At 74.3% G+C, this 57,671-nt stretch carries 29 protein-coding genes and 1 pseudogene (1 of these 30 running past the window's edge); 25 read left to right on the top strand and 5 right to left on the bottom strand.

Features of this window, described 5'->3' with window-relative positions:
* The 10 genes from ACFWJO_RS01905 to ACFWJO_RS01860 all read left to right on the top strand — a co-directional run.
* Positions 1 to 2,126: the end of an amino acid adenylation domain-containing protein gene (locus tag ACFWJO_RS01905; protein WP_386862879.1), read on the top strand. The gene continues 6,028 nt to the left of window position 1, outside the view; only the last 2,126 of its 8,154 coding nucleotides appear in the window; its start codon lies off the left edge, out of view; the stop codon is at positions 2,124 to 2,126.
* Positions 2,123 to 3,838, top strand: coding sequence for a thioester reductase domain-containing protein (locus tag ACFWJO_RS01900; RefSeq protein WP_386862878.1), 1,716 nt, complete (start codon positions 2,123 to 2,125; stop codon positions 3,836 to 3,838). The genes ACFWJO_RS01905 and ACFWJO_RS01900 overlap by 4 nt, the downstream gene beginning before the upstream one ends.
* Entirely contained in the window at positions 3,838 to 5,031 is a 1,194-nt protein-coding gene (locus ACFWJO_RS01895) for a cytochrome P450 (RefSeq protein WP_386862877.1), read from the top strand. Before ACFWJO_RS01900 ends, ACFWJO_RS01895 begins: the two co-directional genes overlap by 1 nt.
* 53 nt (positions 5,032 to 5,084) lie before the next feature.
* Positions 5,085 to 6,656 carry an acyltransferase domain-containing protein gene (locus tag ACFWJO_RS01890; RefSeq protein WP_386862876.1) on the top strand — a complete coding sequence of 524 codons (1,572 nt, stop codon included), beginning with the start codon at positions 5,085 to 5,087 and terminating at the stop codon, positions 6,654 to 6,656.
* 21 nt (positions 6,657 to 6,677) lie between these two features.
* Positions 6,678 to 12,086 carry an SDR family oxidoreductase gene (locus tag ACFWJO_RS01885; protein WP_386862875.1) on the top strand — a complete coding sequence of 1,803 codons (5,409 nt, stop codon included), beginning with the start codon at positions 6,678 to 6,680 and terminating at the stop codon, positions 12,084 to 12,086.
* Positions 12,087 to 12,154: 68 nt separating this feature from the next.
* Positions 12,155 to 13,756 carry an MFS transporter gene (locus ACFWJO_RS01880; protein WP_386862874.1) on the top strand — a complete coding sequence of 534 codons (1,602 nt, stop codon included), beginning with the start codon at positions 12,155 to 12,157 and terminating at the stop codon, positions 13,754 to 13,756.
* A gap of 58 nt (positions 13,757 to 13,814) precedes the next feature.
* A complete protein-coding gene (locus ACFWJO_RS01875; RefSeq protein WP_386862873.1) occupies positions 13,815 to 14,435 on the top strand; it encodes an NADPH-dependent FMN reductase in 621 nt (206 codons plus the stop codon).
* Positions 14,436 to 14,446: 11 nt separating this feature from the next.
* Positions 14,447 to 15,262, top strand: a complete 816-nt coding sequence (locus ACFWJO_RS01870) for a thioesterase II family protein (RefSeq protein WP_386862872.1) — start codon at positions 14,447 to 14,449, stop codon at positions 15,260 to 15,262.
* On the top strand, positions 15,259 to 15,993 hold the full coding sequence (locus ACFWJO_RS01865) for a 4'-phosphopantetheinyl transferase family protein (RefSeq protein ID WP_386862871.1): 735 nt from the start codon (positions 15,259 to 15,261) through the stop codon (positions 15,991 to 15,993). The genes ACFWJO_RS01870 and ACFWJO_RS01865 overlap by 4 nt, the downstream gene beginning before the upstream one ends.
* Positions 15,990 to 16,532 carry an NADPH-dependent FMN reductase gene (locus ACFWJO_RS01860; protein ID WP_386862870.1) on the top strand — a complete coding sequence of 181 codons (543 nt, stop codon included), beginning with the start codon at positions 15,990 to 15,992 and terminating at the stop codon, positions 16,530 to 16,532. The genes ACFWJO_RS01865 and ACFWJO_RS01860 overlap by 4 nt, the downstream gene beginning before the upstream one ends.
* A gap of 55 nt (positions 16,533 to 16,587) precedes the next feature.
* On the opposite strand, the gene ACFWJO_RS01855 is transcribed toward ACFWJO_RS01860, so the two are convergent.
* Together ACFWJO_RS01855 and ACFWJO_RS01850 are read right to left on the bottom strand one after the other, a co-directional pair.
* Positions 16,588 to 17,451 carry a hypothetical protein gene (locus tag ACFWJO_RS01855; RefSeq protein WP_386862869.1) on the bottom strand — a complete coding sequence of 288 codons (864 nt, stop codon included), beginning with the start codon at positions 17,449 to 17,451 and terminating at the stop codon, positions 16,588 to 16,590.
* A 10-nt stretch (positions 17,452 to 17,461) separates the two neighbouring features.
* The gene (locus ACFWJO_RS01850) at positions 17,462 to 17,605 is read right to left on the bottom strand and encodes a hypothetical protein (protein ID WP_386862868.1); all 144 of its coding nucleotides are present in this window, start codon (positions 17,603 to 17,605) and stop codon (positions 17,462 to 17,464) included.
* Positions 17,606 to 17,724: 119 nt separating this feature from the next.
* Between ACFWJO_RS01850 and ACFWJO_RS01845 the strand changes: the two genes are divergently transcribed.
* On the top strand, positions 17,725 to 19,638 hold the full coding sequence (locus ACFWJO_RS01845; protein WP_386862867.1) for a ricin-type beta-trefoil lectin domain protein: 1,914 nt from the start codon (positions 17,725 to 17,727) through the stop codon (positions 19,636 to 19,638).
* Positions 19,639 to 19,695: 57 nt separating this feature from the next.
* Here the strand turns inward: ACFWJO_RS01845 and ACFWJO_RS01840 are convergent, their stop codons facing one another.
* Both ACFWJO_RS01840 and ACFWJO_RS01835 read right to left on the bottom strand, forming a co-directional pair.
* Positions 19,696 to 21,498, bottom strand: coding sequence for a SpoIIE family protein phosphatase (locus ACFWJO_RS01840; RefSeq protein ID WP_386863089.1), 1,803 nt, complete (start codon positions 21,496 to 21,498; stop codon positions 19,696 to 19,698).
* A gap of 148 nt (positions 21,499 to 21,646) precedes the next feature.
* Positions 21,647 to 22,966 carry a hypothetical protein gene (locus ACFWJO_RS01835; RefSeq protein ID WP_386862866.1) on the bottom strand — a complete coding sequence of 440 codons (1,320 nt, stop codon included), beginning with the start codon at positions 22,964 to 22,966 and terminating at the stop codon, positions 21,647 to 21,649.
* A gap of 418 nt (positions 22,967 to 23,384) precedes the next feature.
* On the opposite strand from ACFWJO_RS01835, the gene ACFWJO_RS01830 reads away from it, so the two are divergent.
* Together ACFWJO_RS01830 and ACFWJO_RS01825 are read left to right on the top strand one after the other, a co-directional pair.
* Positions 23,385 to 24,947 carry a right-handed parallel beta-helix repeat-containing protein gene (locus ACFWJO_RS01830; RefSeq protein ID WP_386862865.1) on the top strand — a complete coding sequence of 521 codons (1,563 nt, stop codon included), beginning with the start codon at positions 23,385 to 23,387 and terminating at the stop codon, positions 24,945 to 24,947.
* Between the two features lie 81 nt (positions 24,948 to 25,028).
* Complete coding sequence (locus ACFWJO_RS01825) at positions 25,029 to 25,544, top strand: hypothetical protein (protein ID WP_386862864.1); 516 nt, start codon at positions 25,029 to 25,031, stop codon at positions 25,542 to 25,544.
* 93 nt (positions 25,545 to 25,637) lie between these two features.
* Here the strand turns inward: ACFWJO_RS01825 and ACFWJO_RS01820 are convergent, their stop codons facing one another.
* A complete protein-coding gene (locus ACFWJO_RS01820) occupies positions 25,638 to 26,015 on the bottom strand; it encodes a hypothetical protein (RefSeq protein ID WP_386862863.1) in 378 nt (125 codons plus the stop codon).
* 283 nt (positions 26,016 to 26,298) lie between these two features.
* On the opposite strand from ACFWJO_RS01820, the gene ACFWJO_RS01815 reads away from it, so the two are divergent.
* The 12 genes and pseudogenes from ACFWJO_RS01815 to ACFWJO_RS01760 all read left to right on the top strand — a co-directional run.
* Positions 26,299 to 27,591, top strand: coding sequence for a helix-turn-helix domain-containing protein (locus ACFWJO_RS01815; protein WP_386862862.1), 1,293 nt, complete (start codon positions 26,299 to 26,301; stop codon positions 27,589 to 27,591).
* Positions 27,592 to 27,788: 197 nt separating this feature from the next.
* Entirely contained in the window at positions 27,789 to 28,466 is a 678-nt protein-coding gene (locus ACFWJO_RS01810; protein WP_386862861.1) for a cobalamin-dependent protein, read from the top strand.
* The gene (locus tag ACFWJO_RS01805; protein WP_386862860.1) at positions 28,463 to 30,943 is read left to right on the top strand and encodes an amino acid--tRNA ligase-related protein; all 2,481 of its coding nucleotides are present in this window, start codon (positions 28,463 to 28,465) and stop codon (positions 30,941 to 30,943) included. Before ACFWJO_RS01810 ends, ACFWJO_RS01805 begins: the two co-directional genes overlap by 4 nt.
* Positions 30,940 to 32,217, top strand: a complete 1,278-nt coding sequence (locus ACFWJO_RS01800) for a glutamate synthase-related protein (protein WP_386862859.1) — start codon at positions 30,940 to 30,942, stop codon at positions 32,215 to 32,217. Before ACFWJO_RS01805 ends, ACFWJO_RS01800 begins: the two co-directional genes overlap by 4 nt.
* A gap of 210 nt (positions 32,218 to 32,427) precedes the next feature.
* Positions 32,428 to 37,203 carry an amino acid adenylation domain-containing protein gene (locus ACFWJO_RS01795; protein ID WP_386862858.1) on the top strand — a complete coding sequence of 1,592 codons (4,776 nt, stop codon included), beginning with the start codon at positions 32,428 to 32,430 and terminating at the stop codon, positions 37,201 to 37,203.
* Entirely contained in the window at positions 37,200 to 41,780 is a 4,581-nt protein-coding gene (locus tag ACFWJO_RS01790) for an amino acid adenylation domain-containing protein (protein ID WP_386862857.1), read from the top strand. The genes ACFWJO_RS01795 and ACFWJO_RS01790 overlap by 4 nt, the downstream gene beginning before the upstream one ends.
* Before the next feature lie 229 nt (positions 41,781 to 42,009).
* Positions 42,010 to 43,902 (top strand): non-ribosomal peptide synthetase, encoded by a 1,893-nt coding sequence (locus ACFWJO_RS01785; protein ID WP_386862856.1) that lies wholly within the window; start codon positions 42,010 to 42,012, stop codon positions 43,900 to 43,902.
* Positions 43,899 to 44,807: a thioesterase II family protein gene (locus ACFWJO_RS01780; RefSeq protein WP_386862855.1), complete on the top strand. Its 909-nt coding sequence runs from the start codon at positions 43,899 to 43,901 to the stop codon at positions 44,805 to 44,807. The genes ACFWJO_RS01785 and ACFWJO_RS01780 overlap by 4 nt, the downstream gene beginning before the upstream one ends.
* Positions 44,807 to 45,997, top strand: coding sequence for a cytochrome P450 (locus ACFWJO_RS01775; protein ID WP_386862854.1), 1,191 nt, complete (start codon positions 44,807 to 44,809; stop codon positions 45,995 to 45,997). The genes ACFWJO_RS01780 and ACFWJO_RS01775 overlap by 1 nt, the downstream gene beginning before the upstream one ends.
* Before the next feature lie 235 nt (positions 45,998 to 46,232).
* Positions 46,233 to 46,445, top strand: coding sequence for an MbtH family protein (locus tag ACFWJO_RS01770; RefSeq protein ID WP_386862853.1), 213 nt, complete (start codon positions 46,233 to 46,235; stop codon positions 46,443 to 46,445).
* Between the two features lie 8 nt (positions 46,446 to 46,453).
* Complete coding sequence (locus ACFWJO_RS01765; protein ID WP_386863088.1) at positions 46,454 to 47,476, top strand: TauD/TfdA family dioxygenase; 1,023 nt, start codon at positions 46,454 to 46,456, stop codon at positions 47,474 to 47,476.
* A gap of 50 nt (positions 47,477 to 47,526) precedes the next feature.
* Positions 47,527 to 57,671: pseudogene (locus tag ACFWJO_RS01760) on the top strand (amino acid adenylation domain-containing protein); the annotation flags it as partial.

The following is a 57,671-nucleotide window of genomic DNA, read 5'->3' as shown; positions in this document are numbered from 1 at the left end:
AGATGGGCGCCGAGGAGCAGATCGACGCCGTGATCGACATGGCGATCAACCGGTACTTCGAGACCTCCGGCCTCTTCGGCTCCCCGGACACCTGCGCCGAGCTCGTCCGCGCGCTGGCCGCCGCCGGCGTCGACGAGATCGCGTGCCTGGTGGACTTCGGCGTCGAGGCGCCGGCCGTCCTCGAGAGCCTCACCTGGGTCGACCGCCTGCGCGACGCCCATGCCACCGAGGTCGCCGAGGGCGCCCACTCCTTCGCCGCGCTCTGCGAGCGGCACGGGGTCACCCTCGTGCAGGGCACGCCCTCGCTGTTCACCGCGGTCGCCGCGGAACCCGCCGCCCTGGATTCCCTGCGGGGCCTGCGCGCCCTGCTGATCGGCGGCGAGGCGTTCCCCTCGGGACTCGCGCGGCGGCTGCTCGAAGCCCTGCCCGACGTGCGGATCCGCAACATGTACGGCCCCACCGAGACGACCATCTGGTCCACGGTGCACGAGCTGGACCCGCGGCGGGACGCGAGCGCCGACACCATCCCCATCGGCCGGCCGATCGCCAACACCGAGGTGCTGGTGGTCGACGGGCGCGGCCGGCCGCTGCCGGTCGGCGTCTCCGGAGAGCTGTGGATCGGCGGCGACGGCGTCGCGGCGGGCTACGTCGGGCGACCGGAGCTGACCGCCGAGCGGTTCGTCACCGGCGCGGACGGCACCGGCCGGTACTACCGGACCGGTGACCGGGTGCGCCGGCGCGCCGACGGCAGCCTGGAGTTCCTCGGCCGGATCGACCGGCAGGTGAAGATCCTCGGCCACCGGGTCGAGCCCGACGAGGTCGAGAGCGTCCTCTCGCGCCACGCACAGCTCGACGCGGTCGCCGTCACGGCGGTCGAGGGAGCCCACGGTACGGAGCTCGTCGCCTACGTGTCCCCCGCGGACTCCCTGTCCGACGCCTCGGTGCAGGATGCGCACGTCCGCCGGTGGGGAGAGGTCTGGGAGAGCGCGTACACCGCCGCCGACGGCAACGGGCCGCAGGACGGCACGGCGCCGGACGGCGCCGCGGAGGACGGAAGCGAGTTCGCCGGCTGGCTCAGCAGCTACACCGGTGATCCCATCCCCGCCCCCGAGATGCGGGAATGGCTGGGACACACCGTCGAACGCATCCGCGCGCTGCGACCCACCGCGGTCGCCGACATCGGCGTCGGCGTCGGCCTCGTGCTCCGGAACCTGGCCGACCAGGTGGGGGAGTACCACGGCGTGGACGTCTCGCCCGCCGCGCTCACCGCCGCGGCCGCCTCCCTGGGGCGCCCGCTCCCCGAGCACGTGCACCTGGAGCAGTCCGGACCCGAGTACCTGGCACGCCTGGCGCCCGGAAGCCTGGACACGGTGGTCGTCAACTCGGTGGCGCAGTACTTCCCCGGGACCGACTACCTGCGCACCGTCCTCACCGACGCCGTGCGCGCCGTACGGCCGGGAGGCGCCGTCTTCGTCGGCGACGTCCGCTCGGTCGAGATGCTGCCCGAGTTCCAGACCGCCGTGACCCTGCACCGGGCAGGACCGCTCCAGACGGTCGAGGAGATCCGGTCCGCGGTCACCCGCAGGCTTCAGGAGGAACGGGAACTGTGCCTGTCCCCGGCCTTCTTCCAGGAGCTCGCGGCCGGACTCGACGGCGTCGGCGAGGTCCGCTTCGAGCTGAAGCGGGGCCTGGCGGACAACGAGCTCTCGCTCTTCCGCTACGACGTCACCCTGCTGGTCGGCGACCGGCCGACGCCCGGCACGCCCGAGCGCCGGCTCTCCTGGAACACGCTCGACGACGGCCTCGGCGGACTGCGGCAGCGGCTGGACGCCGAGCCCGACGGCCTGCTGGTGACCGGCGTCCCCAACCGCAGGCTGCTGCGGACCACCGCCGCCGTGCGCGCCCTGGAGGAGACCGACGCCACGGCCACCGCCTGGGACCTGGAGCGGCTGCTCTGGGACGTCGACGACGAGGCAGGGGTCCATCCGGAGCAGATGTACGACCTCGCCGCCGCACACGGACGACCGGTCAGGGTCCTGGTGCCGCAGGACGGCCGGCTGGACACCTTCGACGTGGCGTTCGGAAGTCCGGTCCCCGCCCACGACGACGCTGAGGACAAGGCATGAGCACGACCCGACGACTCGCCAACGACCCGCTCACCTCGGCCTGGGCGGCCGGACTGCGCTCCTCCCTGCGCGCCTACGCCAGGACGCACCTCCCGGACGCCATGGTCCCGGCGCACTTCGTCGTGCTGCCGGAGCTGCCGAAGCTGCCCAACGGCAAGGTGGACCGCAAGAGTCTGCCTCCGCTGACGGCCGAGGAGACCCCCGAGACCGCCTTCGTCGCGCCCCGCACACCGGTGGAGACGCAGCTCGCCCGGATCTGGCAGGACCTGCTCGGCCTGCCGAAGGTCGGGGTCGAGACCAGCTTCTTCGACCTGGGCGGCGACTCCCTGACGGTGCTCCAGATGACCGCCCAGGTACGGGAGGTCTACGACGTGCGCCTCGACCTCCGCCGGATGTTCGAGGACCCCACCGTCGCCCAGCTCGCGCGGATGGTCAGCTCCCAGGCGGACCCGACGGTGACCGGGGCCGGCAACCCCCGGGGCGTCGCGAGCGAGGCGATGGCGGCCGACGCGGTGCTGCCGGCCGACGTCGTACCCGAGGACGGGGCCCTGCCCGCCACGACGGGCCCGTACCGCACCGTCCTGCTCACCGGCGGCACGGGATACACCGGTGCCTTCCTGCTCCGCGAACTGCTCGACCGCTCGTCCGCGACCGTCCACGTCCTGGTGCGCGCCGAAGGGCCCGAGCAGGCACACGAGCGGGTACGGGGGAACCTGGCCGAGTACGGGCTGCTGCGCGACGGGGACGAGCAGCGCATCGTCGGCGTCCCCGGCGACACCGGGCGCCCCTACCTCGGGCTGACGAAGGCGCTGTACCACCGGCTGGCCGCCGACGTGGAACTGATCATCCACAACGCGGCGATCTCCAGCTGGATCGTTCCCTACGCCAAGATCAAGCCGGTCAACGTGTTCGGCGCCCTGGAGGTGCTGCGGCTCGCCTGCCGCACACGCGTCAAGGCCGTCCACTTCGTCTCCACGATCGGCGTGTACCCCGGGCACGAAGGGCGGCGCAGCTGGGCCGAGACCCGGCTCACCGAGGCCGAGCACGTCGTCGGCGGCTACCGGCAGTCGAAGTGGGTCGCCGACAGCCTGATGCTCCAGGCCCGGGACCGCGGGGTGCCGACCCACGTGTACCGCCTCGGCGCCATCACGGGCTCGCAGACCACCGGCGCCTGCTCGCCCGACACCTTCATCAACCACCTGATCAAGGGCTGCGTCCAGCTGGGCGCGTACCTTGACTACGACCTGCTCCTCGACCTCGTGCCCGTGGACTTCTGCGCGGCCACGGTGGTGCACACCGCGCTCTCCGGAGGCCGCGAGGAAGCCGTCTTCAACGTCCCCAGCGCCGGATCCGTCGGCATGAACGAGATCTTCGAGCTGATCGTGGGCTACGGCTATCCGCTGCGCCGCCTGGACTACCGGAGCTGGTACCGCGAGCTCGCCGCCGCCGTGGAGCGCGGCGAGGAGAACGAACTCGCCGTCTACCTCCCGCTGTTCGGAGCCGACCAGCCGGCCGAGGAGGTCGGCTACCTGGGCAGCAGGCCGGACTTCCGCACCGACAACCTGCGCGCCGCACTCGACGGCTCGGGCATCGAGTGCCGGCCGGTCGACCAGGCGCTGTTCGACCTCTACCTCGACTACTTCGTCTCGTCGGGCTTCCTGCCCGCCCCTGCCGCCGGCACCGCCGGCGCCCAGACCCGGAGGACCGCGTGATGACCGCTCCCGCCGTACCCGCCTTCCCGATGCCGCGCCGGCACCCGCTGGACCCGCCGCCCCGGTACCGCGAACTCAGCGCCGAGCAGCCGGTCTTCCAGGTGCTCACCCCGCGCGGCGAGGCCGTCTGGGTGGTCACCCGCCACGCGGACGCACGCGCCGTGCTCACCGACACCCGGTTCAGCTCGGACCCGAAGACCCCGGGCTACCCCTCCTACATCTCCGGCGACACCCCGATCCCGCCCGGCTTCTTCCTCAACCAGGACGAGCCGGACCACGGCCGGCTGCGCCGCCTGGTGACCCGGGAGTTCCTCATCAGCCAGATGGAGGCGAAGCGGCCGAGGATGAAGGCGATCCTCGACACGCTGCTCGACGAGATGACGCGGGACGGGAACAGCGCCGACCTCGTGAGGCAGCTGGCCCTCCCGATGGCCGCCACCGTGATGTGCGAGCTCCTCGACGTCCCGTACGAGGACCACAAGATCTTCGTGACCCTGACGGACACGATCCTCGACCGCAGCAGCACGCCCGAACAGGCCGAAGGCGCCGCCCGCGAACTCATGGCGTACTTCGACGAGGTGGTCACCGCCCGCAAGCGGCAGCCGACCGACGACATGCTCGGCCGGCTCGTGGCGCAGGAGGAGGCCGGCCGGATCAGCCACGAGGAGTTCGTCGGCCTGGCGGCCCTGCTGATGCTCTCCGGCTACGACACCATGGCCCAGATGATCGGCCTGGGCACGGCCACCCTGCTCGAGCACCCCGACCAGCTCGACGATCTCAAGGCCGACCCGTCGCTCTACCCGCAGGCCATCGAGGAACTGCTCCGCTACCTCTCCATCAACCACGCCGGACTGCCCCGCGCCGCCACCGAGGACCTCACCGTCGGCGGCCAGGAGATCAAGGCCGGGGACGGCGTCCTGGTGATGATCAACGCCGCCAACCGCGACGCGGCGGTCTTCGAGGCGCCCGACACCTTCGACATCCACCGCAAGGACCCGCAGGCCCACGTCGCGTTCGGCCACGGCTTCCACAAGTGCATCGGGCTGACGCTCGCCCGCGTCGAACTCAGCACCGTGTTCGCCGGCCTCTTCGACCGGCTGCCCACGCTCAGGCTCGCCAGTCCGCTGGAGGACCTGCCGTTCCGGCACGACATGGTGCTCTACGGCGTCCGCGGACTGCCCGTCACCTGGTGATCGCCGGTGTCTCCACGCAAGGTCACTCACTTCACGAAGGACGCAAAGGACGCATGATGGTGGAAACGGTCTTCCTCCTGCCCGGCCAGGGGGGTTACACCCCCGGGCTGTTCGCCGGTGACGACTCGCCCGAGGTCCGGGAGGTCCTCGACACGGCCGACCGCATCGCGGCCGAGTTCGGACGCGGCGGCGTCTCGCACCTGCTGACGCACGCCGACGCGCCCTCCGCGGCGGACCTGGTGCGCTCGGACTCCTTCGCCCTGCAGCTCGGCGTGTTCACCGCGGCCGTCGGCAGCTTCCGCATCGCACGGCGCCGGCACACGCCGGACGTCGTGGTCGGGCACAGCATGGGGGAGATCGCCGCGCTGACGGTGGCCGGCGCCTTCGGCCTGGCCGACGGGGCGCGCCTGGTGTGCCACCGCTCGGAGGCCCTCCTGGCCCACTGCCCGTCGGAGGGCGGCATGGTGGCCCTGGAACTGCCCGCGGGCCGCGCGGCACACCTCGTGGGCGCCGTCGCCGACCGGCGACTGGCCGTCGCCGTGTCCAACGCGCCGCGCCAGACGGTCGTGGCGGGACCCGACGAGGCCGTCGCGGTCGTGGCGCGCCTCGCCGCGGCGCTGGGCGTTCAGGCGACCCGCCTGAACGCGCCGTTCCCCTTCCACAGCCCGATGCTCGCGGTCGCCGCCGAGGCCTTCGGCGAAGCGATCACCGGAATCCGGCAGCACCCGCTGCGGGCACCGGTGTACTCGCCGGTGGCCGGCGGATACCTCCAGGACGACACCGACCTCAAGGCACTGCTCGTCCGGCAGCTCACCACTCCGGTGCGGTTCATGGCGGCGGTGCGCGAGCTCCACGCCGACGGTGCGCAGCGCTTCGTGGAGTGCGGCCGGGCCGGGCTGTCCGGACTCGTCCGGCGCAGCGTGCCGGAGGTCGACACCACCCGTACCGCCGAGGCGCGGGGCGCCGACGCCGCGCCGGCACCGGTGACCGGGGCGACTCCCGTCCCGGCGCCGGCGTCGACGCCGACTCCCGTGGAGACGGCGCCTGTTGCGTCCGGTGTGAGTGTGCTGGACGAGTTGCGTGAGCTGTACGCGTCGGTGCTCGGGTATCCGGTGGAGGTGATCACCGGTGATGCAGATCTGGAGGCGGATCTGGGGATCGATTCGCTGAAGCGCGCGGAGATGCTGGGGAAGGTGTCGGCGCACTTCGGTCTGGGGGAGTCGGCGGTTGACGGTCGCTTCGTCGCCCAGCCCACGCTCGCCGACCTGGCGGCCCTGATAGCCGAGGTCCGGGGCGGCGCGGCTCCCGAGCCCCGGGCGACGCCGGCTCCGGCGCCGGTGCCGACTCCCGTACAGGCGGCGCCTGTCGCGTCCGGTGTGAGTGTGCTGGACGAGTTGCGTGAGCTGTACGCGTCGGTGCTCGGGTATCCGGTGGAGGTGATCACCGGTGATGCCGATCTGGAGGCGGATCTGGGGATCGATTCGCTGAAGCGCGCGGAGATGCTGGGGAAGGTGTCGGCGCACTTCGGTCTGGGGGAGTCGGCCGTCGACGGTCGCTTCGTCGCCCAGCCCACCCTCGCCGACCTGGCCGACCTCATCACCGCCGTCCAGCCGTCCGCGCGCTGATCTACGACAACGGGAGCCAGCATGTCCCTCGACCTCTCCGGCCGCACCGTCCTGGTCACCGGTGCCGGCGGATCACTCGGCACGTCCGTGACCCGGCGGCTCACCCGGCTCGGTGCGCGCGTCGTGACCTGCGACGCGTACGACGCGCCCCGCGTCCGGGCAGCGCTCGACCGGACCGGCGGCGGGCCGGGCGCGATCCACGCGCTCGTGAACGCCGTGGCCGGTGAGGAGGGACTGCGCGACGCCCGCGAGGCGACGGCCGCGGCCGTCGCCCTCATGACGCCGCAGGGGCCCGGTGCGATCGTGCACGTGGTCACGGACCCCCCGGCGCAGGAAGCGGTGGCCGGCCTCGTGCGCGATCCCGGCGCCTCGACCCGGGACGGCGTCCGCGTCAACGCCGTGGTGCTGCGCGAGGACGCCGAGCCGGCGGCGGAGGGCGTCGCGGAGCTCGTCGGGTTCCTGGTGTCCGACGACGCGTCGTCCGTCGACGGCAGGACGCTGCTCGTGAGCGGGCCGCCCGCCGGAACGGCGCCCGCCGACGACGCGGTCGTCGTCGTGGGCATGGGCCTCGCCCTCCCGGGGGCGAGTTCCCCCGAGCAGTTCTGGGAGCTCCTGACGAGCGGCGAGCCGGTCTTCGGAGAGCCCGGCGACCGGTTGGACATCGACGGCGTCTGGTCGGCCGACGACACCGCCGAGGACAAGACCTACTCGCGCGTGTCCGGCTTCATGACCGGCTTCGAACCCCACCCGCGCCTGCGGGAGGAACTCGAGTCCGGGGCCTTCGACGGCGAGGAGTACACGGCCCTGTGGCTGCGCCACTCCCTGCTCGGCGCCACCGAGAAGGTCACCGTCCGGCCCGGCGACCGCCAGCTGTTCGCGGTCGGCCTCACCCCCGACGGCAGCCACCACCTCGAGCACACCCTGGTCTCGGCCGGGGTGCGGAAGATCCTGGCCGACGCGGGCGCCAAGGTGCCGGACGAGATCGACACGATGTTCCCGCTGGCCTCCGGATCCCCGGAGGACGTACTGCCGTACCGCATCGCCCGCACGGCCGCCGCCGGCCTCCCCGACTCGGCGGAGATCGTCGTGGTCGACACCGCCTGCTCCTCCTCCCTCTACACCGTCGACCTGGGAGTCCGGGCGCTGCGCGCCGGCGAGACGGACGTGGCCCTGTGCGGCGGGGCCTTCGCGCTCAGCGCCCAGAACCTGGTGCTGTTCTCCAAGCTCCGCGGCCTCTCCCGGTCCGGCCGGGTGCGCTCCCTGGACCGGGGCGCCGACGGCGTGCTGTTCAGCGACGGAGCCGCGGTCCTCGCCCTGAAGACCTACGCCAGGGCGATCGCCGACGGCGATCCCGTCCTCGGGTTCGTCGCGGGCTTCGGCGGATCGTCCGACGGGCGGGGCAAGGCCATCTACGCCCCCAACGCCGCGGGCCAGACGATCGCCCTCGACCGGGCCTGGCGCTCCGCCGGCGTCACCTCCGAGGACGTGGACTGGATCGTCGCGCACGCCACCGGTACGCCGACCGGTGACCGTACGGAGATGAGCGCGCTGACCCGGAGCGCGGGCCCGGACAAGACGTGGACCATGACGTCCAACAAGTCCCTGGTCGGACACACCGGCTGGGCGGCGGGAGCGGTGTCGGCGATCCACGCCCTCCTCGCCATGCGGCACGAGGTCATCCCCGCCCAGCGGCAGTTCGACGAGCTTCCCGAGGGAATGTCGACGGCCGTGCACGTGCCGGTCGACGACGTGCCGTGGGCCGCCACCGGCGATCGCCCGCGCACCGTCGGCGTGTCGGCCATGGGCTTCGGCGGCACCAACGGCCACCTCGTCCTCACGGACCGGCCTCCGGCCCGCCGCGCGGACTCCGCCGGCCGGCCGGCGAGCACCGAGGACGACCCGGTGGTCGTGGTGGCCGCGGGCACACACCTGCCCGGCGAGCCGGACGAGGAGCGGGTCGGCCGCTGGCTCGCCGGAGGCGCCGCCGACTGGCCGGCGTCCTTCGGCGAGACCTACCCCCTGCCCTCGCCCGTGGAGGTCCGGCTGGCACCCTCCGCGATCGCCGCCATGGACCGCAGCCAGCTGATGGCCCTGCGGTGCGCGGACCTCCTCGCCGGCGACTGGGCGAAGAACGGGGAACTGGCCGCGCGCACCGGCGTGCTCGTCGGCCACAGCGGGCCGACCCGGGCCGCCCTCGCGTCCGACCTGCGCTGCTACCGCGAGGACCTGCTCCGCAGGCTGACCGGGCCCGCGGGCATCGCCCCCCGGACCCTGGACGACGCGGTGCGCGGCATGTCCCGGCCCGTCAACGAGGACGCCTATCCGGGGCTCATGCCCAACGTCATCGCGGCCCGGGTGGTGCAGCGCCTCGACCTCCACGGGCCGAACATGACGCTCGACGCCGGTCGGGACTCCACCACCTCGGCGCTTGCCACCGCCATCCGCTACCTGCGCGACGGCGAGATGGACCTGGCCCTCGTCATCGGCGTCAACGCCACCACGGACCACGTCCCCACCCACGGCAGCGAGGAGAACGCGGAAGCCGCCATCGGCTTCGTCCTGACCCGGCAGAGCGTCGCCCGGGAACACGGTATGACCGTCCTCGGCCGGGTGGGGCTCGCGACGGCCGGCGTACCCGTCGAGGCCGGAGCCGACGAGCGGCCGCGGGAACGCAACCACCGTGGCGCCGAGGGCGCCGTGGCGCTGCTGCACGCCCTGCGCTCCCCGCGGCACCGGACGGTCATCAGGCCGCTCGAGGACGACCACACGCCCGCCGTCGTGGTGACTCCCCAGCGGCCGGCCGCCGCCGAGGCCGAGGCCGCCGCCGCGGACCGGGCGGACAACGCGGAAGGGACCGACGGTGCGGACCGGGCCGACAGCGCGGAGAACGGCGGCTCGCTGAGCGGTCACCTCGCGCGGCACGCCCTCGTCCTGCGTCCCGTCCCCGTCCGGAACGTCCGCCCCCGCGTCGCGGCGCTCCCCGCCGGAAGCCTGGTGCTGACCGACGAGCCGGGCGCCCTGAAGGACGTCGGGATGCCGGCGGACTGCCTGGTCGTCGCCCCCCGGACCGCGCCGGGCGACACCACGCTGCCGTTCCCGGTGGTCCGCCTCGACGAGCCGGAGGACCTGGAGCGGCTGCTGACCACGGACGGCCGGTCGTTCGGCCAGATCCGCGTAGTCCTCTCCGGTTCGCGCGCCACCACGTCCGGCCGGGACGTGGCCCAGCGCGTCCTGGACCTCCACGACCTGGCGTTCCTGGCGGCCAAGCACCACGCCACGGCACTCGACGACGGCGGCTGCCTCGCGGTGCTCGCACTGGGCGCCATGGACGGCACGACTCCCGTCCCGGCCGCCGGCCTGTTCGGCGGCCTGGTACGCAGCCTGTCCCAGGAGCTGACCGGCTGCCTGGTGTTCGCCCTGGTCGTGGACGGCGAGGACGCGGCGGCGGGCCTGGCCCGGCTGTCCGAGGAGTCGGCCGCACACCGCCACGTCCCGGTCGCCTACGAGACGGGCGGCGTACGGCACGAGCTCATGCTGCTGCCGGTCGAGGCGCCGCGGGACGACACATCCCTCCGCCTGCCGGACGACCCGGTGATCGTGGCCACCGGCGGGGCCCGCGGACTCACCGCCCACCTGGTGCACGAGCTCGTGGCCGACCGCGCACCGCGCGCCGTCTGGCTGCTCGGCACCGGCCCCGCGCCCGACCCCTCCGCGACGGCCCTGGCCCGCCTGCCGCGGGCCGAGGCCCTGCGCGAGCTGATGACGCGGCACCCGGACGAGACGCCCGCCGTGCTCAGCCGCCGCTACGACCGGGCCGTCCAGCAGCTCGAACGCGCGGGCACGCTCCAGGAGCTGGAACGCTCCTGCGGCGCGGCGCGGGTCCACTACCGGCAGTGCGACGTCCTCGACGAGGCGGCCGTCCGCACGGTGATCGACGAGATCCTGGCCGAGGAGGGCCGGGTGGACGTGCTGGTGCACGGCGCCGGCCTGGCCCGCTCCGCCGGCATCGCCCGCAAGAAGCTCGCCGACTTCCGTGCCGTACGGGACGTCAAGGTCCGCGGATACGCGCACCTGCGGGCCGCTCTCGCGAACCGGCGCCCCGCGCTCTGGTGCAGCGTCAGCTCCGTCTCCGCGTTCACCGGACTGCGCGGCGAACCCGACTACGGCGCGGCCAACGAGTACCTGCTGCTCGCCGCCGCGCACGCCCGCGCGACCGAGGGCGCGGACGAGGTCGCCCTGGCCTCCGGGCTGTGGGTCGAGTCCGGCATGGCCTCGGCGGACACCCCGAGCGGTGCCTTCCTGGCCCGCCAGGGCGAGATCGGCCAGCTGACCGACGCCCAGGGCCGGGAGTTCTTCCGCACCGAGCTCCGCGGCCGCGGCAGCCACGGACTGGCCACCACCTGGATCGGCGACGCGGACTGGACGACCCTGCAGCGCAGGGCTCCCGGGTTCCGCGCGGCCTGCGAGGAAGAGGCCCGAAGAGCCCCGGAACCGGCGCGCACGCCGGCACCGGCCGCCACCCGGCGCGCGTTCCTGACCCGTTCCCCGGAGCGCGACGGCACCTCGGCCACGTGGACGGTCGAGGTGGACCTCGACGAGCACCCGTACCTCCTGGAGCACCTGGTCGACGGCCGGCCGACCGTGCCCGGCACCTTCATCCTGGAGATGGCGGCCGAGGCCGCGGCCGAGCTGGCCCCGGGCATGGTCCCGGCGCGGATCACCGACGTCGTCCTGTCCCAGTTCATCCGGGCGGCCCGGCACCGCTGGCCGCGGACCCTGTGCGTCTCGGCCGTACGCGACGGCGACCGGGTCGCCGTACGCATCACGTCACCCGCCGCCGCCCCCGTACCCGAGCGCGAGCACTCGCGCATGGTGGTGCACCTGGCCCGGACGCTGCCCGACGGGCCGTGGTGCCCGCCCGCCCCGGCCGACGGCACCGACGCCCCCAACACGTACGAACTGCCCGGCACACCGGTCCAGTTGAGCGGGGTGTTCGGAGCGCTGCGCCGTCCCCTGCTGACCGCCGACGGCGGCTCCGCCGAGCTGCGTCTCGCCCTTCCGCCGGGCGGCGGCGTGCACTCCCGCTTCCTCCTGCCGAGCGTCGCCCTCGACTGCCTGCTGCGCACCTCCGTGCTCGACGGCAGGCAGCCGGGGGAGGTGCCCGTGATGGTGCCCACGGCGCTGGCCTCCGTGGACCTGTACACCCCGGCCAACGACGTGGACCTGGCCGCAGGCCGGCCGGACGGACCGGTGCTCCGCCACTGGTTCGACCCCGCGTCCGGCGAGGAGCGCTGCGCCCTGGTCGGACCGGACGGCCGCGCCCTCGTCCAGGTGACCGGCATCCGGGGAGCGGAGCTGGGCCGGTACGACCCGGGAGCGCGGACCTGGCGTGCCGGGGCCGCACCGAGCCGCACGGGCGCGCCCGTGTGACCTCGGTGAGTTCGCAAGAGACCGACAACAGCGGCACCCAGGTGCCGCGGAGCAACGAGGAGAACGTGATGTCAGCCGAAGCAGCCGTCGGCACTCAGGCGGAGAACGGGCCGCCGGCCGACCGCGCCCGGGCATGGACCCTGGCGCTGGCCTCGGTCGCGATGTTCATGCTGATGCTCGACGTGACCGTGGTCAACGTCGCGCTGCAGGACCTGCGGACCTCGCTCGGGGCGGACTTCTCCGACCTGCAGTGGGTGATCGACTCGTACACCCTGACCCTGGCGGCCTTCCTCCTGACCGGCGGCTCGCTCGCCGACCGGCTCGGCCGCAAGCGGGTCTTCAACGCGGGCCTGGTCCTCTTCACGCTGTCCTCGCTGGCCGCGGGCCTGGCGCAGAGCGTCCTCGCGCTCAACGTGGCCCGTGGCGTCCAGGGCGTCGGTGCCGCGGTCCTGTTCTCCGTCGGGCCCGCCCTGATCGGCAACGAGTACCGCGGCGCCGACCGGGGCAAGGCGTTCGGCCTCTTCGGCGGCATCGCCGGTCTCGCCCTCGCCTTCGGGCCGCTGGTCGGCGGCTTCCTGACCGACGCCCTCAGCTGGCGCTGGATCTTCCTGATCAACGTGCCGATCGGGGCCGTGACCCTGATCGTGGGCGCCCTCCGGCTGCGGGAGTCGCGGGAACCGGCCGCCCACGGCATCGACTGGCTCGGCATGCTGAGCTTCGGCATCGGCCTCACCCTGCTCGTGCTCGGCTTCCTGCGGGGAGAGTCCTCCGGCTGGACCAGCGCGCCCATCCTCGGGGCGTTCGCGGCCGGCGTCGTCCTGCTCGTCCTCTTCGTCGTCATCGAGAAGGCGCGCGGCGAACGGGCCATGTTCGACCTCTCCCTGATGCGCACGCCCACCTTCGCCGGAGTGTGCCTGGCCACGCTGCTGTCCAACGCGACCAGCCTCGCCGCCGTCTTCCTCCAGATCTCCTACGTGCAGAACGTCCTGGGCTACTCGCCCTGGGAGACCGGTCTGCGCTTCATGCCGATGATGCTCACCCTCTTCGTCGTCGCCGGCGTCACCGGGGGCCTGCTCGCCAAGGTGGCGCCCGGCGTGCTGATCGGTCTGTCCATCGGCTTCATCGCGGCCGGCATGGGCCTGATGGTGCTCGTCGGCCCCGGCGACTCCTGGACGGCGATGCTGCCCAGCATGATCGTCACGGGCATCGGCATGGGCCTGTTCAACCCGCCGCGTGCGGCGGTCACCATCGGCGTGGTGCGGCCCGAGAAGGCCGGCATGGCCTCCGGCATGGGCGAGACCTTCCAGCAGGTCGGCGTCGCGGTCGGCGTGGCCGCCTTCGGCGCGCTCTTCCACCACAAGGTGGTCGACGACTTCGCCTCCTCGGCCGCGGGCACGGCGCTGGGCGGCAAGGCCGAGGCGGTGGGGCAGCAGGTCGCGACCGGCGGCACCTCGGGACTGGCGGACACCGTGTCCGCGTCCGTCCTCGACCACGTGACGGCGGCGGCCCGCTCCGTCTTCGTCGGCTCCCTCGCCGACGTCATGGTCGTCTGCGCCGCGGTGGCGGCCGTCGGCGCGGCCATCGCCTTCTTCACCATCCGCAGCCGTGACCTGCACGAGAGCGCGCGCGGCGAGGCCGTGGAACCGAGCCCGGCGAAGGCGACCGCCTGACCGAGGCGTTCGCACGCAGCACCCGTGACACCGGCGAGAGGAAGTGGGGCGAATCCCTATGCAGCAGACCGTGAAGGTGGTCGGGATCGGGGGTTCGCCCCGGCCGGACTCGACGGCCGAGCGGGCCCTCCGCGCCGTCCTGGCCGAAGCGGAACGACAGGGGGCGGAGGTGTCGTTGATCGGCGGCGCCGAGCTGGTGATGCCGCTCTACGACCCGCGCGACGAGCTCCGCTCGGCGCGGGCGCTCCGACTGGTGGCCGAGATAGCCGGCGCGGACGGTCTCGTCCTCGCCAGCCCCGCCTACCACGGGAGCATCTCGGGACTCGTCAAGAACGCCCTCGACCACGTCGAGGAGCTGCGCGAGGACCCTCGCCCGTACTTCAGCGGGCGGGCCGTCGGCAGCGTCGCCGTCGCCCAGGGCTGGCAGGGCGGTGTGTCCACGCTCGCCGCACTCCGCGACGTGACCCACGCCCTGCGCGGCTGGCCCACCCCGCTCGGCGTCGTGGTGAACACCGAGACGACCCGTTTCGGCCCCGACGGCGAGTGCGGAGATCCGCGCGTGCGGGGGCAGCTGGCGACCATGGCCGCGCAGGTCGTGGACTTCGCCCGGATGAACCTCCGCGCGCCGGCGGCGCGGGAGGCCGCCGGCGTCGAGGTCCTGGCGCCGGCGGGGAAGTGAGGACGCCCGTGGTGACCCGCCTGGCCACCCGGCCGACCAGGCGTCCGCTGGCACACGGAGCCGTGACCTGCCCCCGGCCCGTGCCGGGGGCGGCGCTGCGGCTGTTCCTGTTCCACCACGCCGGCGGCTCGCACCTCCTCTACAAGGACTGGGAGCACGAGTTCCCGGCCGACTGGGAGGTGTGCCTCCTCGACGCCCCCGGCCGGGGACGCCTGAGCGGCGTTCCCCTGATCGACGACAGCGACGAGCTGGCGGCCTTCTTCGCCAGGGAGCTCCTGCCGTGGACGGACCGGCCGTTCGCCTTCTTCGGGCACAGCATGGGAGCCCTGGTCGCGTACGAACTGACGCGCCGCCTGACGGCCGACGGACGCCCCCTGCCCGTGTGGCTGGGCCTGTCCGCCTGCGGTGCGCCCCAGGCCGCTCGCGACCCGGGGAAGCCGAGCGCGCGCCACCTGCTCACCGACGGCGAGCTCAGGGACTGGCTGCGGTCGGTCGGCGGCACACCTGACGCGGTGCTCGACGAGGACGCGACGTGGCGCCACTTCGGTCCGGTGTTCCGCAGCGACTTCGCCCTCGTCGACACCTGGCGGCCGGCGGCCGACGCCGCACCGCTGCGGACCGCGGTCTCCGCGTTCGGCGGTGCGGACGACCCCGTGGTCGGGCGGGAGCGCCTGGCCGCCTGGGCGGGCCGTACGGAACGCTTCCTGGGCCTGAACATGTTCGACGGCGGCCACTTCTACCTCGCGGACCACCGCCGGCCGCTCACCCGGCGCATCACCGCGGCGGTCGCCGCGGCGCGCCGCACGACGCGGGGCCACCTCGCGTGACGGCGGCCGAGGCCTTCGTCTGGACGGTGCCGCTGCCCGCCACGGCGCGCGCGAGCGACCTCGCCCTGCTCGACGACGCCGAACGCGCCAGGGCCGACCGCTACGTACGGGCCCGGGACAGGGCGTCCTTCGTCGCCGGACGGGCCGCCCTGCGGCGCGTGCTCGCGGAGCACCTGGGCGTCGGAGCCACCGCGATCGTCTGGGGGCGCGGTCCCTGCCCGGGATGCGGCAGCGACCGCCACGGGCCGCCGCGGATCGTCGAACCCCCGGCGTCCCCGGCCTTCGGCTTCTCCCGCTCCGGCCCGTTCGCGCTGGTGGCCGTGTCGCCGTCCGGGCCGGTGGGCGTGGACGTCGAGGCGCTGCGCCCGCTCGACGTGCGGGAGACGGCCGGTCAGTGCCTCTCCCCGACGGAGGCGGCGTACGTCCTCGGACTCGCGCCGGGGGAGCGGCTGAGAGCCTTCCACCGCGCCTGGGTCCGCAAGGAGGCGGTGACCAAGGCGGTCGGCGTCGGCATCGCGACGGACCTGAGGGCCGTCGACGTCAGCCCCGACCGTCCCGGGACCGTCGAGGTCCGCTGCGACGCGGGAACGGGACCGGGCTCCTGGACGGTGACGGACCTCGACGTCGGTGCGGAAGCGGTCGCCGCGCTGGCCCTTCCGGGAACGACGGGACAGCCCGCGATCCATGCGCGATGCTGGGGAACGCTTGAAAGCAGGAAAGGAATCAGATGAAATTCGTCGCCTTATCCGGGAGCCTGCGGGCCAGGTCGCTCAACACCGCGGTGGTGCGCACGGTCGCCGACCTGTGTCTGCCACCGGTCTCGATGACGGTCTACGAGGGCCTGGGGGAGCTGCCGTTCTTCAACCAGGACGTGGAGAGCGAGTGCCCGCCGCCCGAGGTCATGGCCTTCCGCGCACTGCTCGCGTCCGCCGACGCGGTGCTCATCTCCAGCCCGGAGTACGCGCACGGCACCTCGGGCGTCCTGAAGAACGGCCTGGAGTGGGTGGTCGGCGGCGGAGAACTCGTGGACAAGCCCGTCGCCGTGGTCACCGCCTCGCCGTCGATGACCGGCGGGGACAGGGCCCAGGCCTGGGTGAAGGAGACCCTGGAGGTGATGGGCGCCCACGTCCTCCCGGAGTCGCTTCCCATCCCGCTGGCGGGTGCCAAGATCGCCGACGGCCGGGTCCACGACGAGGCGACCCTGGGCGCCCTGAAGGACGTCCTGGCGGCGATGGCCCGGGCGGCGAAGGAGCAGGGCTCCGAGGCGTGAGCCCGCGGCCCCTGAACGCACCGGTCTCCCCGGTGCGTTCGGGGGCCGCGGCGTGTCAGCGCTTGCCGATGTCCCTGAGCGGCAGTCCCCCGTTCGCGAGGACCACCTTGGAGAAGGCGCCGGCCAGCTCCGTGAGCCGTCGGGTGCCCTCCGCCCCCAGGTGCGCGTAGGGCGCCAGGTCCAGGCGGTCGGTCTCGGCCTCGACGGCCCGGCGCAGCTCCGCGCCCTGACCGGTCAGTTCGCCCTCGGCGTCGAGGATCCCGCGCTCCACCAGCCGCTGCCGGGCCGCCGCCCACTCGTCCGGCGACCAGCCGCGCGCGGACTGCAGGTATCCGGGCCGCCAGTTCGTCCCGGTGGCGGTGTGGGAGACCAGGGCCTCGAGGCCGTCGAGACCGGCCGCGGTGAGCGCCACGACGTGTCCGTCGCCGCGGTGTTCGCGCAGCAGCGTCGCGGCGTGCCACAGGGCCAGGTGCGGCGCCTCGGGCACCGGCAGGTCGGCGTTGGCCGAGTACAGGGGCCGGCCGGGCCGGCGGCACCCTTCGGCCGCCCGGAGAGCCAGCCCGGCGGCCTCCGCCATCTCGGGGGACGTCAGCGCCTCGCGTCCGAGGAGCCGGGTGAGGTACGCGTCCGTGATCCGCAGCCGGGTCTTCAGGACGGCTGCGGGGGACGTGACGTCCCAGGCGCGGGGAAGGTGCCGCGCGACGAGGTCCGGGTGGAAGTTGTAGAAGGCCGCAGTGACCACTCCGGAGCCGACCGCCCCGAAAGGCGCGGCACGCCCGGCCAGGTAGGCCATGGGACCGGCCTCCAGACCGAGTCCGGCGAAGGCCTCGTCGTGCTCGGGCGAGAAGTAGTACGCCGCGTGGATGGGATGGTGTGCGTTGTAGCAGCGCCGTGCTTCGCGCGGGGATATCGCCGTCATGGCACCCACGCTACGTGGCGGAGCCGTCGCCCGGCCCGTAGTCGTCCAGGTCGCCTGCCCCGGGCCCGCCGCGCGCAGGCGCCACCGGTGCCGCGGTCCCGCCGAACTCGTCGCCCGGGTTCGGGAGTTGTACGCGCGAGGGCTTGACGGGCATCGGCCGTCTCCATAACTTCACACCTTGAAAAAAGCCTTGTCGTGTCGCGGGACGCAGGGCGGTCCGGGCCTGCCGGACCGCCGTGGCGACACGGCACCCCCCACCCGAAAGGCTGTCAGGTGCATTACAAGTCTTGGTTTCCCGCGCGCCGCGGCGGGCGGCGCCCCCGCCGCCTCGCCACCCTCCTCACCGGCGCCCTCCTCGCCGGCGGCCTGGTCACCGCCGGATCCGGCGCCGCCCAGGCCGCCGGCGAGCGGGTGGACGTGTGGCTGACCACCACCTCCGACTCGGGGGGCCGTGCCGTCACGCGCGGGCTCGCCCCTCAGACACCGATCGCCTTCGGCCCCGCCGGCGGCAGCGCGAACCACACCATCACCGTGGACGAGACCACCACCTACCAGCAGTTCGAGGGCGGCGGCGCGTCCATCACCGACACCACCGCCCACCTCCTGCGCGGCGGGGCCGTCAGCGCCGCCACCCGCGACGAGGTCATGCGCCGGCTGTTCTCGCCGACCGAAGGCATCGGGCTCTCCTTCGTCCGCAACCCGATCGGCGCCTCCGACCTCTCCCGGCCCGGCAACGTCTCCCTCGACGACACGTGCTGCGACCTCTCCGACTTCGGGACCAACGGCTACGACACGAACGTGCGCCTGCTGACCGCCCAGGCCAAGCAGCTCAACCCGACCCTCCGGGTCAAGGGCGTCCCGTGGAGCGCCCCGGGATGGATGAAGGACAACGGCCGGATGGACCAGATGGGCTGGCTGAAGTGGGAGTACTACCCGCTCTACGCCCAGTACCTGGTGAAGTACGTCCAGAGCTACCAGGCGGCCGGGGTCAAGGTCGACTACCTCTCCGTCCAGAACGAGCCGAACTGCTGCCAGGCCGGCAACCCCACCGCCATGAACTACCCCGGCATGAGCTGGAACCCCTCCGGCCTGGTCGAGTTCACCAAGAACCACGTCTACCCGGCCTTCCGCGCCGCCGGCCTCACCACCAGGATCCTCGTGCACGACTGGAACTACGGCGACTACGCGAACTTCGGCGCGGCCGTGCTCGACGACGCCGGCGTGCGCGACGACCCCCTCTTCGGCGGGATCGCCTGGCACGGCTACTTCGGCGACCCGGCCGTCGGCAGCCAGGTCCACGCCCGGTACCCGTCCGTGCGGCAGTTCAGCACCGAGCACTCCGGCGGCACCTGGATCACGAACCAGCACGACGAGGACCTGAAGGACATCGTCACCTACGCCCGCAACTGGAGCAGCAGCCTGGTGAAGTGGAGCCTGGCCCTCAACCAGGACATGGGTCCGCACAACGGCGGCTGCGGCACCTGCACCGGACTGATCACCGTCCAGGAGGGCGGCGCGCGCGCCGGACAGGTCGACTACACGATCGAGTACTACACGACCGGTCACCTCACGAAGTTCGTCCGGCCCGGCGCGTACCGGATCGCCTCGACCGACGACCCCGCCCTGCCCAACGTCGCCTGGCGCAACCCGGACGGGTCCAAGGCGCTCATCGCCCACAACGGCGGCACCTCCGCCCGGTCCGTCCGGGTCGACTGGGGCGGCCAGTCCTTCACGTACACCCTGCCCGCCCGCACCACCGCGACCTTCACCTGGGCGGGCACGCCCGGCGGCACCGCCCCCACCGGACCGCTGACGGGTCTGGCAGGCAAGTGCCTCGACGTGGCCGGCGCGGCCACCGCGGACGGCACCCCGGTCCAGCTCTACACCTGCAACGGGACCACCGCACAGCGCTGGACGCTCGCCGCAGACGGCAGCGTCCGGGCCCTCGGCAAGTGCCTCGACGCCACCGGGGGCGGCACCGCCGACGGCACCAAGGTGCAGCTCTACACCTGCAACGGAACCGGCGCGCAACGCTGGTCGTACAACCCCACGACGCACGACGTCGTCAACACGGCCGCCGACAAGTGCCTGGACGTCACGGGCAACTCGTCGGCCGACGGCACCCGCGCCCAGATCTGGACCTGCACGGGCGGCGCCAACCAGAAGTGGACCCACCAGCCCTCCTGACCGGGACGCAGGCCGGGACGCGCACCTCGTGTCCCGGCCCTCCTGCCGCCGGGTTCCTCAGGCGGGCATGTTCTGTTCCGCCCAGACGACCTTGCCGGTCGCGGTACGGCAGGAGCCCCAGCGGCGGCAGAGCATGTTGACGAGCTGGAGGCCCCGGCCGCCCTCGTCGCTGACGTCCGCGTGCTGGATCTGGGGCAGGTCGGGGCCGGTGTCCGAGACCTCCACGACGAGACGGTCGCCCCGCAGCAGGCGCAGCGCACCGGGCCCGTTGCCGTAGCGCAGCGCGTTGCCGACGAGCTCCGAGACGACGAGTTCGCACACGTCGGCCAGTTCCCCGAGCTGCCACGCGGCGAGCTGCTCCTTGACCAGGTGTCGTGCCGCCGACGCGGCCCGCCCGTCCTGGGGCAGCTGCCACACGCGCAGGTCGTCCCGGCTCTCCCGGGTGCTCGTCGCGGCGAGGACCACCGCCTCGTCGAAGCGGTCCACGCCGGCCGGCGCGCGCTCCACGAGTCCGCCTCCTTCGAGGGCCTCCGGGGCGAGGTCGCGCGCCGCCGCGCGCAGGAGCTCCAGCTGGTCGCTCAGGTCGGCCTGCCGGGACTTGACGAGCCCGTCCGTGTACAGGACCAGCCCGCCGCCCTCCGGCACGGTCAGCCGCACCGGGTCGTACGGGATGACTCCCGCCCCGAGCGGCGCGCCGATCGGCACGTCGACGAAACCGGCCGAGCCCCGTCCGTCGAGGAGCAGCGGGGGCAGGTGCCCGGCGAGGGCCAACGTGCAGCTGGAGTCCGCCGGATCGAAGACCGCGCAGAGGAACGTGGCGACCTGCTCGTCCTCCAGGTCGCGGGTGGCCAGGTCGAGCCGGGCCAGCACGCGCTCCGGAGCCATGTCCAGGGTCATCAGCGTCCGGGCGACCGCACGGAGGCGTCCCATCGTCGCCGCCGCCGGCAGCCCGTGGCCCATGACGTCCCCCACCATGAGGGCCGTCCGCCCTCCGGGCAGGGCCATCACGTCGTACCAGTCGCCGCCCGCCCCGTGATGGGTCGCCGTGGGCGCGTACTCGGCGTGCACGCGCAGGCCGTGCGTCACCGGGGTCGCGCGCGGCAGCAGGGTGCGCTGCAACGAGACGACGCGCTCGCGCTCGCGCCCGTACAGCCGGGCGTTGTCGAGGAACACGGCGGCCTGGGAGGCGAGTTGCTCCGCCAGCGCCAGGTCCGTGCGGGTGAACGGCGGCGAGCCGGGGCCCCGCACGAAGTCGGCCGAACCGAGCAGCAGCCCACGGGCGATGAGCGGCACCGCCAGATAGCTGTGGACCCCGGCGGCCCGCATCTTCGCCGCGGCGCTCTCGGTCGGCGCGACCTTGGAGTAGTCGTCGTCGCGCATGCGGCTCACGAGCACGGGCCTGCCCTGCCGCAGGCAGTAGCGGTGGAGCAACGTCTCGTGATGCCACTCGTCGCGGACGAAGGTCTCGCCGACCGGAGTCGGCTCGAGCGACGACAGCTCCTCGATGGCGGAGATCGCCGTGGCCCGCATCGGGGGGATCCCCGTACCGGTCCACCGCGCGCCCTCGTCGCCCCGCAGGACGCTCTCGAGGATGTCCACCGCCGCGCCGTCGGCGAAATCCGGAACGGTGAACCGGGTCAGCTCCTCGGCGGTGCGCTCCAGGTCCAGGGTCGTGCCGATGCACGAGGCGGCGGAATTCAGCCAGGCGAGCCGCCCGCGCGTCGTGAGCCTGTCGAGGGGGACCTCTCCGCCGACGCCCCTGCCGAGCCGCCCGCGGGACCCGGCCAGGCGGCGTGCCGCGCCGCTTCGCGTGGACGAGGCGCGCCTGGTCAGGCGCCGTCGCCCGTTGCCGCCGTGCACTCGTTCGGCCTCCAGACAGGAACTCGACACCACATGATGCACAGCATGCACCGGAACAGGTCCCTGCGCACCGGTCACACGGAATCGAATCCGCCGCCGGCCGTGGTCACGGCCTGATCGCGGGTGGTGTCGCCGCCGCGCCGGGCCGTCAGGTCCCGTCGGCGGCGCCGGTCGCCTTCGTGTGACGGAACAGCGTCACGGCCGCCAGGGCGACCACCGCCGCGCACGTCAGGACCGCCAGGGCCTGGGCCCAGGCGAACCGCGAGCCGAGACTGCCCTGCAGCACGTCGACCGTGCGGGCGCCGGCGAGGACGTGGACCGCGAGCAGTCCGACGGTGCCCGCCGCCGTGGCGGCCCAGGCGGTCGCGGTGTCCCGCGCGGCCAGCCAGGCGCCGGCCACCAGGCAGAACAGGGTGACCACGACCGACAGCAGGGAGGCGTTGGCACCGGAGCGCAGGCCTGCCACGTCGGTCGGCAGGTGGATCAGGCCGCACGCGAACAGGGCGGCCGCGGCCGGCCAGCGCAGCGGCGACCGCAGTGCCGGAGTGGACGTGTGACTGCCCGGGCCCGCCGCCAGGGCGTGGTCCAGCGGCGACCTCGCCGACGTCTTCGGACCGCGCGACGGCTTGGGCGGGCGTTCCGCCCCGGACGCGGCCGCGGCCGCGGGCCGCGCGTCCTCCAGGGTCGGCCGTGTCGAGTCCTCGCCGCCGCCGACGGCCCGCCAGCTGCTGCTGTCGGCGCCGATGATGTTCACCAGGGCGACGATGTCCTCGATCGGCCTGCCCACCGCCGCGGCGCGCAGCGTGGTCTCGGCCTGGTGGAGGTCGTACCCCGCCTCGTTGAGCAGGGCGACCAGCTGCCGCACCTCTTCGAGCGGACGGGACACGGCGGCGGCGCGCAGGGCCAGGTCGGCGGGTCGCGACAGCTCGCCGGACTCGTTGAGCCGGGCGACGAGCGCGGCGACCTCGGGCACCGGCCGCTCGGTCGCCGCCGTCCACAGCAGGGTGCGGATCGCCTCCTCGCCGTCCTCGTCCTGGTCCTGGCCCTGGTCCTGGTCGGGTTCCGGGGCGTCGGGCTCCGGAGCGGGAGCGGAAGCGGCCTGGTGCACGGCTTCGGGCTGCACGGCTTCGGACTGCGCGGCTTCGGGCTGCGCCGCCTCGGGCTGCGGAACTTCGACCTGGGGCGCGTCGACGTGCCGCCCTTCGACGTGCGGCGCTTCGACGTGCGCAACCACGGGCTCCGCAGGCGCGGGCTGTGCGGCCACAGCCTCCGCAGGCTCGCGGTGCGCGGGCTCGGGCCTCGCCACCTCGGGCTGCGCGGCGAAAGGCTGCGCGGCGAGAGGCTGCGGGGCGTCGGACTTCACGGCGTCGGTCGTCACGGCGTCGGACTTCACGGCGTCGTGTGCCGCCGCCTCGGGCTGCGCGGGTTCGGACTTCGCGGCCTCGGGTTCCGGAGCGAGGGGCTCCACGGCATCGGGCTCCGGAGAGGTGTCCCGGGCCCCCGTGTCGTCGTCGTCCGCCGTTTTGCTGTCAAAGGGTTCGGGGGTCATGACAGGGGTGCTCCGATCGCGGACACCTGGTGAGGCGTCCACCGTGGCTGGATCAGGAACGCGCCGACAAGCGCGTACTGAACACCACTAGGAGGCAGCGGCCGAGGCTGCGCCATCCGGGAACGGCCTCGCTGAGCCGTCGGAGCGAAAAGACCCCCGGATCTGACTACCTTGCGTGACCTGGGCAGGTCCGCAGGGGTGGCGCCCCTCAGCCTCCCGTACGGAGCGATCGCCCGCTGTCTGATCGAAACTCGATCATTCGACAAAGGTGCATTGACTCGATCATCCGTCACCCCTAGCTTCTGGCGACACCAGACCGCCAGAAGGGTGTCGCGTCATGACCAGCAGGCCATTCGCAGGCCGGCGGGCGACGGGCCGGGGGCTCCTCGCCCTGGCCCTCGCTCTCGCCGGCACCATCGCTCTCGCAGAGACCTCCGCCTCCGCTTCGGCTTCCAACTCCGCTTCGGCCTCCGCTTCCGCCTCGGCCTCGGCCGAGTCCGTGGGCAGCACGACCTACGTGGACTGCTCCCGCCCGCTGGCGGGTGACGGCAGCGAGGCATCGCCGTTCAACAGCATCGCCCAGGCCAACGGCAGGACGTACGCCCCGGGCGACACCCTCGCCTTCGCGTCCGGCACCACCTGCACCGGCTCGCTCGCCCCGCGCGGCAGCGGCACCGCCACCGCACCCATCACCCTCACCGCGTACGGGACCGGCGCGCTGCCCGTGCTCGACGGCAACGGCGCGGCCGACGTCGTCTCCCTGACCAACCAGGACCACTGGCGGATCAGCGACCTCAAGCTGACCAACCCGGCCTCCTCCCTCGCCCGCCGTACCGGACTGCGGATCTCCGCCACCGACGGCACGGCGCACCGCGGGTTCGACGTCGGACGCCTCGTCGTCGACCGGGTGGCCGGACAGACGAACAAGACGAGCCCGACCACCGAGGACTTCGTGCAGTCCGCCGGCATCGTCACCGGGGCGAGCGGCACCAACTCCACGCTCAACGACGTGCACGTCCACCACAACCAGATCAGCAACACGGGCGGCGGCGGCCTCAAGATCCGCGTCGGAGCCATGGCGGTCAAGGGCTCGGGAGTGCTGGTCGAACACAACGTCATCAAGGACGTCGGCGGTGACGGCGTCATCGTCAGCTACGCCGACGCGCCGATGATCCAGTACAACAACGCCTCCGGGGTCGGCAACGGCGTCTACCCCTTCTCCGGCGGCAACTTCGCCGGCATCTGGGTGCTCGGCGACCGCGACCCGACCATCCAGAAGAACGCCGTGTACGGCATCACGCGGATGTCGGTGGCCGACAGTCAGGCCTTCGACTGCGACTGGGGCAACACCGGCACCTGCACGATCCAGTACAACTTCAGCCGCGACAACATCGGCGGCTTCTTCCTCGACTGCGACGGCTGCGGAACGATCGGCGGCGCCAAGCAGGTCATCCGCTACAACATCTCCGAGAACGACTGCCGCATGAGCAGCGTCACCGCGGGCCGTTCGGCACTGCACATGTACAACAACGTCTTCTACTGCACGGACCGGAGACTCGACATCACGCTCCCCGAGGAGAGCGTCGTGGAGAACAACATCTGGGGGGGCACCGCCGATTCCCGACTGCCCACCGGCGCCGGCATCCAGTGGCTGTGGAACGTCTTCCAGGGAGTACCGCGTCCGACGGCCAACGGCATCGTCGGCGACCCGCGTTTCGTGAGCCCCGGCACCGGTGGCGACACCATCGACTCGGTCGACGGCTACAAGCTGCGCGCCACCTCACCGGCCCTGAACAACGGCTCCGTGATCAGCGGGAACGGCGGCCGGGACTACTGGGCGAACCCGGTCTCCGCGACGACGAAACCGCACCGCGGCGCGTACAACGGACCGGGGCTCTAGGTCCCGCTGCTCCCTGACCTATCCTGACCGCCGCCCTCCACGCGGGGAGGGCCCTGACGGAAGGGCGGCGGAGTGCCGGACGTGTACGAGCTCCTGCTGGACGCCGAGCTGCACAAGGCGTTCGACGAGTGGTCCAGCTATCTGGACGCCCGCACCGGCGAGGACCCTCAGGACCGTGCACGACTGCGCTCCGCCCTGCAGTCGGCCCGCGCGGCGGCGGCCGCCGGCGATCGTTCCTCCGCGCGCGCCCTCGTGGCGGAGATGTACGACGCCGCCCAAGGGGCCGGTCTTCCGTGGGCTCCGGTGCGGCCCGGCCCCTGCGCGTCGGACCGGCAGGCCCGCGACTACGCGAAGGACGAACTGCGGCAGGTGCTCCCCGTGGACCTGCGCGAGGATCTCGACAGCGTCGCGATCTACCTGAGCGTCACCCGCCGTCGGCTCAGGGCGGCTTCCCACCTCGACGACGCCACACGGCAGGACGTCCTCTACGTCTCCGCCCGCGCCGCGATGGCCCTCGATCTGGGCCATCTGACGGCCGCCCGCCGGGAACTCGAACGCCTCAAGGCGATCGCGCGGCGCTGCGGCGTGGAGTCCTGAACCCACGGCGGCGACGGCGGTGACCCGGCCGCCCGGCCGCCCGGCGAGCCGTTCCCCGCGGACTCATGACCGCGACCCCGTCGGAAACGGCGGTCAGTCCGGCACGCAGGCCCGGAACCTGCGCAGGAGTTCGTGGGCGGCCGGGCTCTGGGCGTCGAAGGTCTGACGCCTCTGCTCGGCGGTGACGTCCGGTCCCCAGACACGGGCGCCGTGACAGCGGAAGCAGAACGCGACCTCGAAGAGCTGGTCGGTGCCGCTGTGAGCCCGGATTCCCCAGCCCGGCAGGAAGCAGCGGTACAGCTCGTCGCCCGGCAGGGCGGTGATCAGGTCCAGCGCCTCCCGGATCTCGTCCCCCGCCCAGATCGCGACGGTGTCACCGGTCAGGTCCCTCGACGTCAGATGCCGGACGGGATCGGTGATGCGGACGACCTCGATCAGCTCGGGTCTCGCAGGGGTGAGGGGCAGCAGCATGCCGCCAGACTCGCCGATCTCGGCACCCCGGGCCAGAGGCGGCGGGGAGGAAGTCTTCGCGCCCGTCGCCAGGGCGCGCGTCCACACTGTGGGGGAACCCGTGGAGGATCCGTGAACGCACGGTGATCGGGCGTTGATCGGCCGTAGAGCCCTCCCGTGTTCCATCGGCGTCAGGGGGAAGACGGCCCGACGGTCACCACCGGTCGCGCCGCCCCCGGCGTGCCGTACGGCGCCCGGGCCCCCGTCCCCGGTAGTTGGCCAACCCACGGAAGGTGGACGAGGCATGGACGGTGTGCGGCCGCAGCAGTCGACGGCGGGCTTCGGAGAGCTGCTCAGGATCTGGCGCGAGCGGATCGGCCTGACCCAGCAGGTCCTCGCCGATCTCGCCACCCTGAGCGTCCGGGCGATCCGGGACATGGAGAGCGGACGGGTGCAGCGCCCCCGGCAGGAGACGGTCCGTCTGCTCGCCGACGCCCTGCGGCTGGAAGGCCCCAACAGGTCCGTCTTCGAGGCGGCGGCGCGCCGGCACGCGCTCGCCGAGGAGCCGCGCGACGAGCCGACCGCGCCGCCGGTCGCCCGCGGCGCGATCGTCGGCCGGGAGCTGGAGGTCGAGGTGCTCGCCGACGCCCTCGCCGTCCACGGCGACCGGCTGATCACCGTGGCCGGCCTGGGCGGGGCCGGCAAGACCCGGCTGGTCCTGGAGGTCGCGAGACGCCTCCACCTCGCGTCCCGCTGGTCCGTGCGCTGGATCGACTGCGACCGGCTCCCCGTCGCCGGACTCGTCCGCCGCGCGGACCTCGCACGCGCGATCGCGGACCTCCCCGGAGTGATCGGCGAGCGGCCCACCCTGCTGGTCCTGGACGGCGCCGACGCCGGCGTGGACGCGGCTCTCCTCGACGAACTGTTCCTGCGCTGCCCCGGTTTGCGGGTCCTCATCACGGCCAGGGTCGCGCAGCCGCTGCCCGGTGGCCAGGTGATCCCGCTCGCCCCGCTGCCCACGCCCGGGCCGGAACTCGACCACGACCCGGCGGCCCTCGCCGAGGTGGGAGCCGTCCGGCTGCTGCTCTCCCACCTGCGCCGCCTGCGCCCCGGCTACCGCCTGGAGGCCGACGAGGCCCCCGCCGTCGCCGCGCTCTGCCGTCAGCTCGACGGACTGCCGGGGGCCCTGGAGCTGGTGGCCGGCTGGTCGACGGTGCTCTCACCGCGCCAGCTCGTCGCACGACTCGCGGACGGCCCGTTCCACCTCGCGCCCCCGCCGGCCGGGTACGGCGGCAGGGCGGACGTCGGCGCGGCACTCGGGGCCGCCCTCGACCGGCTGACGCTGGGCCAGCGTGACCTGCTGGAGCGGCTCGCGGCCGAACCGGGGGACTGGTCGGGCGAGGACGCCGCCGAACTGAGCGGCCGACCGCCGCACGAGTGCCTGGCCGCGATGCACGAACTCCTCGCGAACGGGCTGATCCGCAGCGTCCCGGCCCGCGACGGCGTCCGCTTCACCGTGCTCAACCTCTTCCGGCGGTTCTGCGCCGGGACCGGCGCGCACGCGCACGCGCACCTCGAACTGGCGGCGGCGAGCTGAAGCCCCGGCCGAGGACCGGGACCGGGCCGCACCCTCGCCGGTCGATACTGCCCGCATCCTGCCGGGTGAGCTGCCGGTCCGCCGCCCGCGACCTCCCTAGCGTTCTGTCCACGGGAGGGACGGCCGGACCGCCGGACACCCGGAGGGCCCGCCACTCCCCGGGACTCCCACCACCTACCGACACAGAGGTTTGCGCCGTGGAGCAGCATGCCGTGGAGCAGCACGGAAAGGCCGAGCCGGCCGTTCTGGACGTCGTCGTGACGACCATGGCCTCGGACTCGCACACCTGGAACCTGGTCTTCCTCCAGCTGCTGCTCGAGGAGCTGGGGCACCGGGTCACCAACCTGGGCGCGTGCGTACCGGACGAGCTGCTGGTCGCCGAGTGCCGCCGGATCGCGCCTGACCTGATCGTGCTGAGCAGCGTCAACGGACACGGCTTCCACGACGGGCTGCGACTGATCGCCGCACTGCGCGCCTGCCCCGAGCTGGCCGGCACGGCGACCGTGATCGGCGGGAAGCTCGGCATCGCGGGCCCCGGCGACCCCGCCCGGCAGCGGGAGCTGCTGGCGGCGGGCTTCGACGGCGTCTTCGAGGAAGGCGGCTCGGTCGTCGAGTTCCGCTCCTTCGTCGACTCCCTGCCAGCGGGGACCAACTCCCTGCCCACGGGGACCGCCTCCCTGGCCGCCGCGACCGACGCCCGGCCGACCGGATCGTGTCTGCCGCCCGCCGGGACCGGCTCCCGGCCCACCGGATCGTGCCTGCCGCCCCCCGGGGCCGGTTCCCCGGCCACCGGTTCCGGCCTGCCGGCCACCGGTTCCGGCCTGCCGCCCTCCGAGACACGCGCCGTGTCCGCCGGTGCCGGGGCGCTCCTGTGACCGGCTCCGAAGCCGGCGTCGCCCGCCTCGGCTTCGGCGACTTCGTCGCCCGCGCCCGGGCGGCCGGTGACCTGGTGGTCCAGCCCAGGATGGGCATGGCCGACCCGCCGCAGATGCGCGACGGCCTCGTCGCCACCCGGTACGCGGACGCCGTCACCGTCGGCACCCTCACGCTCGACAGCTACACCCGCACCGGCGACCTCGCGGCCGCCCGTCGCGCGCTCGCCGAGGGCGTGGGCCTCAACGGCTACCCGATCGCCACCCACTCCGCGGACACCACCCGCGCCGTGCTGCGGGGCGTCGCGGGCGCCCGCTTCCCGGTGCAGGTCCGGCACGGCTCGGCGATGCCGGAGCACATCGTCCGCGCCCTCCTCGCGGCCGGCCTGGACGCCACCGAGGGCGGCCCCGTCTCGTACTGCCTTCCCTACAGCCGTACGCCGCTGCGCGAGGCGGTCGACCACTGGCGGCGCAGCTGCGAACTCCTCGCCTCCGCGGCGGAGTTCGGCGCACGGCCGCACCTGGAGACCTTCGGCGGCTGCCTCATGGGCCAGCTCTGCCCGCCGAGCCTGCTGATCGCGGTGAGCGTGCTGGAGGCGTTGTTCTTCCGGCAGCACGGGCTGCGCGGCATCTCGCTCAGTTACGCCCAGCAGGCCGACGCGCGCCAGGACGAGGAAGCGCTCACGGTGCTCGGGCGACTGGCCGCCGAACTGCTGCCGGACGTCGACCACCACGTCGTCCTCTACGCCTACATGGGCGTCTTCCCGCGCACGCCCGGCGGGGCCCGGCTGCTCCTCGAGGACGCGGCCCGGCTGGCGGTGCGGGCCGGCGCGGCCCGGCTGCTCGTCAAGACCACCGCCGAGGCGCACCGGATCCCGACCGTGGAGGAGAACGTCCAGGCCCTGGAGACGGCCGCCGCGGCCGCCGCCGAGGAGCGCGCCCGCCTGTCGCGTTCCCCGCACGGCCTCGCCGGTCCGCAGGCCGGGGACACCGGCATCGAGGCCGAGGCCCGCGCGCTCATCGGCGCCGTGCTCGACCTCGACGCCGACATCGGCCGGGCGCTGGTCCGCGCCTTCGCCGCCGGCTACCTCGACGTCCCCTACTGCCTGCACCCCGACAACGCCGGCCGGGCCCGCAGCTCGCTCGGGCCCGACGGCAGGCTGCACTGGTCCGGTGTCGGATCGATGCCGATCGCCGGCCTGACGGACGGCGGCCCGCGTCCGCCGATCCTCGGCTCGGCGGGACTGCTCTCCGCGCTCTCCCACGTCCAGCGGACGTACGACGCCCGCGCCGCCGAACGGCTCCCCACCGCCGGGCGGGGGAACCCGCCGCCCGCCGCCGCACAGGGGAGTCCGCCGCGGACCGCCCCGCGGCTCCCGGCCCACGCCGCCCCGCCCCTGTCCGGCACTCCCGCCGCACCCCGTACCCCTGCCCCGTACGACGTCCACGCCACGACGAGAGTTGGGACTCACCACGCCATGACCACCGACGGGCCCACCGCCCCCGCACCGATCCCGGACCCCGGCCGCCACCTGACCGCCCCGGCCACCCGCAGCGCGCTCCGGATCCAGCACCGACTCCTGGCCGCCGCCCGCGAGTTCCTGTGCGAGCAGGGCTTCACCGAGCTGCTTCCGCCGGTGATCGGCCCCGTCACCGACCCCGGTTCGCGCGGTTCCAAGCAGGTCGACGTCGACTTCTACGGCCACCGCTACAAGCTGATGACGAGCGCCATCCTCTACAAGCAGGCCTCGCTGCTCGCCTTCGACAAGATCTTCTGCGTCGCTCCCAACGTCCGTCTGGAGCCGCTGGAGACCGCCGGCACCAGCCGCCACCTGGCCGAGTTCCACCAGCTCGACGTGGAGATGGCGGGTGCGAGCCGGGACGACGCCGTGCGGCTGGTCGAGGAGCTGGTCGTGCACATGGTGGACAGCGTGGTTCGCGAGCTGCCCAAGGACTTCGCCGAACTCGGCCGCGACATCGGCGCGTTCACCGAGCTCCTCAAGGGTTCCTTCGGCCGGATGCGGCACGCCGAGGCGGTCGCCGAACTCCAGGAGCTCGGTCACCCGCAGAGCCAGGACGCCGAACTCGACTGGACCGGTGAGGCCCTGCTCTCCGCACAGCGGGACCGGCCGTTCTTCGTCACCGACTACCCGAAGGGATCACGCGGCTTCTACGACCGCGAGCACCCCGAACAGCCCGGCCTGCTGCGGAACTTCGACCTGATCGCCGCCGAGGGCTACGGCGAGCTGTGCAGCGGGAGCCAGCGCACCAACGACTACGCGGAGATCGTCACCCGGATGCGGGAGACCGGCGAGAACCCGCAGAAGTACCGCTGGTACCTGGACCTCGTCCGCGAGGGCGTTCCCGGCAGCGCCGGCTTCGGCATCGGCGTGGAGCGGCTGACCCGCTACGTCGCCGGTCTCGACGCCGTCTGGCAGGCCAGCGCCTTCCCGAAGCTGGCCGGGGTGGTGTCGCCGTGAGCGACCTCTCGGCGCCCGGTTTCCCGGAGGAGGAGGTCCGGCAGCGGGCCCGCGCCGGCGCGGCGGCGGCCTTCCCGCCGCCCGGCGAGTACGGCCGCGTCCTGTTCGGCGCGGACCGGGCCGGCCGGTATCCGGCCGGCGAGCGGGACCCGCTCGACGCGCTGCGGATCACTCCGCCCGTCTTCATGCCGCAGCGGCTCGCCCGGCTGATCGACCTGGGCCGCGAGCCCGACTACCGCGACGTCGAACTGACCACCGGCGTCGGCGGGTTCACCTCCGCGCTGCCGGTGTACGTGTCCGCCCTCGGCTCCACCCGCGCCGCCGGCGGCGACCTCGGCCTCGCCCTCAGCCGCCAGGCGGGAGCGCTCGGCCTGCCCATGGTCATCGGAGAGAACGTCGTCCCGGTGAACGGCTACGGCCGGCTCGGCGAGGCCGCCGACCGGGCGCTCCTCGGCCGCCTCCGCGCGTACGCGGAGGAGCTTCCCGAGGGACGGGGCGGCGTCGCCGTCCAGCAGTCCACGGAGGACGCCGACGCCGAGGTCTGGAACCTCGTCTACAGCGACCCGGCGGCGCTGCCGCTGCTCGAATCGGGGCGGCTCGCCTTCGAGTTGAAGACCGGGCAGGGCGCCAAGCCGGGACTCGGCGGGATGACCGTCCTGGACGGCGAGGCCGCCGGCCGGCTCGGCGACCGCTACGGCATCGACGACGTCTTCGGTGACGGCCGGGTGCTGCGCTCCAGCACTCCCGGCACGTTCACGGCGGAGATCCTGCGCCAGCAGATCCGGCTGATGCGCAACAACTTCCCCCGCGCCCGGGTGTGGGTGAAGCTGCACCCCGGCCGGGACGTCGCCGAGGCCGCCCGGGTCGCCGCCGAGGCGGGCGCGGACGCCGTCACGGTGGACGGCGCCGAGGGCGGCACCGGATGGGCCCCGGGAGCGTTCCCGGCCCAGGTCGGCCTGCCGCTGGCGGAATGCCTCCGGCGCCTCGCCGCGGCGGGGCCGCCGCCCTGCCTGCTGGTCTCCGGGCGCATCTGGGAGGGCGGCCGGGCCGTGAAGAGCCTGGCGCTCGGTGCCCGCGCGGTGGGCCTGGGCCGGGCGGCGCTCCTCGCCGCCGCCGAGGACCCGGAGGCCGGACTCGTCCGGTTCACGGAATGCCTCGCGCTCGAACTCCGTATGCTGATCAGCGCGCTCGGGAAATACACGCCGGCCGCGCTCGACCGGGACGACGTCTGGTCCCCCGAATTCCCCGGAATTCCCGTCCCGGGATCGTCGTAGAATTCAGAAGGATTTCTCTCCCCGTAGCACGCCCAGGCGCCCTCTTGCGCCTGGGGGGGCTCCGGAGTTCGCGGCAAAACGGCTGCTCCAGAGGGAGTTGGAAACGCCGATGGAACTCCAAGCCGTTTGCCGAGCGAACCAGAGATCCCGCCCTATCGTCGAGACCACTACCGACCACTGCCCGTAGCTTCGTCGATTCATCGGGGTTGGATGATGGAATCTCACGGTTTTCCCTTCATATCCGTCGCACGCCGGTTTCCGGACCGCCCGGCGCTACGGATCGGTTCCTGGACCGTCACCTACGGGGACCTCGACGAGCTGAGCGGCGCCCTCGCCGCCCGGATCGCACCCGGGCGGACGATCGCCGTCACCGGCAGGGACCGGCTCGACCACGTGGTCGGTCTGCTCGGCGCCCTCCGGGCCGGCGCCGTCTGCCTGCCGCTGGACCGGGAGGCGCCCGAGGAGCGCAACCGCTGGATCCGCGAGGACGCCGGCGCCACCCTCGCGTACACCGACGGCGAGCTCGTCGAACTCGTCGTGTCCACCCCGCCCGACCGGGCCGGCGACGCCGGGGATGCCGACGGCCCCGGCGACGACGGAGCGGAAGACCTCACCCGGACCGCGGGCTACCTCGTCTACACGTCCGGCACCACCGGCCGCCCCAAAGGCGTCCACGTGCCGCTCGCCGCGCTGACCGGCCACCTGACCGCCGCCGTCGAGCGCTTCGGGCTCACCGAGGACGACGTGGTGCTGCACTTCGCCCGCCCGACCGTGGACGTGGCCGTCGAGCAGGTCCTCACCGCACTCTGGGCCGGCGCCCGCATCGTCGTGCCCGAGCAGCAGCTCATGGCACCCGCGGCCCTGCTGGACCTCCTCGACGCCGAGGGCGTCACCGTCGCCAACGTGGCAGCGGGCTACTTCCAGGAGCTGGTGACCGCCCTGCGTGACGGCCGCGCGGCGCCGCGCACGCTCCGCCTGATGATCTCCGGCAGCGACCGGCTCTACCCGGACGCCGCCGCCGGCTGGTGGGCCGCCACCGGAGTCCCGCTGCTCAACGCCTACGGGCCGACCGAGACCGTCGTCACCGCCACCGTCCACGAACTGACCGGCCCGGCCGCGGGGGAGGACCTCCGGGCGGGCACGGTCCCGATCGGCCGCCCGCTCGGCGACCGGCGCGCCTACGTCCTGGACGAGCGGCTGCGGCCGGTGGCGCCCGGCACGCCCGGTGAGCTGTACCTCGGCGGGCCGCTGCTGGCCTCCGGCTACCACGGCCGGTCCGCCCTGACCGCGGGCCGCTTCGTCGCGGACCCCTTCGCGGCGGACCCCGGCGCCCGCATGTACCGCACCGGCGACGTGGTCCGCAGGCCCGCTGCCGACGCCCCGCTGGAGTTCGTCGGCCGCGCCGATCACCAGGTGAAGATCCGCGGCTTCCGGGTCGAGCCCGGCGAGATCGAGCAGCTGCTCGCCGCCCGCCCGGACGTCGCCGGAGCGGTCGTCGTGGCGCACGAGGGCCGGCTCGCCGCCTACGTGACCACGGCCGCGACCGCCCCGCCGCCCGACGCCGCCGGACTCCGCGCCCACCTGGCCGAGCGGCTTCCCGAGCACATGGTCCCGGCCACCGTCACCCTCCTGGACGCCTTCCCGCTGACCACCGGCGGCAAGGTCGACCGTTCGGCGCTGCCCGAGCCCCGGGCCGTACCCGCCGCGCCCGCCGCCGGCCGCCGCCCGCCCCGTACCCCCGCCGAGCAGCTGATCGCCGCCGTCTGGGCCGATGTCCTCGGCGTGCCCGAGGTCGGCGCCGACGACAACTTCTTCCACCTGGGCGGCGACTCCCTCACCGCCGTACGCGTGGTCGGCCGCGTCTTCGACGTGTTCGGCATGATCTCCCCGTACACCATCTTCGACGCACCCACCCTGGCCGAGTTCGCCGCCGCCGTCACCGCCGCGTCCGACGCCGGCGAGCGCCCCGAGCTGGTCCCGACCGGCGCCACCGAGGCGCCGCTCGCGAACTTCCAGCGCGGCCTGTGGTTCCTGGACCAATGGAACCCCGGCGCGCCCACCTACGTCGTGCCCTGGGTCTTCCGCTTCGCCGGACCGGTCGACCCGGAACTGCTCCGCCGCGCCCTGGCCGGCGTGGTCGCCCGCCACGGCGCGCTGCGCACCACCTTCGAGCTGGGCGAGGACGGCCCCCGGCAGATCGTCCACCCCTCCGTCGAACTGCCGTTCACCGTCCGGGAGACCACCGCCGACGCCCTGGACGGGCTGATCGCCGAGGCCGCGCTCGTCCCCTTCGACCTGGAGACCGGCCCGCTCGTCCGCGCCCACCTCTACCGCACCGGCGAGACCTCCACCCTGCTGCTGCTCTGCCACCACATCGTCTGGGACGAGGGATCACTGCCCGTCCTGGAGACCGAACTGGCCGCCCTGTACGAGTCCCTGGCCACCGGCCGCCCCGCGGGCCTGCCCGAACTCCCCGTCCAGTACGCCGACTACAGCGCCTGGCAGCAGCGGGACCGCGCCGCCGAACGGCAGCTCGACCACTGGCGCGAGCACCTGCGCGACGCGCCCACCGAACCCGTCCTCGCCACCGACCGGCCCCGCCCCGAAGTCCAGGCCTTCCGCGGCGCCTTCCACCGCTTCGCCATGCCCCGCCCGGTCGCGGAGGCCGTCCGGGCCCTGGCCCGCAGCGAGGATGCGACGCCGTACATGGTCCTCCTCGCCGGACTCGCACTCACCCTGCACCGCCGCACCGGCCGCCGCGACCTCGTCCTCGGCTCCCCGGTGAGCGTCCGCGGACGCTCCGAACTCGACGCCCTCATCGGATACTTCGTCAACCTGCTGCCGCTGCGCGTCCGCCTCGACGAGACCATGGACTTCCGCGACCTGGTCCGGCACGTCCGCGAGGTGGCCATCGACGGCTACCGCCACCAGGAGGCACCCTTCGACGCCATCGCGGGCGCCGTCATGGCGGACCGCCCCGACGACCGCAGCGAGGACCGCAACCCGCTCTGCCAGGTGCTCCTCGAACTCCACCCGCTCGACACCCGCCCGCTGACCGTCGGCGGCACCGAGGTCACCCGCGAGCTCCACTCCAACCCGGTCTCCCGCTTCGACCTGTCGATCTCCGTCGACGACCGCGGCACCGACTTCACCGGCCGCTTCGAATACGACTCCGACCTCTTCGACCCCGGCACCATGGCCGAGCTGTGCGAGGCCTGGCTCGGCACGCTCGCCGCCGCCGTCGAGGCGCCCGTGCACACCCTGTTCGAGGACCGGGCCGCCCGCCACCCGCGGGCACTCGCCCTGGTCTCCGGCGAGGACCGCCTCGACTACGGCACGCTGAACGAGCGCGCCAACCGCCTCGCCCACCACCTCGGCGGCCTCGGCATCGGGCGCGGCGACACCGTCGCCGTCCTGGTGGAACGCGGACCGGACCTCGTCGTCGCCCTGCTCGCCGCCCTCAAGGCCGGCGCCGCCTACACCCTGCTCGACCCGGACTTCCCGGCCGAACGGCTGGCCGGCGCTGTCGCCGACAGCGGCGCCGCCCTGCTCGTCACCCACCGCGAGACGAGCCCGCCGTTCCCGGTCACCCGCCACCTCGACCTGGACGCCGAGGCCGCCGCCGTCGCGGCCCGGCCCGGCCACGACCCGGGCCTGACGGTCACCGGCGCCGACCTCGCCTGCGTGATGTTCACCTCCGGCTCCACCGGCCGCCCCAAGGGCGTCGCCGTCCCGCACCGCGCGCTCACCACCACCTACCTCGGCCAGGACTACGCCCGCTTCGGACCCGACGAGATCTGGCTCCAGTGCTCCCCGGTCTCCTGGGACGCCTTCGCCCTGGAGCTGTACGGCGCCCTGGCCTTCGGCGGCGTGTGCGTGCTCCAGCCCGGCCAGCGGCCCGACCCGCAGGCCGTCGCCGAGCTGACCCGACGCCACGGAGTCACCCAGCTCCAGCTCTCCGCCAGCCTGTTCAACTTCCTCCTCGAAGAGTTCCCCGACACGTACGACGACCTCCGGGTGGCCTTCACCGCCGGCGAGCGGGCCTCCGTCACCCACGTCGGCAAGGCCCTCGACCAGTACCCGCGGCTCGTCGTCGCCAACGGCTACGGCCCCGTCGAGAGCCTCGGCCTCACCACCTGCCACCGCGCCACCCCCGAGGACGCCTCCGGCGCCTCCATCCCGATCGGCCGCGCCCTGCACGGCAAGGACATCCACGTCCTCGACGAGCTGCTGCGCCCCGTGCCGGACGGCACCTCCGGCGAGCTGTACGCGGCCGGCGGCGGGCTCGCCCTCGGCTATGTCGGCCGGCCCGGCCTCACCGCCGAACGGTTCGTCGCCTCCCCGTTCGGCGCGCCCGGCGAGCGGCTCTACCGCACCGGCGACCTCGGCCACCGCACGGCGCAGGGCGTCCTGGAGATCACCGGCCGCGTCGACGACCAGGTGAAGATCCGCGGCTTCCGCGTCGAGCCCGGCGAGATCGAGGACGCGCTCACCCGCCACCCGTCCGTACGCGAGGCCGCCGTCACCGTCCACGAGCCGGCCCCCGGCGACCGGCGGCTCGCCGCGTACGTGACCGCCGCCGGCCCGGCGGCGCCCGAACCGGACGCGCTGCTCGACCACTTGGCCGCGCTGCTGCCCGAGCACATGGTGCCGACCACGCTCGACGTCCTCGACACCCTGCCGCTCAACCCCAACGGCAAGGCCGACCGCCGCGCCCTGCCCGCTCCCGCCCACCGCCCCAGGACCGCCCAGGCCGACCCGCTGACCCCGGACCAGCGCCTCGTCGCCGACGCTGTCCGCACCGTCCTGAAACTCGCCGAGGACCCCGGCGCCGACGCCGACTTCTTCCGGCTGGGCGGCAACTCGCTGGCCGCCGTACGGGTCTCCATGCACCTCTCCCGGCAGACCGGCACCCGGGTCCCGCCCCAGGTGGTCTTCCGCGGCCGGACCGTCGGCGCCATCGCGGAACGGCTGGCCGCGCGATGACACGACACCCGGGCCAGCAGCCCCGCGACACCCACCCGCCGACCGAAGGGAACGAGGCCGTGACCCCGTCCGCCGACCTGCCCGCAGCGCCGCCGACCACGCCTCCGGCCGGCCCCGCCCGTACCGCCCCCGTCTCCGGCCTCCAGCGCGGACTCTGGTTCCTCGACCGCTGGAACCCGCAGGACGCCACGTACACCACCCCCTGGACGTACGACGTCACCGGCCCGCTCGACCTCGCGCTGCTCCAGCGGGCCCTCGACAGCGTCGTCGCCCGCCAGGAGGTGCTGCGCACCACCTTCGAGCTCGGCGAGGACGGCCCGCGCCAGCGCGTCCACCCCGCCCTGGCCGTACCGCTCGCCGTCACCGACCTCCGCACCCTGCCCGAACCCCGACGGGCCGGGCGCGCCGAGGAACTGATCGCCGAACGGGCCGCCCGGCCCTTCGACCTGACCACGGGACCGCTGCTGCGCGCCGAGGCCTTCCGGCTCGCCGACGACCGCACCACGCTCCTGTTCGTCGTCCACCACATCGTCTGGGACGGCTGGTCGGCCGACCTCTTCGAGCGCGAACTCACCACGTTCTACCGCGCCTTGAGCGAGGGCGGGCAGCCCGACCTGCCGGTGCTCACCACCCGCTACGCCGACTGGGCGGAGGAGGGGCACCACACCTCGTACGAGGAGCACCTGGCCCACTGGAAGCAGACCCTCGACGGCGCCCCCACCCTGCTCGAACTGCCCGGCGACCGGCCGCGGCCCGCCGAGCGCAGCCCGCGCGGCGCCACCGAGCCCTTCGACCTCGCCCCCGGCACCGCTGCCCGGGTCCGGGCCCTCGCCGAACAGGAGGGCGTCACCCCGTTCACCGTCCAGCTCGCCGCCTTCGCCCTCCTCATGAACCGCTGGACCGGCGCCGACGACCTGATCGTCGGCACCCCGGTCACCACCCGCGACCGTCCCGAACTCGCCGATCTCCTCGGCTACTTCGTCAACCTCCTGCCGCTGCGCGTCCGGCTCGCCCCCGACGCCACCTTCCGCGGGCTCCTCGCCGACGTCCAGGACGGCACTTTCGACGCCTTCGGTTACCTCGACGTCCCCTTCGACCAGCTGGTCGACCTGCTCGGCACCACCCGCGACCCGCAGCACCCGCCGCTGGTCCAGGTGGTGTTCGGCGCCCACGCCGAGGACCGCACGCCGCTCGCGCTCGGCGCCGCCACCGCCGTACGCGGTCACCGCTCCAACGGCACCAGCAAGTTCGACCTCACCTGGTCGGTGTTCGACAGCACCGACAGCACCGCTGCCACCGAGGGCGGAACCGGCGGCGGCGAACTCCGCGGCGAGGCCGAGTACAGCAGCGACCTCTTCGACGCCGCCACCGTGCGCCGGCTCGCCGCCGACTACGCCGACCTCCTCGACGCCGCCCTCGCCGACCCGGACACCACCGTGCTCCGGCTCACCTCCGCGGGCCGCCCCCACCGACCCGCCCGGCTCGACCCGGGCGACTGCCTCCACCACGTCTTCGAGCGGGCCGCCGACGCGCACGGCGACCGGCCCGCCGTGAGCGACGAGCACACCACCCTCACGTACGCCGAACTCGACGCCCGGGCCAACCGCCTGGCCCACACCCTGATCGACAGCGGAGTGCGCCCCGGTGACCGGGTCGGCCTGCTCCTCGAACGCACCGCTGCCGTCCCGGTCTCCATCCTCGCCGTGCTCAAGACCGGCGCCGCCTACGTACCCGTCGACCTCGCCGCCCCGGCCGACCGCGCGGCCCTCGTCTTCGGCGACACCGCCGTCACCCTCGTCCTCACCGACCGGCCCGACCGGGCCCCCGACGGCCCCTGGCAGACCCTCGACCTCGCCGCCCGGGCGGCGGAGATCGCCACCCGCCCGGCCGTCCGGCCGCCCGCGGCCGGCCGGCCCGGCGACCTCGCCTACCTCATCTTCACCTCCGGCTCCACCGGCCGCCCCAAGGGCGTCGGCGTCGCCCACGAACACGTCAGCCGGCTCCTCGACTCCGGCCGCGACCACTTCGGCTTCGGCCCCGACACCGTCTGGACCCTCTTCCACAGCTACGCCTTCGACTGGACCGTCTGGGAGCTCTGGGGCGCCCTCCTGCACGGCGCCCGCCTCGTCGTCGTCCCCTACCTCACCAGCCGCTCGCCCGACGAGTTCGCCGGACTGCTCGACGAGGAAGCGGTCACCCACCTCTGCCTCACGCCCTCCGCCCTGCGCCAGCTCGAGCCGGCGCTGCGCCGCCGGCCGCGCGCCCTGCCCGCCCTGCGCTGGATCATGCTCGGCGGCGAAGCCCTCGACCCGGCCGTCGTCCGCCGCTGGCACGAACTCGACCCGCTGCCGCCCGCCCGGCTCTGCAACCTCTACGGCATCACCGAGACCACCGTCCACGTCACGGTCCACGACGTCGCCGAAGGCGGCACCGGCTTCGAACGCAGCCTCGTCGGCGCACCCATGCCGCACCTCACCGCGCTCGTCCTCGACGACTGGCTGCGGCCGTGCCCGCCCGGCGTCCCCGGCGAGCTGTACATCGGCGGCGGCAGCCTCGCGCACGGCTACTGGGGCCGCCCCGGCCTCACCGCCGGCCGCTTCGTCGCCGACCCCTACGGCCCGCCGGGCGCCCGGCTCTACCGCACCGGCGACGTGGCGAAACGGCTGCCGGACGGCGGCCTCGAATACGTCGGCCGGGCGGACTTCCAGGTGAAGCTGCGCGGCTTCCGGATCGAACTCGGCGAGATCGAGAACGCCGTCGCCGCCCATCCCGACGTCGACGCCTGCGTGGTCACCGTCCACGAGGACCGGCTCGCCGCGTACGTCACGGGACGCACGCCCGCCGAACCCCAGGAACTCCGGGACTTCCTCGGCCGCACCCTGCCCGCGTACATGATCCCGGCGACCGTCACTGTCCTGGACGCGATCCCGCTCACCGTCAACGGCAAGGTCGACCGGGCCGCGCTGCCCGCGCCCGACCGGGCCGCGGCCGCCACCGCCACCGGCCGGCACGTCGAGCCGCGCACCCCGGAGGAGGAACTGTTCGCCGGCGTCTGGACAGACGTCCTCGGCGTCGCCGGGATCGGCGTCCACGACGACTTCTTCCACCTCGGCGGCGACTCCATCCGCGCCGTCCAGCTGGCCGGCGCCCTGCACGACCGCGGCTGGCAGGTCACCCTGCGGGACGTCTTCAACGCCCCCACCGTCGCCGGACTCCTGCCGCTGGCCCGCCCGGTGGCCGCCGATCCCGACGCCGGCCGGCCGTTCGCGCTGATCGACGAGGAGGACCGGGCCGACCTCCCGCCCGGGATCGTCGACGCCTACCCGATGGTCTCGATGCAGCTCTCCATGGTCTTCCACATGGAGGTCGCCGGCGGCACCGACAGCTACCACAACGTCAACTCCTACCGGATCGCCGGAGACCTCGACGAGACCGCCCTGCGCCGCTCGGTCGAGGAGGCCATGGCCCGGCACGCCGTCCTGCGCACCGGACTCGACCTCTCCGGCTACGGAGAACCGCTCCAGCTCGTGCACGGGACGCTGGCCGCCCCTGTCGAGTTCGCGGACCTGCGCGGCGCGAGCGAGGAGCAGCAGGACGAACGGATCCGCACCGTCTTCGAGCACCACCGGGACCGGCCCTTCGACCTCACCGCACCACCGCTCTTCCGGATCACCGCACAGCGCCTCGCCGACGACGCCTTCCAGCTCACGATCTCCGAGCACCACGCCATCCTCGACGGCTGGAGCTTCACCTCGCTCCTCACCGAAATCCTCGAACGGCACACCACGCTCGCCGCCGACCCGGCCTCCGCCCCCACCCCGCCGCCCCGCACCGCCTTCCGCGACTTCGTCGCCGTGGAACGCGAGGCCGCCGCCGACCAGGAATCCCTGGCGTACTGGCAGCGCCGGCTCGACGGCGCCACCGGCCAGCTCTGGCCCGGCAGCGAGGACGTCCACGAACTGCCCCGCACCGTGGAACGCGTGCTGCCCGACGCCCCCGGACAACTGCGCGCCGTCGCCGACGCGCTCGCCGTGCCGGTCAAGTCGGTCGCCCTCGCCGCCCACCTCCACGCCCTCGCCCGGATCACCGGGCGGCGCCGGGTCACCACGGGCCTCGCCACCAACGGCCGGCTCGAACGGCTCGGCGGCACCGAGGTGTACGGCCTGTTCCTCAACACCGTCCCGCTCGTCGCCGAGCCCGGGGACGACCTGGCGGAGCTCGTACGCCACGTCCACCGCGAGGAACTGGACATGATGCCGCACCGCCGGGTCCCGTTCGCCCGCCTGGCCCGCATGATGGCCGACACCGCCCTCGACAGCCAGTTCGGCTACCTGCGTTTCCACGCCCTCGGCCGCCTCAGCGCGGCCCGCATCGAAGACGCCCGCATCGGCTGCGAACCCACCCTCCGCCACGAGCCCAACAGCTTCGCCTTCGGCGCCTCCCTGATCCAGGACCCCGTCTCGCACCGCGTGCTGCTCGCCGTGGACCACCAGCGCGCGGTGGTGGACGACGCCACGGCGGAGGAGTTCATGGACGCGTACGAGGCGGCGCTGACGAGCCTGGCCGGCGACCTCTGACGGAGCGAGCGGGGGAGCGGGACCGTCAGCCCGTGGACCTGGCGGCCCGCCGGCCTGGCGTCGGCCGGCCACGCGAGACGCAGGCGGCCGACGTCCGCCGGCCGGCACCCGCCGCCCGCCGCTCCGGCGCGACGGCGCCCCCACATCGTGATCAGCCCTTCCCTCCCTCAACTCACCCACCCCACCGACCACCGAGCACCGATTACCGACCACCGAGGAGTGCCCTCACATGACCACCTACGCCGAGCCGGCCACCGCTGCGGCCTCTGTCACCGACACCCCCGCCGTCGATCTCCTGGCCCGGCTGCGTGCCGCTGTCGCCGCCCACCCGGCTCGCACCGCCGTGCACGCCGTCGACGGCAGCCTCGACTTCGCCGGTCTTGACCGCCGCACCGCCGCGCTGGCCGGCGCCCTGCGGGCGGCCGGTGTGCGGCGCGGGGACCGGGTCGGCGTGCACCTCGGCCGTACCTCCGACCTGCCCGTCGCGCTGCTCGCCGTCTGGCGGGCGGGGGCCGCGTACGTGCCGCTCGACCCGGCGTACCCGGCCGAGCGGATCGGCTTCATGGCCGCCGACGCACGGCTCGCCGCCGTCATCAGCGCGGACGCCGCGCCCCCCGTACCGGACGGCGTCCCGGTGCTGCGCCCGGACGCCGAGGCCGCTCCGGCCTCCGCGTTCACGCCGCACCCGCTCGACTCCGCGTACGTCATCTACACCTCCGGCTCCACCGGTCGTCCCAAGGGCGTGGAGGTGTCGCACGGCGCCGTCGCGGACCTCGCCGCCGCCCTGGAGCGCAGCGGCGCCTACCGGCCGGAGGCGGGAGTCGTCGCCTGGAACGCCAGCGTCTCCTTCGACGCCTCCGTCCAGCAGTGGATCCGGATCTGCCGCGGCGACACCCTTGTGGTGATCGACGACGCCCAGCGCGCCGAACCCGTCCGTCTCGTGCGGCTGCTCGCCGAGTACGGCGTCACCGACCTCGACCTGACGCCCTCGCACTGGCAACTGCTCCGCGAACCGCTGGCCGGCGCCCGCGTGCCGCGACTCTTCATGGGCGGCGAGGCCGTGCCCGCCCGGACCTGGCGTGAACTGGCCGACGGCGGGATCGACGCGCTCAACCTGTACGGGCCCACCGAGTGCACCGTCGACGCGATCACCGCACCGATCACCGGTCCCGGCCCGCACCTGGGCGAGCCGCTGCCCGGCGTCCGCGTGTACTTGCTCGACGACCGGCTCGCGCCGGTCACGGGAGTCGGCGCGGTCGGCGAGCTGTACCTGGGCGGACCCGGCCTGGCGCACGGGTACCCGGGTCACCCGGGTCTGACCGCGGGCCGGTTCGTCGCGGACCCGTTCGCCACGGAGCCCGGCGCCCGGATGTACCGCACCGGAGACCAGGCCCGCCGCTCCGCCGACGGACTGCTCGAGTACGTCGGCCGGGTGGACCGCCAGGTCAAGGTGCGGGGTTTCCGGATCGAGCTGGGCGAGGTCGAGCACGCGCTCGCCGCCCTGGACGGAGTCACCGCCGCCGCGGTCACCGTCCACGAGGCCGCGCCCGGCGACCACCGCCTCGCCGGCTACGTCACCGCCGAGGCTGCCGGCGCGGCTGGCGGCGGGGGCGCCGTGGTCCGCCCCGCCGACCTGCTCGCCGAGCTCCGCCGCGCCCTGCCCGCCCACCTCGTGCCCTCCACCGTGACCGTCCTCGACGCCTTGCCGCTCACCCCGAACGGCAAGGTCGACCACCGGGCCCTTCCCGTTCCGGCCCCCGCTTCCGCCCCCACCCCGGCTCCGGCCCCGGCCTCGGACACGGCCGCCGCCCCGGACACGGGCACGGGCACGCCGGACGCGCACGGGGGAGTGGACGAGCAGGTCGCCGAGGTCTGGCGCACCGTGCTTGGGGTGCCCGCCGTCGAGCCGACCGACGACTTCCTCTCCCTCGGCGGCCACTCGCTCGCCGCCCTCCGCGTCGTCCACCTCCTGCGCCGCAGGCTCGGCGTCGAACTCCAGCTCCGGCACCTCCTTGACGCCGTCGACCTGGCCGACTTCACCGCCGCCGTCCGCCGCGCCGCCGCGGCCGGTCCCGCCGCCGCGCGCCCCGCCCTCACCGCCCGCCGGGCGGCCGTCCGATGACCACCCTGACCACCGCGTTCCACGCCCCGGCCGCCCGGACCGCCCGCCCCCGCGTCGAGGGCGACTGGCTGCTGGTCCCCGCGCCCCAGCCCCACCGCCCCGTCCGGCTGTTCTGCTTCCCGCACGCCGGTGGGGACGCCACCGCCTACAGCCCGCTGGCCCGCGCCCTCGCTCCCGCCGCCGAGGTGTGGGCGCTGCGCCCGCCGGCCAGGGGCGGACGCGGCCGGCACCCGATGCCGCCCGACTTCGACGCCCTGGTGGCCGACGTCACCAAGGCGCTGACCCCGCACCTGACCGGTGGCGAGGGCGGCAGGTTCGCCTTCTACGGGCAGAGCTTCGGCGCCCTGCTCGCCTACGAGGTGGCCCGCGCACTGCCCGCCGACCGGCGCCCCGAGCTGGTCGTCGTGGCCGGCGCACCCAGCCCCGCCGAGTGGGAGGAGCGGGAGACCGGCAACCTCGACGCCGCCGAACTCCTCAGACTCACCGGTCTGGAGGAGCTGGTCCGCGCCGATCCGGACCTGGCCGAGCTCGCCCTCGGGGCCATCCGCACCGACCTCGCCGTCAGCGCCACCTACCGGCACCGCCCGCACGCGCCGATCGGCTCCGCGCTGTACGCCCTGGCCGGAGCCGACGACCCGATGCTCGCCACCACCCGCCTGTCCGGCTGGGCCGACCACACCCGAGGTGCCTTCGACCACGGCGTCGTGCCCGGCGGGCACCTGCTCGCCACCGTGGACCGGCCGGGACCGGACGACCTCCTCCGCGCTCTCCTGACGCAGCGCCAGACACCTGGAGCCGCTCCTGGCCCCGACCCCACGTCCACCGACGGCGTCGATTCCACCACCGCCACCACCACCGCCGCATCCACCCCCGTCCCGTCCGCCACCGCCCCCAAGGAGCACTGATGCCGACCCTCACCACCACCGCCGTCGACCTCACCGACCCGGGCCTGTGGGCGCGGCCCGACACCCCCGGCCTCGTCGCCGAACTGCGCCGTGAAGCGCCCGTCCACCTCACCGACACGGTCGACGACGGCCCCGTGTGGTCGGTGCTCACCTACAAGGAGTCGGCGGACGTCCTGCGCAACGCCGCCGTGTTCAGTTCGGAGTCCGGCTCGCTGCTCGGCGCCGGCGAGGGCAACGTGCCCGTCGGCTCGGGACGGATGATGGCGCTCACCGACCCGCCCCGCCACCGCGAACTGCGCGCCCCCGCCAACCCCTTCTTCTCCAAGGGCGGGGTACGGGGCGCCGCCCGCTCCATCGCCGAGCGGGCCGGCGAGCTCTTCGACCGGGCCGTCGAGCAGGGCGAGGTGGACCTCGTCGACGTGGTCTCCGCGCTGCCGCTCGCCGTCATGTGCGACCTGCTCGACGTGCCCGAGAAGGACCGCGACATGGTGGTCCGGGTCTGCGACGTCGCCTTCCTCGGCCGTACGCCGGAGGAACGCCGGGCGGGACACCAGCAGTTGATCCCGTACCTGCTGCACCAGGTGATGCTGCGCCGTTCCGACCCCCGCGACGACCTGATCTCGATGATGGCCACGTACAAGGTCGGCGGACGACTCCTGCCGGTCGAGGACGTCGTGCTCAACCTGGACAACATCGTGGTGGGCGGTGTCCAGACCGTCCGCCACACCGCCGCCATGGGCCTGCACACCCTCGTCCAGCGGCCCGACCTGTGGCGGAAACTGCAACGGGGCGAGGTGTCCATGGACTCCGCCGTGGACGAGCTGCTGCGCTGGACCTCGGTGGGTCTGCACACGCTGCGCACGGCCACCCGGGACATCGAGCTGGGTGGCCGGCAGATCCGGCGCGGCGACCGGGTCGCGGTGTGGGTGTGGTCCGCCAACCGGGACCCGGAGGCCTTCGAACGGCCCGAGGAGATCCTGCTCGACCGATCGCCCAACAAGCACCTGGCCCTCGGCCTGGGCGCCCACTACTGCATCGGTGCTCCGCTGGCGAAGGCCGAGCTCAGCGCCCTGTACTCGGCCGCGCTGGAGAAGGCGGCCCGCATCGAGCCCGCCGGGCCGGTCGAGCACAACCGCTCGATCATCAACTTCGGCCTGGACCGCTTCCCCGTGCGCCTCGTCCGCCGATGAGCCGCCCGCCCCGCCACCCCGGGCGCCGTGCGCCCGCGGCGCAGGACCCGCGTGCACCGCACCCGTCGACACCGCGCCCGTCGACACCGCGACCGGCGGCAACCCCGTCGGCACCGTGCCCGGCGGCAGTGCGCCAACTGCCGCTCACCTGCCGGAGCTTGTGCCGCTCCTGCCGTCGCGGCGCCCATACCTTCGAATCGCACCCCGGACCACCGATCACCCTACGGAGACCACCATGAGCAACCCGTTCGAGGACGACAACGCCGGCTACCTGGTCCTGGTCAACGACGAGAACCAGCACTCGCTCTGGCCGGTCTGGATCGACGTGCCGGCCGGCTGGACCACCGTCCACGGCGAGGCCCCCCGCCAGGAGTGCCTCGACTGGATCGAGACCAACTGGACCGACATCCGCCCGGCGAGCCTGCTCGCCACCCTCGACCAGCGGTGAGCGCCGCCATGCCGACCTGGGAGCTGAACCCCGGCCGCCCGGCCCTCACCCACGTGCCGCCCACCGCCGACCTCACCGAGGCCTGCGACTGGCTGCGCGAGAACGAGACCGCGCTGACCGCCGCCCTGCACGAGCACGGCACGATCTTCCTGCGCGGCCTGCCGGTCGCGCAGGCGGCGGACGTCGCCGCCGTCCGCGACGTGCTGATCCCCGAGCCCACCCCGTACCGGGAGAAGGCCACCCCGCGCAGCGACTTCGGCGACGGCGTCTTCTCGTCCACCGACCTGCCGCCCGCCCAGTCGATCCGCATGCACAACGAGAACAGCTACACCCTGACCTTCCCCGGCCGGCTGCTCTTCGCCTGCCTCACGGCGCCCGAGACCGGCGGCGCCACCCCGACCGCCGACGTCCGCAAGGTCCTCGCCGGGCTGCCCGACCACCTGGCGGCGCGCGGCCGGTCCTCCGGCTGGACGCTCACCCGGAACTACTCGGACTACGTCTCGCTCGGCTGGCGCACCGCCTTCGGCACCGAGGACCGCGCCGACGTCGAGGCGTACTGCCGGGAGAACGGCATCGCCTGGGAGTGGCGTCCGGACGGCAACCTCCGCACCAGCCAGCTGCGTTCGGCCACGATCCACCACCCCCACACCGGCGAGGAGGTCTGGTTCAACCACCTGGCCTTCTGGAACGAGTGGTCGCTCGACCGGGACATCCGGGAGGCGATGGTCGACGAGTTCGGCCCGGACGGGCTGCCGTTCAACACCGGCCTCGGTGACGGCGAGCCCCTGTCGCGGGAGGACGTGGACGCCCTGAACGCGGCCTACGACGCCGCCACCGTCCGCGAGACCTGGCAGACCGGCGACGTGATGCTGGTCGACAACGTGCTCTGCGCGCACGGCCGCGACCCGTACCGGGGCGACCGGAAGATCGCCGTCGCGATGGGCCGGCCCGTGGACCTCCTGGACTGCAGGCCCACGGTGGACCCCACCGCCGACCGCACGGCGAACCCGTCCACCGCCGTCCCCGCCTGAGGCGATCCGACCACCATCCACGCCGTGACGTGAGCAGAGGAAGCACCGTGATCCCGGTTTCGTACGCACAACAGCGTCTCTGGCTGATCGACCAGATCGAAGGGCCGACCGCGCTCTACAACCTGCCGTTCGCGGTCCGCCTGCGCGGCACGCTCGACATCGAGGCACTGCGCGCGGCGACCGCCGACGTGGTCGCCCGGCACGAGGCCCTGCGCACCGTGTTCCCGGTGGCCGACGGGGTCCCGGTGCAGCGGATCCTGCCGTCCGCGGAGGCGCGGATCGCCTTCGAGTCGGTGAGCTGCGCGCCCGGCGACTACCCGGACCTGCGGGACCGGGCCGCCGCCCGCACCTTCGACCTGGCCACCGAACTGCCCCTCCGGGTCACGGTCTTCTCGCTCACACCCACCGCCACGCCCTCGGCCACGCCCACCGCCACGCCCTCAGCCACACCCACGACCGCTCCCACCGCCGGGCCCACGACCGCACCCACCGCCGGGCCCTGCCCGCCGGCGGACGCCGAGCACGTGCTGCTCCTCGTGCTCCACCACATCGCCGGTGACGGCTGGTCGCTCGGCCCGCTGCTGCGCGACCTCGCCGCCGCCTACACCGCCCGCCTCGCCGGCTCCGCACCCGACTGGGAGCCGCTGCCGGTCCAGTACGCCGACTACGCCCTCTGGCAGCGGGAACTCCTCGGCGACGAGACCGACCCCGACAGCCTGATGAGCCGTCAGCTCGCCTACTGGAGAGGGGGCCTGTCCGGACTGCCGGAGGAGCTGGAGCTGCCGGTGGACCGCCCCCGGCCGCCCGCCCCGACCGGCGCCGCGGACGCCGTACCGTTCCACTACGGCCCCGAGCTGCACGCCGCCCTCACCGACCTCGCCCGCCGGCACCGCGCCACCCTGTTCTCCGTCCTCCAGGCCGGTCTCGCCGCGCTGTTCACCCGGCTCGGCGCCGGCACCGACATCCCGCTCGGCACCGGCGTGGCGGGCCGCTCCGACGAGGCCCTGCACGACCTGGTCGGCTTCTTCGTCAACACCCTGGTGCTGCGCACCGACACCTCCGGCGACCCGGCCTTCACCGAACTCCTCGGCCGGGTGCGGGAGTCCCAGCTCGACGCCTTCGCCCACCAGGACGTGCCGTTCGAGCGTCTCGTCGAGGAGGTCAACCCGGCCCGCGCCCTCGGCCGCCACCCGCTGTTCCAGACCCTGCTCGTGCTGCAGAACCACGAGGAGGGCGAACTCGGCCTGCCCGGCCTCAAGTCGGAGCCCGAACCGCTCGGGCTGCGGGTCGCCAAGTTCGACCTCAACATCGGCATCACCGAGCGGCGCACCGCCGACGGCGCCCCCGCCGGCCTCACCGGTTCCGTCGAGTACGCGGCCGACCTCTACGACCGTGCCACCGTCACCACCCTCTTCGAGCGCCTCGGCCGGCTCCTCGCCGCCGCGGCCGCCGACCCCGAGGCGCCGATCGGCACCCTCGACATCCTCGCGCCCGAGGAGCACGACCGCCTGCGCGAGGAGTGGAACGCCGCCGCCGCGCCCGTCCCGTACGGCTCGCTGCCCGAGCTGTTCGCCGCCCAGGCCGCCCGTACCCCGGACGCCGTCGCACTCGCCCACGACGGCGGCACCGTCTCCTACGCCGAGCTCGACACCCGCGCCAACCGGCTCGCCCACCACCTGATCGCCTCCGGTGTCGGCCCCGAGTCCCCGGTCGCCCTGCTGATGGAACGCTCCGTCGACCTGGTCGTCGCCACCCTGGCCGTGCTCAAGGCGGGCGGCTGCTACGTCCCGATGCACGCCAGTCTGCCGCCGGAGCGCATGGCCGCGCTCCTCGCCGACACCGCCGCTCCCGTCCTGCTCACCGACCGGGCCGACCCCGGCTTCCCGCACACCGCCGCCGTGGTCCGCCCCGGCGACGAGACGGCCGCCCCGGCGCACGACCCCGGCGTCGCCGTCCACCCCGACCGGCTCGCGTACGTGATGTTCACCTCCGGCTCCACCGGTACGCCCAAGGGCGTCGCGGTCCGCCACCGCGACGTCGTCGACCTCGCCGCCGACCGCCGCTGGCAGGACGGCCGGCACCGGCGGATCCTGCTGCACTCCCCGCACGCCTTCGACGCCGCCACCTACGAACTGTGGACACCGCTGCTGTCCGGCGGCACGGTCGTCGTCGCCCCGCCCGGCAGCCTGGACGCCGCCGCCCTGCACGCCGTCGTCACCCGGCACGAGGTGACCGCGGTCTTCCTCACCAAGGCGCTCTTCGACCTGGTCGCCGAGCAGGCCCCGGAGACCTTCCGCGCCCTGCGCACCGTCTGCACCGGCGGCGAGGCCGCCTCCGGCACCCTGATGCGCCGCGTCCTCGACCACTGCCCCGACCTGCTCCTCGCCCACGTCTACGGACCGACCGAGGCCACCACCTTCGCCACCCACCACCACCTCGTGCCCGCCGACCTGGCCGGCCCGCGGCCGCCGATCGGCGGCCCGCTCGACAACATGCGCGCCCACGTCCTCGACGCCCGGCTGCGGCCCGTCCCGCCCGGCGTCCCCGGCGAGCTGTACGTGGCGGGCGCCGGCCTGGCGCGCGGTTACTGGAACCGGGCCGCGCTCACCGCCGAGCGCTTCGTCGCCGACCCTTCGGCGCCCGGGGAGCGGATGTACCGCACCGGCGACCTGGTGCGCCGCCGGACCGACGGCGCGATCGAGTTCCTCGGCCGGATCGACGGCCAGGTCAAGCTGCGCGGCTTCCGGATCGAGCTCGGCGAGATCGAGGCCGTCCTCTCCCGCCACCCGGCCGTCCGCCAGGTCATCGTGATCCCCCGCGAGGACCGCCCCGGCGACACCCGGCTCGTCGGCTACTGCGCCGTCACCGTCTCCGTACACGAGGAGAACGACGAGAGCAGCAGGAACGGCGGGCACGACGAGAACGCGGAACTCGCCGCGGAGCTCAAGGAGTTCGCCGCCGCCACCCTGCCCGGCTACATGGTCCCCTCGGCCGTCGTCGTCCTGCCCTCCCTGCCGCTCAACGCCAACGGCAAGGTCGACCGGCGCGCGCTGCCCGCGCCCGAGCTCGCCGCCGACACCGCCGGCCGCGCCCCGCGCGACGAGCGCGAGCGCGCCCTGTGCGTCCTCTTCGGCGAGATCCTCGGCATCGACGACATCACCATCGACGACGACTTCTTCGAACTCGGCGGCCACTCCCTCCTCGCCACCCGCCTCATCGGCCGGGCCCGCACCGAGCTCGGCGCCGAACTCGCCATCGGCGACCTCTTCCAGGCCCCGACCGTCGCCGCCCTCGCCGCCCGGCTCGCCACCGACCCGGCCCGTCCCGCCCTGCGCCCGGAGCCCCGCTCCGAGCGGCTGCCGGTCTCCTTCGCCCAGCGCCGGCTGTGGTTCCTCGGCCAGGCCGAAGGCCCCGCCACCACCTACAACGTCACCCTCGCCCTCCGGCTCACCGGCCCGCTCGACCCGGCCGCCCTGGAGAGCGCGCTCGGCGACGTCGTCGCCCGCCACGAATCGCTCCGGACCGTCTTCGGCGCGCACGACGGCATCCCGTACCAGCGGGTCCTGCCCGCGCCACCGGCCCCGCTGCTCACCGTCACCGACCGCCCGGTGGAGGAGCTGGTCGGCCACACCTTCGACCTGGCCGCCGACATCCCGCTGCACGCCTACCTGCGGCCCGAGTCGCCCGACGAGCACGTCCTCCTCCTGGTGATGCACCACATCGCCAGCGACGGCTGGTCGCTGCGGCCGCTCTTCCGCGACCTCGCCGAGGCCTACACCGCCCGGCTCGGCGGCGAGCGGCCCGCGTGGGAGCCGCTGCCCGTCCAGTACGCCGACTACACCCTCTGGCAGCACCGGCTGCTCGGTGACGACACCGACCCCGAATCACCGATCTCGCGCCAACTCGCCTACTGGCGCGAGGCATTGTCCGGACTTCCGGACGAGCTGCCGCTCCCGCTCGACCGGCCGCGCCCGGCGGTCGCGAGCCACCGCGGCGACGTCGTGCCGCTGGAGCTCGACGCCGCGCTGCACGCGCGGCTCACCGAGCTTGCCGTCGCGCACGGAGCCACCCTCTTCATGGTGCTCCAGGCCGCCTACGCGACCCTGCTGCACCGCTTCGGCGCCGGCGACGACCTGCCCGTCGGCACCCCGCTGGCCGGCCGTCTCGACCCCGCCCTCGACGAGCTGGTCGGCTTCTTCGCCGGCACCCTCGTGCTGCGCACCGACCTCGGCGGCCGGCCCACGTTCGCCGAACTCCTCGCCCGGGTACGGGAGACCGACCTGGCCGCGTACGCCCACCAGGACGTGCCGTTCGAGCGTCTCGTCGAGGAGCTCAACCCGGCCCGCACGCTGGCCCGGCACCCGCTCTTCCAGGTGATGATCGCGTTCGACAACACCGCGGGCGGCGGCGGCCCGGAGCTCCCCGGCACCCGTGCCGCCTACGAGCCCCTCGGCCTGCCCACCACCGCCTTCGACCTCACCCTCAACCTCTCCGAACGCCACCACCCGGACGGCAGCCCGGCCGGCCTGGAAGGCGGCCTCGAGTTCGCCACCGACCTGTTCGACCGTGCCACCGCCGAACGGCTCGCCGAGGCCCTGACCCGTCTGCTCGCCCAGGCCGCCGACGACCCGCACCGCCCGGTCGCCGAGCTCGACGTCCTCGGCGAGACCGGCCGGGCCGCGCTCACGGAGTGGCACGACACCGACCGGCCCGGCGCCGGCGTCCTCGTCCCGGCGGCCTTCGCCGCCCAGGCGGCCGCGACCCCGGGCGACACCGCCCTGGTGTTCGGGGACACCCGCCTGACGTACGCCGAACTCGACGCCCGCACCAGCCGCCTGGCCCACGGCCTGATCGCCTCCGGCGTCGGCCCCGAGGACGTGGTCGCCCTCGCCCTGCCGCGTTCCGCCGAATCCGTGGTCGCCGTCCTCGCCGTGCTCAAGGCCGGTGCCGCGTTCCTGCCGCTGGACGCCGAGTACCCGCGCGACCGGATCGCCCACATGCTGGCCGACGCCCGCCCGGCCGCCGTGCTCACCGGTGCCGGCTGGCCGCTGCCCGAGGTGCTCGACGGCCTCACCGTCCTCGACGCCGCCGAGGAGCACTGGGCCGCGCAGCCCGCCGACACGCCGCCCCTCCGCGTCGGCCCGTCGCACGCCGCCTACGTCATCTACACGTCCGGCTCCACCGGCCGGCCCAAGGGCGTGGTGGTCCGCCACGGCGGCCTCGCCAACCTGCTCGCCTTCCACCGCGACGTCACCGTCGCCACCGCCCGGGAGGCCCGCCCGGGACGCCGGTTCCGGTTCGCCCAGACCGCCTCGCTCTCCTTCGACACCGCCCTCGAAACGCTGCTGTGGATGGTCGCGGGACACGAACTCCACCTGCTCGACGACGACCTGCGCCGCGACGCCGCCGCGATCGTCCGCTACGCCGAGGACACCGGCGCCGACGTCTTCGACGTCACCCCCGGCCACGCCCAGCGACTGGTCGAGGAGGGCCTGCTCGACCGCTGCCCGCCCGCCCTCCTCATGGTCGGCGGCGAGGCCGTCGGGCAGAGCCTGTGGACCGCCCTCACCGCCGCCCCCGACACCGCCGTGCTCAACATGTACGGCCCCACCGAGTGCACCGTCGACGCCCTCCACCACCGGCTCGACGGCGACCCGCGCCCCCTGATCGGCCGCCCGCTGCCCAACCTCCGCGCCCACGTCCTGGACGCCGGCCTGCGGCCCGTACCGCCCGGCGTGCCCGGCGAGCTGTACCTGAGCGGCGCCGGCCTGGCCCGCGGCTACCTCGGCCGGCCGGCGCTGACCGCCGAGCGCTTCGTCGCCGACCCGTTCGCGCCGGGCGAGAGGATGTACCGCACCGGCGACCTCGTCCGGCGCCGTCCGGACGGCCGGGTCGAGTACCTGGGCCGCACCGACCACCAGGTCAAGGTCCGCGGCTTCCGGATCGAGCTCGGCGAGATCGAGACCGTCCTGACCGGCCACCCCGACGTCCTCCAGGCCGCGGTGCTGGCGTACGAAGAAGGGGCGGCCGGCGCGGCCGGCGGGGCCGGCACCCGCCTCGCCGCCCACGTCGTCACGCGGACCGCGATCGACCCCGCCGCACTGCGCGCCCACGCGGCCGCCTCCCTCCCGGACCACATGGTCCCGGCGGCGTTCGTGACGCTCGACGCGCTGCCGCTCACCGTCAACGGCAAGCTCGACCGCTCCGCGCTGCCCGCTCCCGACTTCGCCGTGGCCACCGGCGGCCGCGCGGCCCGTACGGCGCCCGAGGAGATCCTCTGCGGCCTGTTCGCCGAGGTGCTCGGCGTGACCGGCCAGGTCTCCGCCGACGACGACTTCTTCGCCCTCGGCGGGCACTCACTGCTCGCCACCAGGCTGCTTAGCCGGGTGCGCTCGGTACTCGGCGCCGAACTCGGCATCCGTGACGTCTTCGAGGCGCCGACGGTGGCCGGCCTGGCCCAGCGCCTGGACGGCGCCGGGGCGCGGCTCGCCCTCACCGCCGGCGACCGCCCCGAGCGCCTTCCGCTCTCCTCCGCCCAGCGGCGGCTCTGGCTGATCGACCGCATGGAGGGACCGAGCGCGCTCTACAACATGCCGCTCGCGCTGCGCCTCACCGGCCCGCTCGACCCGCCCGCCCTGGAACGCGCCCTCGGCGACCTGGTCGCCCGCCACGAGATCCTGCGCACCGTGATCGCCGAGCACGACGGCGAGCCCCACCAGCTGGTCCTGGCACCCGCCGACGTCCCGCTCCCGGTGGCACCGCGCGACTGCGCCCCGGAGTCGGTCGACACCGAGATCGACCGGGCGGCCCGCCGCCCCTTCGACCTGGCCGCCGAACCTCCCGTACGGGTCACCCTGCTCCGGGTCGCCCCCGAGGACCACGTCCTCGTCGTCGCCCTGCACCACATCGCCGGCGACGGCTGGTCGATGGGCCCGCTCCTGCGGGACCTGGCCGCCGCCTACGGCGCCCGCCGCGACGGTGCGGCGCCCGACTGGCAGCCGCTGCCGGTGCAGTACGCGGACTACGCGCTCTGGCAGCAAGAGCTGCTCGGCGACGAGGACGACCCCGACAGCCTGGTCGCCCGTCAGCTGGCCTACTGGCGCGAGAACCTGGCCGACCTGCCCGAGGAGCTGACGCTCCCCGTCGACCGGCCGCGCGGCGCCCGCGCCGACCACCGGGGCGAACGCGTGGCCCTGCCCCTCGACGCCGAACTGCACCGCTCCCTCGTCGAGCTGAGCCGGGAGCACCGGGTCACGATGTTCATGACCCTGCAGGCGGGCCTCGCCGCGCTGCTGACCCGGCTCGGCGCCGGCAGCGACATCCCGATCGGCTCGGTGGTCGCCGGCCGCTCGGACGAGGCCCTGGACGACCTGGTCGGCTTCTTCGTCAACACCCTGGTGCTGCGCACCGACACCTCCGGAGACCCCACCTTCGCCGAACTCCTGGGCCGCGTACGGGAGACCGGCCTCGGCGCCTACGCGCACCAGGACGTGCCGTTCGAGCGTCTGGTGGAGGAGCTGAACCCGGCCCGCTCACTGGCCCGCCACCCGCTCTTCCAGGTCGCGATGGTCCTCCAGTCCAACGACGGCGCCGAACCGGAACTGGCCGGCCTGCGGGCGGAGGCGCTGCCCGCGGACACCGGCGTCGCCAAGTTCGACCTCAACGTGACGCTGGAGGAGTTCTTCGGCCCGGACGGAGCGCCCGCCGGACTGGACTGCGCGATCGACTTCGCCACCGACCTGTTCGACCGGGAGACCGTCGAGTCCGTCGCCGCCCGCTTCGGCCGGCTCCTCACGGCCGTCACCGCCCGCCCCCAGGACCGGATCGGCCGCGCCGACCTGCTGGCCGACGGCGAGCGCGCCGAGCTCCTCTCAGGCCACCGCCCCCTGCCCGCCGGACTGCCGCTCGTCCCGGCCGCCTTCGCCGCCCAGGCCGAGGCCACGCCCGGCCTCACGGCCCTCGTGTGCGAGGAGACCCGGCTCACCTACGCCGAGCTCGACGCCCGCGCCAACCGCCTCGCCCACGGTCTGATCGCCTCCGGCGTCGGCCCGGAGGACGTGGTCGCCCTCGCCCTGCCCCGCTCGGCCGGGACCGTGGTCGCCCAGCTGGCCGTGCTCAAGGCCGGTGCGGCCTTCCTGCCGCTGGACGCCGACTACCCGCGGGAGCGCACCGCCCACATGCTGGCCGACGCCCGCCCGGCGGCCGTCCTCACCGCCGCCGGCTGGCCGCTGCCCGACGCCCTCGACGGCCTCACCGTCCTGGACGCCGCCGAGGAGAACTGGGCCGGCCGGCCCGCCGTCGCCCCGCCCGTCCGCGTGACGCCGTCCCACGCCGCGTACGTCATCTACACCTCCGGCTCCACCGGCCGCCCCAAGGGCGTGGTGGTCAGCCACGGTGCGATCGCCGGCCTGCTCGCCGCCCACCGTGCGGAGACCTTCGGCGAGCCCGAGCGGACCCACGGCCGGCTGCGCGCCGCCCTGACCGCCTCCCTCTGCTTCGACGCCTCCTGGAACGGCCTGCTCTGGATGGTCGCCGGACACGAGCTGCACCTGATCGGCGAGGACCTGCGCCGCGACCCCGCCGCCCTGGTCCGCCACTTCCGCACCGCCGGCATCGACGCCGTGCAGTTCACCCCCACCTACGCCGAACAGCTCGTCGCCGAAGGCCTGCTGGACGAGCCCGCGCCGCGCGTCGTGCTGCTCGGCGGCGAGGCCGTCGGCCAGGCCCTGTGGGACCGACTGCGCGAGGCCCCCGCCACCACCGGCCACAACCTCTACGGGCCCACCGAGTGCACCGTCGACACCCTGCTCCAGGCCTACGGCGAAGCCGAGCGCCCCACCATGGGACACACCGTCCTCGGCACCCGCGCCTACGTCCTCGACGAGCACCTCAACCCGGTCCCCGCCGGCGTCCCCGGCGAGCTCTACCTCGCCGGCGACAGCCTGGCCCGCGGCTACCTCGGCCGCGCGGCGCTGACCGCCGAGCGCTTCGTCGCCGACCCGTTCGCACCCGGGGAGAGGATGTACCGCACCGGCGACCTGGTCCGCCACGCCCGCGACGGCCGCATCGACTACCTGGGCCGCACCGACCACCAGGTCAAGATCCGCGGCTTCCGCATCGAGCCCGGCGAGGTCGAGCAGGCGCTGACCCGGCACCCGGCCGTCCGCCAGGCCGTCGTCACCCCGCACGAGACCGAGGACGGCGACCGCCGTCTGGTCGCCCACTGCGCGGTCACCGCACCGAGCCCCGAACTCGCCCTGGAACTGCGCAGGTTCGTGGCCGACGCACTCCCCGCCCACATGGTCCCCGCGGCCGTCGTCACCCTCGACGCGCTGCCCCTGACCGGCAGCGGCAAGGTCGACCGGCGTGCCCTGCCCGCCCCCGACCTCCAGCTCTTCACCGGCGGCCGGGCCGCCCGCACGGCACGCGAGGAACTGCTGGGCGGCCTGTTCGCCGAGGTGCTCGGCGCGCCGGGCCCGCTCGCCGTCGACGACGACTTCTTCGCCCTCGGCGGACACTCGCTGCTCGCCATGAAGCTGGTCAGCCGCGTCCGCACCGTGTTCGCCGCCGACATCGACGTCCGCGACGTCTTCGAGGCGCCCACGGTGGCCGGTCTCGCCCAGCGCCTGGACGGCACCGGCACCCGGACCGCACTCACGGCCGGCGAACGCCCGGAACGCCTTCCGCTCTCCTTCGCCCAGCAGCGGCTCTGGCTGATCGACCGCATGGAGGGCCCCAGCGCCCTCTACAACCTGCCGCTCGCCCTGCGCGTCACCGGCCCGCTCGACCCGGCCGCCCTGGAACTCGCCCTCGGCGACCTCGTCGCCCGCCACGAGATCCTGCGCACGCTGATCGGCGAGCAGGACGGCGAGCCCCGGCAGCGGATCCTCCCGCCCGCCGAGGCCCGGGTGACCTTCGACCGCCGCACCACGCGGCCCGCCGACCCGGCGGCCGCCCTGGCCGACTGCACCGCCGTCCCCTTCGACCTCGCCGCCGACGTGCCCGTACGGGCCCACCTGTTCCCGCTCGCCGCCGACGAGCACCTGCTCGTCCTCGTCCTCCACCACATCGCCGGCGACGGCCTCTCCATGGACCCCCTGCTGCGGGACCTGGCCGCCGCCTACGGCGCCCGCCGCGACGGTGCGGCGCCCGACTGGCAGCCGCTGCCGGTGCAGTACGCGGACTACGCGCTCTG

It is taken from the genome of Streptomyces sp. NPDC127092 (assembly GCF_042722475.1).
Classification (GTDB): Bacteria; Actinomycetota; Actinomycetes; order Streptomycetales; family Streptomycetaceae; genus Streptomyces.
Note: the sequence above shows the minus strand (reverse complement) of the source record. Positions and strands in the feature narration are given on the sequence as shown.

Bases quoted from the DNA above. Each gene is read 5' to 3' on its own strand.
- ACFWJO_RS01855 (WP_386862869.1), bottom strand. From the start codon at position 17,451: ATGACGGCGATATCCCCGCGCGAAGCACGGCGCTGCTACAACGCACAC.
- ACFWJO_RS01765 (WP_386863088.1), top strand. From the start codon at position 46,454: ATGCCGACCTGGGAGCTGAACCCCGGCCGCCCGGCCCTCACCCACGTG.
- ACFWJO_RS01860 (WP_386862870.1), top strand. From the start codon at position 15,990: ATGAAATTCGTCGCCTTATCCGGGAGCCTGCGGGCCAGGTCGCTCAAC.
- ACFWJO_RS01820 (WP_386862863.1), bottom strand. From the start codon at position 26,015: ATGCTGCTGCCCCTCACCCCTGCGAGACCCGAGCTGATCGAGGTCGTC.
- ACFWJO_RS01895 (WP_386862877.1), top strand. From the start codon at position 3,838: ATGACCGCTCCCGCCGTACCCGCCTTCCCGATGCCGCGCCGGCACCCG.
- ACFWJO_RS01890 (WP_386862876.1), top strand. From the start codon at position 5,085: ATGATGGTGGAAACGGTCTTCCTCCTGCCCGGCCAGGGGGGTTACACC.
- ACFWJO_RS01875 (WP_386862873.1), top strand. From the start codon at position 13,815: ATGCAGCAGACCGTGAAGGTGGTCGGGATCGGGGGTTCGCCCCGGCCG.
- ACFWJO_RS01780 (WP_386862855.1), top strand. From the start codon at position 43,899: ATGACCACCCTGACCACCGCGTTCCACGCCCCGGCCGCCCGGACCGCC.
- ACFWJO_RS01850 (WP_386862868.1), bottom strand. From the start codon at position 17,605: ATGCCCGTCAAGCCCTCGCGCGTACAACTCCCGAACCCGGGCGACGAG.
- ACFWJO_RS01885 (WP_386862875.1), top strand. From the start codon at position 6,678: ATGTCCCTCGACCTCTCCGGCCGCACCGTCCTGGTCACCGGTGCCGGC.
- ACFWJO_RS01900 (WP_386862878.1), top strand. From the start codon at position 2,123: ATGAGCACGACCCGACGACTCGCCAACGACCCGCTCACCTCGGCCTGG.
- ACFWJO_RS01795 (WP_386862858.1), top strand. From the start codon at position 32,428: ATGATGGAATCTCACGGTTTTCCCTTCATATCCGTCGCACGCCGGTTT.
- ACFWJO_RS01815 (WP_386862862.1), top strand. From the start codon at position 26,299: ATGGACGGTGTGCGGCCGCAGCAGTCGACGGCGGGCTTCGGAGAGCTG.
- ACFWJO_RS01880 (WP_386862874.1), top strand. From the start codon at position 12,155: ATGTCAGCCGAAGCAGCCGTCGGCACTCAGGCGGAGAACGGGCCGCCG.
- ACFWJO_RS01830 (WP_386862865.1), top strand. From the start codon at position 23,385: ATGACCAGCAGGCCATTCGCAGGCCGGCGGGCGACGGGCCGGGGGCTC.
- ACFWJO_RS01790 (WP_386862857.1), top strand. From the start codon at position 37,200: ATGACACGACACCCGGGCCAGCAGCCCCGCGACACCCACCCGCCGACC.
- ACFWJO_RS01770 (WP_386862853.1), top strand. From the start codon at position 46,233: ATGAGCAACCCGTTCGAGGACGACAACGCCGGCTACCTGGTCCTGGTC.
- ACFWJO_RS01785 (WP_386862856.1), top strand. From the start codon at position 42,010: ATGACCACCTACGCCGAGCCGGCCACCGCTGCGGCCTCTGTCACCGAC.
- ACFWJO_RS01775 (WP_386862854.1), top strand. From the start codon at position 44,807: ATGCCGACCCTCACCACCACCGCCGTCGACCTCACCGACCCGGGCCTG.